The organism is Sphingomonas sp. IC-56, from assembly GCF_021043375.1.
In the GTDB taxonomy this organism is placed as follows: Bacteria; Pseudomonadota; Alphaproteobacteria; order Sphingomonadales; family Sphingomonadaceae; genus Sphingomonas.
This window is the reverse complement of record NZ_JAJNDV010000004.1, coordinates 1-56110: the sequence shown is the minus strand read 5'-3', so window position 1 is coordinate 56110 and position 56110 is coordinate 1. Positions and strand designations below refer to the sequence as shown.

Here is a 56110-nt window from a genome sequence, read left to right as displayed (position 1 = left end):
GCCTCGAGCAGATCCCACAGCCCGCGATGCTGGGCAAAGACCTGCTGCGCGCCGAACAGCATCGCCCGCTCCATCGCGCCTTGTCGAGCAAGCGCGTCTACGACGCTTACGGTCTCCTCCGGAAGCGGAAGCTCCAGGCGAGGGATGTCGAGGCCAAGCCGCCCTGCCGCGATGTTGAGGAACTGCCGGATGGTGGCCCAGTCGATCGCCAGCGCCAGCGCGGCGCCGGTCGCACAGCCCGCGCGGTCGGAGCGGGAAAGCATGTCGAGCGCGTGCCGCTGCGCATGCGCGACGGCCTCGGAGCGGTCGTGCCCAGGCGTGCTCGGCAGCGGCCCGGCCGCGGCCACGATCCTGGCGAGAAAGCCGCGCTCTCCCGCAAATGCCTCCGCTGCCGCCTCCAGCCATTCGCGTTCCAGCGAGTCGCGCGCGCCGTTGCGCGCATGGTCGATCACCCCAGGATGCCGGCCATGGAGCAGGCAGATATAATGGGCGGCGTCCGCGAGATCGCGCAGCGGCTGGTCACCGGCTGCCATGCGCCGAAGATAGAAGTGGTTGGCGCTGCCGTCGGAGGCAACGAGCGACCCCATGGCACCCCAACTACTGCCCAGGCGTGCGATTTGTGCGGAGTCAAACGGCATAGGCCCCCAAAATACTCGAAACTCGCGGGCCCAAAGGGCGCGCCAATCTTGTGCAACTCAGGAATAGGCCGAAGCGCGTAAAAAGGAGGTTTACGCGAGCATTTACTTTGTGTTTTTCGGGTGCCCCGCTGCGGGACCGGTCCAAAAACAAGACGCCCCGGAAGTGTATTCCGAGGCGTCGAAGATAAACATTCTAGCTGTTCTTACTGGTCAAGGAAGCTGCGCATTTTACGCGACCGCGACGGGTGCTTCAGCTTGCGCAAAGCCTTGGCCTCGATCTGGCGAATACGTTCGCGCGTCACCGAGAATTGCTGCCCGACTTCTTCCAGCGTGTGATCGGTGTTCATGCCGATGCCGAAGCGCATGCGCAGCACGCGCTCTTCACGCGGGGTCAGCGAAGCAAGAACCCGCGTCACCGTTTCCTTGAGGTTCGCCTGGATCGCGGCGTCCACCGGGATCACTGCGTTTTTGTCCTCGATGAAGTCACCCAGATGGCTGTCTTCCTCATCGCCGATCGGCGTTTCGAGGGAGATCGGCTCCTTGGCGATCTTCATCACCTTGCGCACCTTTTCGAGCGGCATGCTCAGGCGCTCCGCCATTTCCTCGGGCGTGGGCTCGCGGCCCTGCTCGTGAAGGAACTGACGGCTGGTGCGGACCAGCTTGTTGATCGTCTCGATCATGTGGACCGGAATGCGGATCGTCCGCGCCTGATCGGCGATCGAGCGGGTGATCGCCTGGCGGATCCACCAGGTCGCGTAGGTCGAGAACTTGTAGCCGCGGCGATATTCGAACTTATCCACCGCCTTCATCAGGCCGATATTGCCCTCCTGGATCAGATCCAGGAACTGCAGGCCGCGATTGGTGTACTTCTTGGCAATCGAGATCACGAGGCGAAGATTGGCCTCGACCATCTCCTTCTTCGCGATACGTGCCTCGCGCTCGCCCTTCTGCACCATGTTAACGATGCGGCGGAACTCGGCCAGCGCCATGCCGGTCGCCTGGCTGATCTCGCTGATCTCGATGCGGATGCGGTCGACAGCAGGCGCTTCGTTCTCGGCGAACGCCTTCCACTTCTTGTCCAGCGTCGACACCGTGGCGATGAAGTTCTCGTCCAGCTCATGATCTACATAGCGGTCGAGAAAGTCCTTGCGGTTCACCTTGTGGCGCTCGGCAAGGCGCAGCATCTGGCCGCCCAGCGCAGTCAAACGCCGGTTGAAGCTGTAGAGCTGGTCGACAAGATACTCGATCTTGGCATTGTGGAACTGGACGCTCTCGACCTCGGCGGTGAGTTCCTCGCGCAGCTTATGATAGCTGCGCTCCTGTGCCGCTGCCAGTTCGCCGCCTGCCGCCATGGCTTCAAGCCGCTGCTGCTGGAGCTTGGAGAACTTCTTGTAGATCGCCGTGATGTTGGCAAACTTCTCAAGCGCCTGCGGCTTGAGCGTTTCTTCCATCTGCGCCAGGCTGAGGGTGTTGTCTTCCTCTTCGTCGTCCGAAGGCCGCGGCGTGCGGCGCTCGGTCATCGAGTCCTCGTCTTCGTCCTCGGCGACTTCCTCGGGCTCTTCCTCTTCCTTGAAGGAAGGACCCGCCGTCTTTTCGGTGATCTCACCGTCGCCTTCGCCTTCACCCTCTTCGGACAAGGCGTCGGCACCCGGATCCTTGGACAGCATGGCGTCGAGATCCAGGATCTCGCGCAGCTGCATCGTGCCTTCGTTAAGGGCGTTGGACCAACCGATGATCGCGTTGAAGGTGATGGGCGACTCGCACAGGCCCAGGATCATCGTGTCCCGGCCGGCCTCGATGCGCTTGGCGATGGCGATCTCGCCCTCGCGGCTGAGCAGCTCGACGGCACCCATCTCGCGCAGGTACATGCGCACCGGATCGTCGGTGCGGTCGACCGTTTCCTTCTTCTTGGCGATCTCGAAGGCGGGCTCATCGTCCTTGCCTTCGGCCGACTCCGCCTCGTCGGGCGTGTCGTCCTCGGGCTCGGCGTCCTCGCCGGCTTCCTCGTTCTCGACCACGTTCACGCCCATGTCGTTGAGCGCGGCCATGACGTCCTCGATCTGCTCGGAGGACATCTGATCCTGGGGCAGCATCTCGTTCAGCTGGTCGACGGTGATGTAGCCACGCTTCTTGGCGCGCGCGACCAGCTTCTTGATCGAACCCTCGTTCAGGTCGATCAGCGGCGCGTCACCCGCCTCGTTCGTCTCGGTGACGTCCGCCATGTTCGCCTTGGCCATTAAATCCCTCGGAATTCTAATGGCGGCAATTATACGCCGCCCTAATCATCGAAATCGTCTTCGTCCGCAAGCCTCAGGTTCGCGAGGCGCTCAAGAAGCTCCTGGCGCCTCCGCGAAAGCGCCACCTGGCGGGAAAAGGCCTCCTCCGACCCGTCCCTCGACAATGAAGCGGTTGCCTCGGCAAGCGCCGCGTCTACCGCCGGCTGCTCCACCATCACCGCTATCGCCTCGTTCAAATCGTCACGCGCCCGTTCCGCATCGACCGGGTTGGACCGGCAGAAGGTGAATGGCAGCGTGTCGGCTCGAAGAAGGTCACTCGCAACCTGATCAAATCCAGACCGCGCCAATATGGTGAGGACTTTACCTTGATCAAGCTGTCTGTCCTCAAGCGCGACATCGATCACCGCTTCGAACAGCTTGCCGAGCGCGCCCGAGGCCGTGCGTAGCGATCCAAGCACTTCCATGTGCCGGGCAATCTCCACGGGGTGGCGGATCAATCCGCAGAGGACCGCGCGGGCGAGTGCGGGGTCTAGCCCTTCAGAGCCGAGGGTCCGGGCCTTGGTCGACGGCGGCGCCTCAGGCGGCTGCCAGATGCCACGCGCGTTGCGGGTGCCCCGGCCAGCGCGCGCCCCGCCAGCCTGGCGCTGGCGCGGCTGGAAGTCGCGCGGGCCGCGGTCGAAATGCTTGTCGATCCGCTCGCGGAACTCGGCCTTGTATTCCGATTTCACGCTGGGGTCGGCGACTGTCTCGGCAAGCGCGGTCAGCCGTTGCTTGAGCCCAGCGCGTTGCTCGGGCGTACCGAGCGGTTCGGCGGCCACTTCGCTTTGCCACAGCAGGTCTGAAAGGGGCTGCGGCTTTGCCAGCAGCGCCTCGAACGCGTCAGCGCCCTTGGTCCGCACCAGATCGTCGGGGTCGAGCCCGTCACTCAGCGGCACAAAGGCGAGGCTGCGCCCCGGCTGAAGCAAGGGGAGGGCACGATGCGCAGCGCGCAATGCAGCCTTCTGCCCCGCCGAGTCGCCATCGAAACAAAGCAGCGGCACCTCGGTCATCCGCCACAGCCGCTCCATCTGGTGCTCGGTCATCGCGGTGCCGAGCGGGGCGACGGCTTCGTCGAACCCGGCCTGGGCGAGCGCGATCACGTCCATATAGCCCTCGACCGCGATGATTCGCCCGGTCTTGCGCGCGGCGGCCTGGGCACGGTCGAGATTGTAGAGCGTGCGCCCCTTGTCGAAGAGCGGAGTTTCGGGCGAGTTCAGGTATTTGGGTTCGCCATCACCGATGATGCGCCCGCCGAACGCGATCACCCGCCCGCGCGCGTCGCGGATCGGGATCATCAGCCGCCCGCGGAACCGGTCATACGGTTCCTTGCCCTCCACATCGATCAGCAGCCCGGCCTCGACCAGCATCGCGTCGCCATAGCTGGCGAGCGCCTGGCGCAGCTTGCCGCGCGAATCCGGCGCGAACCCCATGCCGAACGCGCGGGCGGTCTCCTCCGAGATGCCGCGGCGCTTGAGCAGCGCTCGTGCTTCGGCTCCCTCAATCCCGCCCAATCGCTCGGTGAACCATGCCGCAGCATCCGCCATCGTCTCGTGCAGCCCCTTGGCCCGCTCGGCCTTCTGCGCCGCCCGCCGATCCTGCTCGGGCATGTCGAGCCCTGCGGCCTGCGCCAGTTCCTTCACTGCATCTATAAAGGGCAGCCCCTGCTGCTCGGTCATCCACCGGATCGCATCGCCATGCGCCGAGCAGCCGAAGCAGTGATAAAAGCCCTTGTCGTCGTTGACGTAGAAGCTGGGCGTCTTCTCGTTGTGGAACGGGCAGCAGGCGCGGAACTCCCGCCCGGCGCGCTGCAGCTTCACGGTCTTAGCAATCAGCCCGGACAGCAGCGTCCGGGCACGCAATTCGTCGAGAAAGGCGGGGGTAAGGCTCACCTCAGCTCAACGCCGCCTTCACCAGTCCCGACGCCTTGCTCATGTCCAGGCTCGCGGCATGGCGCGCCTTCAGCTCCGCCATCACGCGGCCCATGTCCTTCATGCCCGAAGCGCCAAGCTCGGTCTTGATCGCCTCGATCGCGGCGGTGGTCTCCTCTGCGCTCATCTGCGCGGGCAGGAAGCGCTCGATCACCGCGACTTCGGCGGCTTCGGCGTCGGCAAGCTCCTGGCGGCCGCCCTGGGTGTACATCTCGATCGACTCGCGGCGCTGTTTCACCATCTTTTGCAGCACTTCGACCACCAGCGCGTCGTCGTCGGCCGGCGCCCCGCCGGTGCGCGCTTCGATGTCGCGGTTCTTGATCGCGCTCTGGATCAGGCTGATCGCCCCGCGCGTCGGCTTGTCGCCCGCCTTCATCGCCGCGATCTGGGCAGCCTTGATATCGTCTCGGATCATGTCGAACTCTCGTGAAATTGGGTCGTGAATCGGGGAATGTGTCCCTGTTAGACCCGCGAACCGGTTGACGCGAGGGGGCAGGGGGTCTAGCCGCCGCGACTTAGCGACATCGCTGCAACCTGAATGGAGAGCCACCCCTCAATGGCCGAAGCCAAACCCTTGTCTGCGCCTCCCGGAGCCACCGGCGTATTGGTACTGGCCTCTGGCGACGTGGTCTGGGGCCGAGGATTCGGAGCCGAGGGCCAGGCGGTCGGCGAAGTGTGCTTCCACACCGCCATGACCGGCTATCAGGAGATCATGACCGACCCGAGCTTTGCCGGTCAGATCATCAACTTCACTTTTCCGCACATCGGCAATGTCGGCGCCAACCCCGACGATGTCGAGGCCGACGAGCCCCATGCGCTCGGCATGATCGTGCGCGAGGATGTGACCGAGCCGTCGAACTTCCGCTCCACCGAGCATCTCGACGCCTGGATGGCCAAGCACGCCCGCATCGGCCTGTCGGGCATCGACACCCGCGCGCTCACCCGCCGCATTCGCACCGGCGGCGCGCCCAACGGCGTGATCGCGCACGCCAAGGATGGCCAGTTCGACATTCCCGCGCTGCTCCAGATGGCCAAGGAATGGCCGGGGCTTGAGGGCATGGACCTCGCCATCTCGGTCACTGCCGAGACGCATTATGGCTGGGAAGGCGGCGTGTGGCGCCTCGGCTTCGGCTATGACGCCGCCGGCGAGCAGGCCGCGCAGGGCAAGCCGCACGTCGTCGCGATCGACTATGGCTCGAAGCACAATATCTTCCGCAACCTGGCCCGCGCCGGCGCCCGCGTAACGGTGCTGCCCGCGCAAGCCACCTTCGAACAGGCGATGAGCTTCGCCCCCGACGGTTTCTTCCTCTCCAACGGCCCCGGCGACCCCGCTGCGACCGCCGGCTACGCCGTGGCGGTGATCCAGCAGATGCTGGAAAGCGGCAAACCGTTGTTCGGCATCTGCCTTGGCCACCAGCTGATGGCGCTGGCCGTAGGCGCCAGGACCTCGAAGATGTTCCAGGGCCATCGTGGCGCCAACCACCCCGTCAAGCGGCTGAGCGACGGCGCGGTCGAGATCACCAGCATGAACCACGGCTTCTCGGTGCTGAGCGAGACGCTGCCGGCGAATGCGCGCGAGACGCATGTGTCGCTGTTCGACGGGTCGAATGCAGGCTTCGAACTGACCGACCGCCCGGCGTTCGCGGTGCAGTACCACCCCGAGGCAAGCCCGGGACCGCAGGACAGCCTGTACCTGTTCGAGCGCTTTGTGGGAATGCTGCGGCAGTGAGCCCTGGGGCTCGGCCTACAATCGCGTCGGAGCGCTTTCGCGCGCACTCTCATCTGAACGTTGCGTCTCGTGACGACGCAGCCTCCCTCTCCCCAACTTCTCGCGTCCTGAAGGGCGCGAGCGGCTTTGTCGGATACCACCATGCCTAAGCGTACAGATATCCAGTCCATCCTCATCATCGGCGCAGGCCCGATCGTCATCGGTCAGGCCGCTGAGTTCGATTATTCGGGCACGCAGGCGGCCAAGGCGCTGCGCGAAGAGGGCTATCGGATCATCCTGGTCAATTCGAACCCGGCCACGATCATGACCGATCCCGAGATGGCCGACGCGACCTATGTCGAGCCGATCACGCCTGAGATCGTCGCCAAGATCATCGAGAAGGAGCGCCCCGACGCGGTGCTCCCGACGATGGGCGGGCAGACCGCGCTCAACACCGCACTCGCGCTCGCCAGCAATGGCACGCTGGAGAAGTTCGGCTGCGTGATGATCGGCGCGGACGCAGAGGCGATCGACAAGGCCGAGGATCGGCTCAAGTTCAAGGACGCGATGACCAAGATCGGCCTCGAAAGCGCCCGCTCCGCCATTGCGCATTCGGAAGCCGATGCGCTGGCCGCGCTCGAGCATGTCGGCCTTCCTGCCATCATCCGCCCCAGCTTCACCATGGGCGGCTCGGGCGGCGGCATTGCCTACAATCGCGAGGAATTCATCGCGATCGTCCGCTCGGGCCTCGACCTCTCGCCGACCACCGAAGTGCTGATCGAGGAATCGCTGCTCGGCTGGAAGGAATATGAGATGGAGGTGGTCCGCGACCGTGCGGACAATTGCATCATCATCTGCTCGATCGAGAATGTCGACGCGATGGGCACGCACACCGGGGACTCGATCACCGTCGCCCCGGCGCTGACGCTGACCGACAAGGAATACCAGATCATGCGCAACGCATCGATCGCGGTGCTCCGCGAGATCGGTGTGGAAACTGGCGGTTCGAACGTGCAGTTCGCAGTCAATCCGAAGGACGGTCGCCTGATCGTCATCGAGATGAACCCGCGCGTGTCGCGTTCCTCGGCGCTCGCGTCGAAGGCCACCGGCTTCCCGATCGCCAAGGTCGCGGCCAAGCTTGCGGTCGGCTACACGCTAGACGAGATCACCAACGACATCACCGGCGCCACCCCGGCATCGTTCGAGCCGACGATCGATTACGTCGTCACCAAGATCCCGCGCTTCGCCTTCGAGAAGTTCAAGGGCGCCGAAGCCACGCTCGGCACCGCGATGAAGTCGGTCGGCGAAGTGATGGCGATCGGCCGCAACATCCACGAATCGATGCAAAAGGCACTGCGTGGCCTGGAGACTGGGCTCAGCGGCTTCAACAATGTCGACAAGCTCGCCGGCGCGCCGCGCGACTTGATCGAGGCGGCGCTTGCCGTGCGCTCGCCCGACCGGCTGCTGATCGCAGCCCAGGCGCTGCGCGAAGGTTTCACCGTTTCGGAGGTCCAGGCGCTAACTGCCTATGATCCTTGGTTCCTGGAGCGTATCGCCGAGATCGTCGCGGCCGAGGAGCAGGTCTGCCGTGACGGCCTTCCGCAGGACGCGCAGGGCATGCGCCGTTTGAAGGCAATGGGCTTCAGCGACAAGCGGCTGGCCTATCTGTCGCTCAAGTCGCTCAACATGCGCCAGGGCACCGCCGCAATGGCGCGCAGCCACGGCCTGATCGGCGAAGTCGCCAAGGCGATGACCGGCGGCGTCACGGAAGGCGACGTCCGCAAGCTCCGCCACAAGCTCGGCGTCCGCCCGGTGTTCAAGCGCATCGACACCTGCGCCGCCGAATTCGAAGCCAAGACGCCCTACATGTACTCGACCTATGAGGCGCCGAGCTTCGGCGAGCCCGAGAACGAGTCCATGCCCAGCGACCGCAAGAAGGTCGTGATCCTGGGCGGGGGTCCCAACCGGATCGGACAGGGGATCGAGTTCGACTATTGCTGCTGCCACGCCTGCTTCGCGCTGGGCTCGGATCAGGGTGGCGCCGGCTATGAGACGATCATGGTCAACTGCAATCCGGAAACGGTCAGCACCGACTATGACACTTCGGACCGGCTTTATTTCGAACCGCTGACCGCCGAGGATGTGCTTGAGATCCTTGAAGTCGAGAAGTCGAACGGCACGCTTGTGGGCGTGATCGTCCAGTTCGGTGGCCAGACCCCGCTCAACCTGGCCCAGGCGCTGGAGGATGCCGGCATCCCGATCCTCGGCACCTCGCCCGACGCGATCGATCTAGCCGAAGACCGCGAGCGCTTCGCCGCGCTCGTCGCCAAGCTCGGCCTCAAGCAGCCGTCCAACGGCCTTGCCCGCAGCCGGGACGAAGCGGTGGCGGCGGCCGAGCGGATCGGTTTCCCGGTGCTGATGCGCCCCAGCTATGTGCTCGGCGGCCGCGCGATGGAGATCGTCGACACGCTCCAGCAGCTCGACGACTATATCCAGACCGCGGTGCAGGTCTCGGGCGACAGCCCGGTGCTGATCGACCAGTATTTGCGTGACGCCATCGAAGTCGATGTCGACGCGATCGCCGATGGCGACGATGTCGTGGTCGCCGGCGTGCTCCAGCATATCGAGGAAGCCGGCGTCCATTCAGGCGACAGCGCCTGCTCGATCCCGCCCTACAGCCTGTCCGACGACATCATCGCCGAGATTGAGCGCCAGACCCATGCGCTCGCCCGTGCGCTCAAGGTCAAGGGGCTGATGAACATCCAGTTCGCGGTCAAGGACGGCGAGGTCTACCTGATCGAAGTGAACCCGCGCGCCAGCCGCACGGTGCCCTTCGTCGCCAAGGCGATCGGCACGCCCATCGCCAAGATCGCGGCGCGGGTCATGGCGGGCGAGAAGCTCAAGGACCTGCCGGTAATCGATCGCAACATCGACTATATCGCCGTGAAGGAAGCCGTATTCCCCTGGGGCCGCTTCCCGGGGGTCGACCCGGTGCTCTCACCCGAAATGAAGTCCACCGGTGAAGTCATGGGGATCGACCGTGATTTCGCGACCAGCTTCGCCAAGGCGCAGCTCGGCGCGGGTACGGTGTTGCCGCAGACCGGCGCGGTGTTCGTCAGCGTCAAGGACAGCGACAAGGCCGTGGTGCTGCCGGGTGTGCGGATCCTCGCCCGGCTCGGCTTCACCATCATCGCTACCGGGGGCACCGCCGATTATCTGGAAGGGCAGGGCATTGCGGTCGAGCGCGTGAACAAGGTCGCGCAGGGGCGCCCGCACATCGTCGACCGTATCCAGAACGGCGAGATCGCGTTGATCTTCAACACCACCGAAGGCTGGCAGTCGCTAAAGGACTCCGCCGGCATCCGCGCCACGGCGATGTCGCAGAAGATTCCGTACTTCACTACGGCGCCGGGCAGTGTCGCCGCGGCCCGCGCGATCGAAGCCATGGGCGCGAACAGCCTCGACGTCCGCCCGCTCCAATCTTTCTACGCCTCACGCTAGGCCGTTTGATCCCACTCCGTCATCCCGGCCTTGAGCCGGGATCCCGCTTCTTCTAGCCGGTCGAGGCAGCGGGACCCGGGCTCAGGGCCGGGGTGACGAAGAAGCATGGCTGACACCGCGAGTTTTCCGATGAGTGGGTTTCCCGTTCGAAGAGCCTGACGCAATTACGGCACCAATCGGGCGCCCGCTTGATGTTTCTCCCGCGCAGCATTAATATTATCGCTCGCACAACGATCTCCCCAATTACCTTCATGTGCGGGCGCTCTCTTCCCTGAGGCGCTTGGGGAGGAGGCTTTGACGAAGGACACGGGCGTATGGCGACGGTCGACAAGATGCCGATGCTCAAGGAAGGCTTTGAGAAACTCACGGCGGAGCTGAAGCGCCTCAAGGCGGAACGGCCCTTGATCGTGGATGCGATCGAGGAAGCGCGCGCGCATGGCGATCTTTCGGAGAACGCCGAATACCATGCTGCCAAGGAGCAGCAGGGCCAGAACGAAGCGACGATCGCCGATATCGAAGGCAAGCTCAGCCGCGCCCAGATCATCGATCCCAAGGATCTTTCGGGCGACAAGATCGTGTTCGGCGCAACGGTAACGTTGCTCGACGAAGACGACAAGCCGATCCGCTACCAGATCGTCAGCGAAACCGAAGCGGATGCCAGCATCGGCCGCATTTCGTACAACTCGCCGATCGGCCGCGCGCTGATCGGCCGCAAGATCGATGAAGAGGTCGAAGTGTCGGTGCCCGCCGGCGACCGCTATTATCTCGTTTCCAAGATCGAGTTCATCTGATCCGACCCATGCAGCAGCGGGTTTCCGCCACGGCGGCGATCATTGTGCTCACGGCGGCGGTGAGCGCTGCCGTCATCCTTGGTGGGTATGATTACGACGCCAGCATGCGCGCAGGGTTCATCCCTGCGCGGCTGAGCGGCGTAGGCACCGATTTCGCCGCGGTACCGGCTTTGCTGACGCCGCTGACCTGCACGTTGCTGCATGGCGGTTTCCTGCATCTGGCCATGAACATGCTGATGCTGGGCTTCACCGGCAAGGAGACCGAGCGTGCGCTCGGGCCCGTCGGCATGGTGCTGCTTTATGTGGTGGGCGCCTTCGTCGCCGCCTTTGCGCAGTGGCTTCCCGACCCGCAATCCACCATTCCGATGATCGGCGCCAGCGGTGCGGCCTCGGCGGTGGTTGGCGCCTATTCGCTGCTGTTCGGCCGCTCGCGCGCCAAGGCGATCGGGCCAATTCCGGCGCAGGCGGTGCATGTGGTGTGGCTGGCGGTGGCGTGGACGGTAGTCAACCTGCTCAGTGCCTTCGCCTTTCTCGGCGCGGGCGTGGCGGTCGCGGCATGGGCCCATATCGGCGGCTTCATCGCGGGGCTGATCCTCGCCAAGCCGCTGCTGCGCTGGCGCTGGCGCAACGCATAACCCCGGCGCAAGGCCGGGGTCAGCTAGGTCAGGCGGGGGTCTTGTCCAGGTCCGGCTCGAGCAGCCGGTGCAAGTGGACGACCACATATTTCATCTCTGCGTCGTCCACAGTGCGCTGGGCAGCGGCGCGCCACGCCTTTTCGGCCGCGGCATAATCCGCGTAGATACCGACAACATCGAGCTTCGAAGGGTCGGTGAAATTAAGCGTCTGCGGATCGGTCACACGACCGCCGAAGACGAGGTGCAGTTTGCTCATTTTTCCTCCTGGAGGAGCGGTACGCGGCTGCCCTTACCGAGGAAAGCCGCGACCGCTCAACCCCAAAAGGTGGTGACCGGAATCACGCCTGCTGCGTGGCACCTTTGGCAGCTTCCGTTACCGTGCCGAAAAAGGCCGAAACCCGCTCCTTGGTCGCATCCTTGTCCGGAATCATCGCGTCGATCTCCTGACGCCCCGCTTCCTTGGCAGCCTGCGCTGCGGCAGAAGCTCGCTGCGCCAGCGTGCGGCCTAGCGGATCAAGCAGCTCACGCTCCTTGGCAATCCGCGGCAGCAGCGCGCCGACCAGAAGGCCAAGCGCAGCACCCCCGGCGAGCAGCGCGATCGGATTGTCGCCAAGCTCGGAGACTGCCTGGCGTGCTTTGTCGCGAGTTCCGGTGGTCTGGTCGGCGGCCTGGCCGCCCTTCGGGGTCGAAGTGCCGTTGCTCATCTTGCTGTCCTTTCCTGGCGGCTCAGGCCGCCCGTGTTTGTTCGTCAATCAACCGCCGGCGACGGCCTGAGTTGCATCCTGCTTGCGCTTGCGGCGGAACAGTTTGCAGACCCAGCCCCGCGCGAGAAACAGCACCACGCCACCGGCAATCCCGGCAGCCGCATAGGGGCGAGCGCGTGCTGCATCCGCACCGCGATGGGCGGCCGCAGTTAGGCTGGTCGTGGCGCTGTCCATCGCGTTTTGCGCGATGTTGGCGGGCTTCAACCGATTCTGGACCTCGCCCAGTGTATGGAACAGGCGCGTGCGCGCCGCTTCGACCTGCGCCTGCGCGGCGATCAGTTTGGGGTCGCTGGTCATTGATCGCCTCCAAAGACACGCATCACGCGCTTGTAGGCGAGCCATCCCAGCAACCCGGTCATCGCGAGCGTCACGAGGACCACCGCCAGCGTCGCCAGCCCCGGGCCGATCAGCGTCGCAAGGCTGAGGATCAGCCCAACGAGCAGCGCGGTGATGGCCGAGCAGCCCAGCACAAGCGCCGCCACGCCAAAGCCGATCCCGACTCCCGCCTCACCGAGTTTGCCGGTGAGGAGGATGCGGTAGTAGGTCAGCTCAGCGCGTGCGAAGCCCTTGCCGTCTTCGACAAGGCGACCGAACAACGCGCCGACGCTTTCTTCCTGCGGTTCCGGTGAGATCACCTTTCCGGGCCTCTTCAGGCGTCAGTGGTCTGATCGGCCGACGACGTCGTCGACGGGGCGTCGGCAACGTCGGCCGCCGCATCAACCCCGGACTTGATCAGCCGCGCCAGCACGAAGCCCACAGCCGCCGCCGTACCGACTGCGATCGCCGGGCTCTTGCGCACCAACTCGCCCGCCTGATCCAGCAGTTCATCGACTTCCTTGCCGCGCAAGGAATCGGCAAAGCCGGTGATGGTGTCTGCAGCGGAGCGGGCGTATTTGCCATATTCCGCGCCAATCTTCGCATCCACATCATCCGCCGCGTTCTGGAACATGCGGGCCACGTCATCCAGAGCGGTGGTCGCGCGGTCCTTGCCTTGCCCGGCAAAGGCCCGGGCCTGTTCCGCCGCCTGGGTGCCAAGCTTGCTCGCACCGTCCTTAATCTGCTGCTTGGCGGTATCGACGGTGCTGCCGGTGCTGCTCGAAGTGTCGTTGCCGGTGTCGGTCGTGCTGGCCGAGGGCTCAAACTCGATCTCGGCCGCGCCGGTTGTACCAGTATCGGCCACCAGCTTGGGATCCGCGTTGAAGTTCACTGCGCCCGCGGTGCCACCGCCGGACTGGTTGGGGTTGTTCTCATCAGCCATGCCGAAGCCCTTTCTCTTTGCTCGCCCGAACAACCATGGTCACGTTTGCGAGTTCCATGACGAACCGCTAGAGGCTCGCCGCAAAGTCAGCTCCACCGTGATAAGGGGACCGTTACGTGACCGCAATCATCGACATCCATGCCCGCCAGATCCTCGACAGCCGGGGCAACCCGACGGTGGAAGTCGATGTGCTGCTGGAGGATGGCAGCTTCGGCCGCGCCGCAGTACCTTCGGGCGCATCGACCGGCGCTTATGAAGCGGTTGAAAAACGCGATGGGGACAAGTCGCGCTGGCTAGGCAAGGGCGTCGAGCAGGCGGTTGAGGCTGTTAACGACGAAATCGCAGGCGAAGTGCTGGGACTGGAGGCCGAGGATCAGGCAGACGTCGATCAGGCGATGATCGATCTGGACGGCACGCCTAACAAGAGCCGGCTCGGTGCCAACGCCATTCTCGGCGTAAGCCTTGCCGTCGCCAAAGCTGCGGCTGAAGCGCGCGGCCTGCCGCTGTACCGCTATGTCGGCGGGGTGTCCGCCCATGTGCTGCCGGTGCCGATGATGAACATCATCAACGGCGGCGAACATGCCGACAATCCCATCGACTTCCAGGAATTCATGATCGTGCCGGTCGGCGCGGAGAACATCGTCGAGGCCGTGCGCTGCGGCTCCGAAATCTTCCACACGCTCAAGAAGAAGCTGCACGACAAGGGCTTGGCGACTGGTGTGGGCGACGAGGGCGGCTTTGCCCCGAACATCGCAACCAATGTCGAGGCGCTGGACTTCATCATGGAGTCCATCCAGGCGGCAGGTTACAAGCCAGGCGAGGACGTCATGCTCGCGCTCGACTGCGCCGCAACCGAGTTCTTCCGCAACGGCAAGTATGAGATTTCGGGCGAGGGCAAGTCACTGTCGCCGACCGACATGGCCGAATACCTAGCGGACTTGGCGCGTCAATATCCGATCTTCTCGATCGAGGACGGCATGGGCGAGGACGATTTTGAAGGGTGGAAGGCGATCACCGATCTGCTCGGCGATAAGGTTCAGCTTGTCGGTGACGACCTGTTCGTCACCAATCCCGAGCGCCTGGCGATGGGGATCGGCAAGGGCCTGGCCAATTCGCTGCTCGTGAAGGTCAACCAGATCGGCACACTGACCGAAACGCTGGCGGCGGTTAGCCTGGCGCAGCGCTCGTCCTACACCGCTGTCATGTCGCACCGCTCGGGCGAGACCGAGGATGCGACCATCGCCGATCTGGCGGTCGCGACCAATTGCGGGCAGATCAAGACCGGTTCGCTGGCGCGGTCGGACCGGCTTGCCAAGTACAACCAACTCATCCGCATCGAGGAGGAACTGGGTGACGCCGCTGTTTATGCCGGCCGGTCGATCCTGAAGTAAGAATTACGTACAAGTCCGCCTTGATTAACGCCGCTGGTTAAGCGAGAATCAAGCATATGGGGCGAACTTCACCTGTAACGACGTTGCTGCGCCGCGCGGGGCTTCCCGCTGCGGCGCTCATCGCCATCTCCTTCTTCGTCTATAACGCGGCGCTGGGCCCGACTGGCTTCGTCGCGGCCAAGGCGACGCAGGTCGAGCTGGCGCAGAAAAAGGTGGAGTATGCCGCGCTCGACAAAAAGCGGGCGGAGCTCAAGAACCGCGTCGGCCTGCTTGATCCCAAACGGGGTGCCGATCCGGACATGGTCGACGAACTGGTGCGTCGCCAGCTGAACGTCACGCGCCCCGACGAAGTGATTATTCCGCTGAACAATTAAGTCGTCGTCCGGAGTGGGCTGGCTGAGCTGGGGCTCGACCCTGCGCTCGCGATATGTGCGATCCAGATATGCATCGGGTGCCCGCTTACGCCCGCGGCGCTGTATCGCGGCCGGCGAGCGTCAGGCGGCAGCTTTCTCAACTTCAGCGCAGATCTGCCTGCGCTTGCAGCCGAACGCCCGAGCCGTTGCGCGCGTTGACGTTGCGTCCGGGCCAGGAACCCGCTTATAGGCCCGGCATCATTTCCCCCGGGCATGAGGATTTCCTGACCGTGGCCAAAGCACCGGCACGCATAGCAACGACCGAACCTGCGATCCCGAATCGCGAACGACCCAATCAGCCGGAGCGGTATCAGGCCTCCAAGGAAGAGCTGCTCGCCTTCTATAAGCAAATGCTGCTGATCCGCCGTTTTGAGGAGAAGGCAGGCCAGCTCTACGGCCTCGGCTTCATCGGCGGCTTCTGCCACCTCTATATCGGCCAAGAAGCCGTTGCGGTGGGCCTTCAGTCCGCACTCGATGGCGAGAAGGACTCGGTTATCACCGGTTATCGCGACCACGGCCACATGCTCGCGTACGGCATCGATCCGAAGATCATCATGGCCGAGCTGACCGGACGCGCGTCCGGCATCAGCCGCGGCAAGGGCGGCTCGATGCACATGTTCTCGACCGAGAAGAAGTTTTACGGCGGCCACGGCATCGTCGGCGCGCAGGTGTCGCTCGGCACCGGCCTGGCGTTCGCGCACAAGTATAACGAGGATGGCGGAGTCGCCATGGCGTACTTCGGCGACGGCGCGGCCAACCAGGGCCAGGTCTACGAAAGCTTCAACATGGCCGAGCTCTGGAAGCTCCCGATCATCTATGTGATCGAGAACAACCAGTACGCCATGGGCACCAGCGTCAACCGTGCCTCGGCTGAGGACCAGCTCTACAAGCGCGGCGAGAGCTTCCGCATCCCCGGCATTCAGGTCGACGGCATGGACGTGCTCGCCTGCCGCGCGGCTGCCGAAGAGGCGCTGGCCTGGGTTCGCGCCGGCAAGGGGCCGATCATCCTCGAGATGAAGACCTATCGTTATCGCGGCCACTCGATGTCCGATCCGGCCAAGTATCGCAGCCGCGAGGAAGTGCAGTCGGTCCGCGACAAGTCCGATCCGATCGAGGCGGTGAAGCGTGAGCTCGAAGCGCTCGGCGTTCGCGAAGAAGAGCTGAAGTCGATCGAGCAGGAGATCCGGAAGGTCGTCAACGAGTCGGCGGACTATGCCGAACAGACCCCCGAGCCCGATCCTGCTGAACTATATACCGACGTGCTGGTGGAGACCTACTGAGATGGCGATCGAACTCAAAATGCCGGCACTCTCGCCGACCATGGAAGAGGGCACGCTCGCCAAGTGGCTCGTCAAGGAAGGTGACGTTGTGAAGTCTGGCGACATCCTCGCCGAGATCGAGACCGACAAGGCGACGATGGAATTCGAAGCCGTGGACGAAGGCACGATCGCCAAGATCCTGATCACCGAAGGCACCGACAATGTGAAAGTTGGCACCGTGATCGCGATGATCGCGGGTGAGGGCGAGGACGCCGCGGCGGCTTCGACACCCGCATCTGCTGCCGCGCCGCAGGAGACCCCGGCCGACCAGAAGACCGAAGCGACGTCGGAGAACAAGCCGCAGGAAACCGGCACCGCGCAGCTGACCGCCGCGGTCGAGAAGACCCAACCCGCAGCCGATCCGTCGATCCCAGAGGGCACCGAGATGGTCAAGACGACCGTCCGTGAGGCGCTGCGCGACGCGATGGCTGAGGAAATGCGCGCCGATCCGCGCATCTTCGTGATGGGTGAGGAAGTCGCCGAGTATCAGGGCGCCTACAAGGTTACCCAGGGCCTGCTCGAGGAGTTTGGCGGCAAGCGCGTCATCGATACACCGATCACCGAATATGGCTTTGCTGGCGTAGGCACCGGTGCGGCGATGGGCGGCCTGAAGCCGATCATCGAGTTCATGACGTTCAACTTCGCCATGCAGGCGATCGACCACATCGTGAATTCGGCCGCCAAGACCAATTACATGTCGGGCGGCCAAATGCGCTGCCCTATCGTGTTCCGTGGCCCGAACGGCGCAGCATCGCGCGTCGGCGCGCAGCACTCGCAGAACTACGGCCCGTGGTACGCCAGCGTGCCCGGCCTCATCGTGATCGCGCCTTACGACGCGGCCGATGCCAAGGGACTGCTGAAGGCCGCGATCCGTTCGGAAGACCCGGTCGTGTTCCTCGAGAACGAGCTGATGTACGGCCGCCACTTCGAAGTGCCCAAGCTCGACGATTACGTCCTGCCGATCGGCAAGGCGCGTATTGTGCGCCCGGGCAAGGACGTCACCATCGTGTCCTACTCGATCGGAGTCGGCGTTGCGCTCGAAGCCGCCGAGACGCTGGCAGGCGAGGGGGTCGACGCCGAAGTAATCGACCTGCGCACGCTACGCCCGCTCGACACCGCGACCGTGCTGGAGAGCCTGAAGAAGACCAACCGCATGGTGGTGGTCGAAGAAGGCTGGCCCACCTGCTCGATCTCGTCGGAAATCGTCGCAGTGGCAATGGAGCAGGGCTTCGACGACCTCGACGCCCCGGTCCTGCGCGTCACCAACGAGGACGTGCCGCTCCCGTACGCGGCCAACCTCGAAAAGCTGGCGCTGGTCGACGCCGCACGCGTCGTCGCGGCGGTGAAGAAGGTCACGTACCGCTGAGCTTCAGTGCCGCCCCCGCCGGGGGCGGCACTCAGCACGTTAGAGGCGTAAGGCCTGCCACTGGGTAGACGCCGTTGTTACCGCCCACCAAGTCGCGCCGATCTCGTACCATCATGGCGGCGGTTTCAACCATGTCGGGAGCCGGAGAGAACGACGTTTCTATCAGCGGCCGGTACTTATAATATACTTCCACGAACATCGTTGCTCCACCAGAAGGTGCAATCGCTTGACGCCCAGTTGGTCCCACGCCGGTCAGGTTTGTGGTTGCGTCACCCGGCCCGGGATACTTCTGTACATAGCTTGTCTGCGCACCAAAGCAGCGCTTCCAGCCGATCTTGTACCTGCTAGTGCTGCTCTCCATCGGCTCGACGTCCGAAAGGATGACACGACCGCGCGCCTTCAGGTCCAGTTCTTCAGATTGTAGGTTCGCGCCCTCGAACAGGTCGTAGATATCAGCCTCGTTGATGGTCTTGGCCTGCAATTGCGAGCCAGAACCGATCCTTGCGGCGTTGTCCGCGATGTGCAGAGCGATCTGACTGACCCGCATTCTAGTGATGATGTAATTGGTGAGTTCGGCCCCGACTAGGCTCATCAAAAGCAGAATGGGCAGCATGAACGCGAACTCTAGCAGCGCAACCCCACTGGTGTTGCCGCCAAGGCTCTTCAATCGAACACGAAGGGAGTACGTCGTCACGGACAATTCCGCTCCTGGGCCATGTCATAGGTCGCCTGATCACCATAAGGCTGGTTTCTAAGGACCGCCTCTGCACTTACCTGCGCGATTTGAGATCCGCCGATGAATTTGTAGAGTGGGAAGAGGTGCGAATAGGTGACGTTCACGGTATAAACGACGGCATCCTTCGCGCCACCTTGGCCGGCATTGCCGCCGTCGCGGTCCCACCGGTCATTTCGGTTGGCATCGATATATTTCTCACCATTATCGCAGGTGCCATTCTCGTTCTCATCTGTCCAATCCTCCGCACGGGCCGCTGCAGCTTGCGCGAAAGTGCGATAGTAACGACGTTTGATGTCGATATCGGCAGTATTGACCAGAGTCTTGATCTGACTGCGGACGACGTCGTCGATGAGCTCCTGCTGCTCTGCCTGCGTTGATCTTTCGAGAGTTGAATCGCGCGCCGCCTTTTGCAGGGCGCCCTGTAGGACGGCCCGCAAGTACAGGGAGTGTGCGGTATCGAAAGCGCCCATCAGCAGCAGGCACAGAACCGGAGCGACGATCGCGAACTCGATGATCGTCGCGCCGGCTTCATCGCGGCATACTTGCCCCAGGCGGGATCGGCCGAGTTGCCGTAGCATTTTCATCAGTTCGTCAACCGCAACTGAGAGATTTCATTAGCGATTGAGCGGAACGTATTCTGCAGATCGGTTTGATTGCGCGCCGCGAAATATCGGCCTCGCGTTGCACAGGCTGTCAGAGCGCTCTCGATCTTCACGTTTGCGGCACCAAACCAGATGACCCACAACGTGATCTTCCTGTCCTTGACGGCCGAACAGATCGCTGCGGTACGTGCGTCGACTTGGTCCGCAAGCATGCCCGGCGTTCGGTCGGCGGAACACCCCCTGGTGGGAACAACGCTAGGATCTGTCTGACGACGATCGAACCAAGCGACGCCATAGGCCTGATAATTGTTGTTCTCGGTACATGCATCGCCGTCGGTCATGAAGATCAAGTGGCGCTGGATCTCACCGCCCTGGGGCGTGAACTCGTTCTCGTTCTTGAAAATGCCGCTCGGGGACAAGAGACGCGCTCCCCAGATCAGACCGATATCGTGGTAGGTGTTCCCGCCCCCCCAAATCGAGTCGACGTAGGTGTCGAACTGGGTGGCATCTTCCCACTTCGCCAGCTTTCGCGCCGCTGTGGGGCAGCTATACCCCTTTCCCGAATAGTTGGTGAAGGTAAGGATCGGCGCCTGATCGAACGGTGAGACCGTATTGTCGTTGGAGGCATTGGCACGGCGCGGATAGACGATGTTGGTGAGCGCAGGAGCCCAGCGCGTCCCATCATCGTGCGAGCTCGGCACCCTATCGATGTCGAGATCATACGCGTGATCCGGGATCGGCCAATAGCTATTTGCTCGAACAGTCGACCGCTCTTCGACGCACCCGTCCCAAGTGTAAGTCCCGTTTGCGTAGTTATTTCCTGTAGGCAACGTATACTTGTAATCCGAAACCCAGCCGGATCCGTTTTTAAGCACGCTCACGTCGCGTTCGATCGGTGCATAGCGCCAGGTCTTGAACATCACGGCATTCGCCGTCGCAGGATCTACGCGACGAAAAGTGACGGTACGGGTGTAATCACGGGTGCGTTCGGTATATTTGCAGCCATTGGTGCCGCTTTTCCAGCTGGACATTGATCGCTCAGTGTCGCGCCACGGTGTAGCAGCTTCCCAGTTCCCCCAGCCGTTGATTCCGCCGTTCGTCTCGTTCTTGCCTAGGCCCAAGGTGCCGCGGCTCGCGTTGAAGGCGGAGTTGTATGTCGAAGAGCAAGTGGCCTGATCTGCAGTAACGCTCTTCACGCTGGACCAGCTGGTCCAGTTTCCAGGGGTGGTGTCGACATAGCTCTGCGGTAGTCCAGCAACCTGCGCGATCTCGCGTGACTGGTAGGTCCAGCGATCGGCAAAGTAGCTGGAGGGCAGCAGCCTTCCTACGTTTACGTTCATGTCGTAGGGGACAAAACCGAAGCGAACCTGCACTTCGGTGCCGACGCCACCGCTCGGGGCGCCCCCGATGCAAGCCTCGTCAGTATCGAGCTTCGCGAGAACCTCATAAAAGCACTTCACAGAGGAGCGCAGCGCCTCGATCTTGGTTTGTGTGTCGGTGTTCACGGCCTTCGAAGCCATCGATCCGGTCACATCCAGAACGAACATCACATCCGTGTTAGGCAGGCGCATTTCGGACGAGCAGGTAACCGTGAGCGTCTCCTGATCAAAGCCCAGGATCCGCATCAACGTCATGGGAACCACAGCGGACGCAGTACCGCTGACTTTCCCAGCCGCTTCAGTGAAAGTGCGTGTCAGATCGGTCGAGCCATAGGCGTTGGTTTCATAGTTGACGTCAAAGAACTTTTCCGCGGCTACTCGCGGGTAGACCGGTGTTCCGTTGAAGGTCTGTTCCCACACGCCGCCGCCCATGGCCTTGCGGCCCGCAAGCGCGCCGGCGTCACAGGCATGTTGCAGGCGCGTTTTGACGATGTACATGCGGCTGATGTCCACACCTCCGCCGACCAATCCCGCCAGCGGGATCAACGCCATCGCCATGATTGCGAAGGTGTTGGCTCGCACGTCGCGTAAGAGCGACGTCAAAAAAAGCTTCTGCCGCGGATTGCCAGGGTGGCTGCGCCTCATGATCGTGCTCTCGGTCTCGAACGAACGGGGCGTTATGTCCCTATTCTCACCAAAGGCGCTTATACGGATGAGGTTAATACCGCCCTTAGATCGCGGCGGCCAAGGTGTAGGCTCGCTGTGACCGCTGATTCTCCGGAACGTCAGTTGGTGCTTTCCTATGCTCCAACGGCGGCGCGTGCGGGGTTGGCGGCGCTACTCGCCCTGGATGACACATTGTCATCCTTGTTGCGGACCAGTACCGACCCCGCCCTGGGCCAACTACGGCTCGCTTGGTGGCGTGAGTCGCTGGCGAAGCTCGACCATGCGCCGGCGCCGGCAGAGCCGGTGCTGAAAGCACTTCAGCAAGAGGTGGTTGCTAGAGGGATATCCCCAAAGGCGCTTGTCCCGCTCGTGCATGGCTGGGAGGTGCTGGTGGAGGAGGAACATCTTGATTCGGAGGCTCTCACGCGGTTTGCCGAGGGGCGCGGCCAGTTGTTCGCCGCAGCCGGATCGGTGCTGGGCGCGGCGCCGACGGATCCGCTCGCGCAAGCTGGGCGGGGCTGGGCGCTCGTTGACTTGGCAGCCAATCTAAGCCGTCAGGAGGAGGCCGCTGCGGCGCGTACACACGCGCGGCCGTTGCTTGCCGAAGCGGCCAGGCGGCACTGGAGCCGCAATGGACGGCCGCTCGGCGCGATGGCGCATCTCGCCCGAATGAAGGTGGAGGGCGACGCCGGCCCCGTTGCTCGCATCGGTCGTCTGTTATGGCACAGACTTTCGGGCCGTTGAACGTTGCGCTCGGCCGATAAGTAGCTAGCCTGTGCCGACCCGAACTGGGAGGCACGACGATGTGGCGCTATGTTTTAGGCCTAGTAGCGGTGCTTATGCTTGCCACAGCGGCATTTTTCTTGGTCAGGACGCCGGCGTCGTCTCGCCCGGCGTTGCCCGCCGCTTCTCGAACCGCTGCTGCAGGTGACGACGATAGCGACTCCACGGGCTCGCTTCCCGATGAGGCGCCGAGCGCCACCGCCAAGACCCGGGAGGAAAAGCGCTTCAACCGCTACGACAAGGATCGCAACGACAGCATCACCCGCGAAGAGTACCTCGCTTCGCGGCGTAAGGCTTATGCAAAGCTCGACTCCAACGGAGACGGGCGGCTGAGCTTCGAGGAATGGGCCGCAAAGACTACCACCAAGTTCACGGCCGCCGACGCAGACAGGTCTGGAGCGCTCACACGTACAGAGTTCACTACGACCGCGCCCAAGCGCAAAGCGAAGAAGCCTCCCTGCGCCTGCAAACCGGCCGCTTCCGCCCAGGATGATGGCGATTAGGCGGCGAGCCAGCCTTTGAAAGCGACACGTGCGCGGTCGGTGTACATCAGTTTCCTGTCCGCTTTCTTGGTGCGGCCTTCGATCGGCGGGAACAAGCCGAAATTAACGTTCATCGGCTGATAGGTTTCTACCTCCGCCTCCCCCGTGATGTGGGCCAGAAGCGCGCCCATCGCCGTTTCGCGCGGCGGGGAGGGTAACGTCGTGCCACTCAGCTCCGCGGCGGCAAAGCGGCCGGCCAACAGACCGATCGCGGAGCTCTCGACATAGCCTTCGCATCCCGTGATCTGCCCGGCGAAGCGGATGTTGGGCCGAGACTTCAACCGCAACGTGCCGTCCAGCAGCTCGGGCGACTTGAGGAAGGTGTTGCGATGCAATCCCCCGAGCCGCGCGAACTCCGCCTTTTCCAGACCTGGAATGGTCCGGAACAGCTCAACCTGCGCGGCATATTTCAACTTGGTCTGGAACCCGACCATGTTCCAAAGCGTCCCAAGCGCGTTGTCCTGCCGCAGCTGGACCACTGCGTAGGGCCAGCGCCCGGTGCTCGGGAGGTCCAACCCGACGCCCTTCATCGGGCCATAGCGCAGCGTGTCCACACCGCGCTCCGCCATGACTTCGACCGGCATGCAGCCTTCGAAGTACGGAACATTCTCCCACTCCTGGAACTCGGTCTTGTCGCCGTCGAGCAGCGCCTGGTGGAAGACCAGATACTGCTCCTTGGTCATGGGGCAGTTGATGTAATCCTTGCCGGACCCCTTGTTCCAGCGCGACTGGAACCAGGCGACTTCCATGTCGATGCTGTCGCGGTGAACGATGGGCGCGATGGCATCGAAAAAGGCCAGGCTGTCCTTGCCCGTCGCCGTGCCGATGCTGTCCGCGAGTCCCGGCGCGGTAAGCGGGCCCGTAGCGACGATCGTCAGCCCGTCGACCGGCAGTTGGTCCACGCGCTCCCGTACAATCGTGATGTTGGGATGCGTCTCCAGCGCAGCGGTCACGCCATCGGCAAAACCGTCGCGGTCGACTGCCAGGGCGGATCCGGCGGGCACCTTGTGCCGGTCACCCTCTGCCAGGATCAACGAACCGAGGTCGCGCATCTCCTGGTGAAGCAGGCCCACGGCATTGCGTTCGGCGTCATCCGAGCGGAAGCTGTTGGAGCAGACGAGTTCGGCCAGGCGGTCGCTTTGATGCGCAGGCGTCATGCTGCCCGACCCGCGCATTTCGGAAAGACGGACCTTGTAGCCTGCCTGGGCGAGCTGCCATGCGGCTTCGGAGCCGGCGAGGCCGCCGCCGATGATATGGATGTCGTGAGTCACAGGCGGCAGATAGCGGGGGTCCCGCGCTGGCGCCAGCGGTCGCAAAGGATGCACCATGAAGATCTTCACCATCGGTTATGAAGCGACGACCATGGGCGAGTTCATCGCCGCGCTCCAACGCGCCGGCGTCGAGCGCGTCATCGACGTGCGGGCATTGCCGCTGTCGCGCCGGCCGGGCTTTTCCAAGAACATCCTCGCCGCGTCCCTGCGCGAGGCAGGGATCGACTATGCCCATCTGAAACATCTCGGCACGCCCAAGCCCGGTCGCGACGCCGCCAAGCGCGGCGATGTCACGACTTTGCGCGCGGTATATGCCGAGCAGCTGGAGCTGCCGGAGGCGCAGGCGCAAGCGGCCCAAATGCGCGGACTGGCGGCGGAGAAGCCCAGTGCGCTGCTCTGCTTCGAGCGCGCGCCCGGCCATTGCCACCGAACCCTGTTGCTTCAAGCAGAGGGCGACGGTGCCGAAATCGTGGACCTGTTCCCATGAAAAAAAGGGGCGGCAGAAGCCGCCCCGCAGTTCAGGGAGGTGCCTGCGGCCAAGGGGGAGGGAGGCCGCCGGCGCCCGGCTTCTGCACGGATCAGATTGCAACCGTGTTTCACCCGTCGGGCAACGCCAAAAGAAAACATGTCGCTGATCCCGAGGTGCGCGGCTCAGCTCTTGCCGAACGCTCCGATCATCTGACGATAGGCTAGTTCGGCACCGCCATAGGCACCAGCGGCAGCGGCAAGCAGCGCAGGCCGGTCGAGCAGCGTGACGCGGCTTCGGAGGCAGCGCAGTATGTGCTCCCCCTCCAGCAGGTGCAGCCGGTCCGTCACGCTTGCACGCCGCACCGCCAGTGCCTCGGCCAGACGCGCATGCGTCACATCAAAACTGTCGCCCAGGCTCCGGTCGTGCAGCATCAGCAAGCGGCGGGAAAGCCGAGCGGTGAGACTGTGGCACGTCGCGGCGCTGATCGCGTGCGCCATCTGCGCCGCCACCACTTCGACGAATTGCAGCACCATGGCGCGGATGGGAGCAGAGGCGCGGCACAGGCGAGTCAGTTCTACCGCGGGCAGGGCAAGCACGGTGCCGCCGCACTCGGCGACGCAACGAACGCCATGCGCCATGCTGCCAAGCAGGATCGACCATCCGGTCATCCCCTCGCTGCCGACCAGGGCAAGCTCCACGCCGCGCGCGTCGACCAGGCTCAGGATCGCCGTTTCGGGGAAGACCGCCATGGGCATGCCTGGCAATGCGCCACACCCCACGACACTGCGCTGGCAAGCCGCAATCAGCGCGACACGATCTTGAAGAGGCAGCGCCTGCACCAGCGCGTTGGACGAAGCACAGGCATCGGGCGGAGGCCCGACGATCCACTCCCGTACATCCTCTTTCACGCCGGTAGTCACACCAGCCGCCCCTTTGTCCAGCGCGTGTACGGTAGCGTACCGAGCGCTAAGTGTCTGGAACGCGGACGCTTCCACATCGGTTCCACTTGAAGTCCAGGGAGGATCAAAATGGAAATGGAACCCGACACGGCGCTGCGTCACGACCATGAGGTCACGATGATGCGGGGGCGCCGAGACTTTTTCCGTGCGCTTGGGCTGGCAACCGCCTTGGGCGGCGGCCTTACGCTGGTTGGCGGCGGCCAGTCTGCTCATGCCCAGGCTGCGGCGCCCACGGATGCCGATGTCCTCAATTTCGCGCTGAACCTGGAATATCTCGAAGCCAATTTCTACAGCATCGCCGTGTTGGGCGAGACACTGCCCGCAAACCTCCAGACTGGCACCGGGACCCCTGGCGCTGTCACCGGCGGAAGGCAGGTGACGTTCAGTGACTCGGTCGTGGCGCGTCTCGCCCGCGAGATCACGCTTAATGAGCGCACGCACGTGGCTTTTATCCGCGGCCAGCTCGGCAGCGCAGCCATTGCACAGCCGGCGATCGACCTGAGCGTCAGCCCGACAAGCGCCTTTTCGGTCGCCGCCCGGTCGGCCGGACTGATCGGCGCGGGACAGTCGTTCGACCCCTATGCAAGCGAAGAGAACTTCCTTCTTTCCGCCTACCTGCTCGAGGATGTTGGGGTTACCGCATATAAGGGCGCGGCCCCTCTTCTTACCAACAAAACCTTCATCGATGCCTCGGCCGGTATCCTCGCGGTTGAGGCGTATCACTCGGCGATGCTGCGCACGTCGATCCATATGAAGGGCATGGCGACGCCGGCGGTGTTTGATCAGAGCGAAGCGATCTCCAACGCGCGCGACGCGCTGGATGGCCCCGCTGATCTCGACCAGGGCGTCCGGCCGACCGGCTCGGGCGACACGCTGACCAGCAACATCGTGCCGACCGACGCGAACGGGATCACCTTTAGCCGGACGACCGGACAGGTGCTCAACATTGCGTATCTCAGCCGGACGTCCACCGATCGCGGCGGCTTCTTCCCCAATGGGGTCAATGGCAACATCCGCTTGAGCGCGGCGAATTGAGGGAGGCTGACATGCAGAACAACGAAATCGCCGATGTCCTCGCCGCTTGCGACGAGCGCCGCGCTCAGCGCAGGCAGTTCATGAAAATGGCCGGCGGCGTCAGCGCCGCCGTCGCAGGCGCGGCGTTGCTCGCCGGCTGCGACAATAATGATGACGATGATGGCGACGTGGTCACACCTACGCCCAGCCCGAGCCCCAGCCCGACTCCCGCCCCCACTGCGACGTCGGACCAGAACATCCTCAACTTCGCGTTGAACCTCGAATATCTCGAAGCGCAATTCTACGCCTTCGCCGTCAACGGCACCTCGCTGCCGACAAACCTCTTGTCCGGCACCGGCCGCGCTGGCGCTCCGACGGGTGGCCGGCAGGTCACGTTCACCGATCCCATGATCCGCGCGTTCGCGCGTGAGATTGCCGCCGATGAGCAGGCGCATGTTGCCTTTCTGCGAAGCCAGCTGGGCTCGGTTGCCGTAGCGCAGCCCGATCTCGACCTACGTCCCGAGGGCGCCTTCACTGCCGCGGCGCGCGCGGCGGGGCTGGTTGGCGCGAACGGGACCTTCGACCCCTATGCCAACGAGAACAACTTCCTGCTCGCGGCTTTCCTGTTCGAGGATGTCGGGGTCACGGCGTACAAGGGCTCGGCGGCGCTGCTTGAGAGTAAGCTGTACCTCGAAGCCGCGGCCGGCATCATGGCGGCAGAGGGATATCATGCAGCCATGGTGCGGACGGTGCTGTTCCGCCGCGGGATCGACACGCCGTCGCTGATCGATTCAACCGAGGCGATCTCCAACGCGCGCGATAGCCTGGACGGCAACACCGATCTCGATCAGGGCATCCGCCCGCTGAACAATGTGGCCAATATCGTGCCAACCGACGCCAACGCGCTCGCTTTTGGCCGCAGCGCCGGACAGGTGCTCAACATTGTTTATCTGACGCCAACCGCGACCAACAAGGGCGGCTTCTTCCCCAATGGCGTGAACGGCACGCTGAGCCTCAGCGCCGCGAACGCCTGACCGGCCCGCCTGCCGTTCGCCCTCTGGCGGCAGGCGCCATGGCAGCGTCCGGCTTTGGCTGGATGCGCCGGCCAGCCCCGTGTGCTTCCCATCGGCACACGGGGCTGCTTGGCGTCAGGCCACCGTCTTGCGGCGCTCTGCCATTTCGGCGTTGAGCATCTCGGCCAGAAGGAAGGCGAGTTCCAGGCTCTGCCCCGCATTCAACCGCGGGTCGCAATGCGTGTGATAGCGATCGGCCAGTCCCTGCTCGGTGATCTCCACCGCGCCGCCGGTGCACTCGGTGACATTCTGCCCAGTCATCTCAGCATGAATGCCGCCGGCAAAAGTGCCCTCCGCACGGTGCACGGCGAAGAAGCCCCGAACCTCGGCAAGAATCCGATCGAACGGCCGCGTCTTGTAACCATTGGCTGCCTTAACCACGTTGCCGTGCATTGGATCGCAACTCCATACCACCGAATGCCCCTCGCGCTTCACCGCACGAACCAGCTTGGGCAGGCCGTCCTCGATCTTGTCATGGCCATAGCGGGTGATCAGCGTCATCCGCCCCGGGATGCGCGCCGGGTTGAGCAAGTCCAGCATGCGCAGCAGCGCGTCGGGCTCCAGGCTCGGCCCGCACTTCATGCCGATCGGATTGCCGATGCCGCGCAGGAACTCGACATGCGCCGAATTGTCGAAGCGGGTGCGGTCGCCGATCCACAGGAAGTGGGCCGACGTGTCATACCAGTCACCCGTCAGGCTATCCTGCCGCGTGAGTGCCTGCTCATAGGGAAGGAGCAGCGCCTCATGGCTGGTGTAGAATTGCGTTGCCTTGAGTTGCGGCACGCTCTCGGCGTCGATTCCACAGGCTGCCATGAAGTCGAGCGCTTCGCCGATGCGATCGGCGACATGCTTGTAGCGCTCGGTCCAGGGGCTCTGGTCCAGGAAGTCGTGCGTCCACTTATGCACCTGGTGTAGGTTCGCGTACCCGCCCTGGGCAAAGGCCCGCAGCAGGTTCAGCGTCGCGGCGGACTGGGCATAGCCCTGAACCATCCGCTGCGGATCGGGATTGCGGGCTTCCGGCGTGAAGGCAATGTCGTTGACATTGTCGCCGCGGTAGGAGGGCAGGGTGACGCCCTCGATCGTCTCGGTGTCGGCTGAACGCGGCTTGGCGAACTGGCCGGCCATGCGGCCAAGCTTCACCGTCGGCAGCTTGGAGGCAAAGGTGAGCACCACCGCCATCTGCAGCAGCACGCGGAACGTATCGCGAATGTTGTTGGGGTGGAACTCGGCGAAGCTTTCGGCGCAGTCTCCGCCCTGAAGCAGGAACGCCTCGCCACGAGCAACCTTTGCCAGGTCCTGGGTCAGCTGACGCGCTTCCCCGGCGAAAACCAAAGGCGGCGCCGTTTCGAGCTGGCGTGTGGCAGCTTCAAGTGCAGCAGCATCAGGGTAAACGGGAAGCTGACGCGCTTCCGCCTTACGCCAGCTATCGGGAGTCCAGCTCATGGCGTGCTCCAGGTTCCGGATCGGCATGTACCAATCCTGGTGATGCGCGATGCCATTGGCGGCGATCTGGTTCACTACCGCCGCAGAGGCGCGCTTGCCGTCTTCTTCCCAGCCTTGCACCGTCGATCCCGGCGTATCAAACCATGCGCCAAACGCGGCGCGGGAGAGCGAGCGTTCTTCGCGAAAGCGGCGGATCTTGGTACCAGCGAGTGTCGTCATGCCCCGAGCTTACCCGCAAGAGGTAAGCAGGTGCAACCGATTTTCCCGCACGGGGTAAATTAGAGGGAGGGGCGCCAGTCCCAGCCTAGCGGGTCTCCGTCCATGACCTCTACGCCAGCCGAGCCAAGCTCATCGCGCAGCGCGTCGGATCGCGCGAAATCCTTGTCCGCACGGGCCTGCTTACGCTCGGCGAGCAGGGCTTCAATATCTTCAGCCGCAATTGCCGCCGCAGCTGGGCGGAGCCGCAGTGCCTCACGCGACAAGGTGTCGAGGCCCAAGCCAAGCACCTCGTCCATTCGCAACGCCGCTGCCAGCTGCTGCGCCGGGTCCACGCGCTTCAGCGCCAGCATTGCGTCCAAAGCCACCAGCGCACGCGCGGTATTAAGGTCGTCCGCTATCGCCGTATCGAACTCGCCCAGCAGCGTCGCGATCTGCGGCAGCACGGCACCTGTGGCCGCCTCCGTCGCCTTCGCTCGCAGTGCGGTCACCGTGATCGCCAGCCGCTTCAGCCGGGTTAGCGCCGCGGCCAGGTTCTCCGCGCTGAACTCCAACTCGCTGCGGTAATGCGCCTGGAGGCACATCAGGCGATAGGCGAGGGGGTGAACCCCTGCGTCGATCAGCGACTGGAGCGTCGTAAAGCCGCCCTTTGATTTCGACATCTTCCCCTGGCGATCCACCAGGAAGTTGTTGTGCATCCAGAAATGCGCGCCGCTGTCGCCGCACCCGCAATAGGCCTGGTTCTGCGCGATCTCATTGGGGTGGTGGATCTCGCGGTGATCAATCCCGCCGGTGTGAATGTCGAACGGCGCGCCCAGATATTTCAGGCTCATCACCGAGCATTCGAGGTGCCAGCCCGGCGCCCCCATGCCCCAAGGCGAGTCCCACTCCATCAGGCGCTGCTCGCCCGGCGGCGACTTGCGCCAGATCGCGAAGTCCTGCGGGTGGCGCTTGCCCGCCACGGGGTCGATGCGGCCTTCGCGCACGTCCTCCTGCGTCCCTGCCAGGCGACCGTAATCCGGTACTGTGCTCGTGTCGAAATACAGACCGCTCTCAAGTTCATAGCAATGCTGAGAGGCGATCTTTTGCGCAAAGGCGATCATCTCGGCAATGTGATCGGTAGCAACCGACCAGCGCGAGGGCTCGCGGACGTTCAGGTCTTTCAGATTTTGTTTGAAGGCCGCGGTATAATGCGCGGCGATATCCCAGATGCTCTTCGCCTGCGCACGCGCCGCGGCTTCCATCTTGTCGTCGCCGGCGTCCGCGTCGGAGGTCAGGTGCCCGACATCGGTGATGTTGATCACATGGGTGAGAGGGTAGCCCTTCCACGTCAGCGTCCGGCTGAGCGTATCCGTGAACACATAGGCGCGCAGATTGCCCAGATGGGCATAGTTGTAGACCGTCGGCCCGCACGAATACACGCGCGCGCCCTTTTCCGGATCAAGCGGAGCGAAGGGCTCCAAGCTACGGGTCAGCGAATTGTAGAGGGTCAGTGCGGCGCCTTGCATGACGGCGCCTTTAGCCGCTGCTGGCACCCGCGTCATCCCATCCCCGCGGCCCTGATGGAACGCCTCAACTTGCCAAGGGTTAATTGGCCAAGCGTCAGTGTGAAGGCGCGCAAGTGAAATGCAGCAACAAACCAATCGGAAAGCATGCGCTTTTCCGAGGAGGCGAAGCATGTCTGAACACAAGGATCTTTCGGAAGGCGGCGTCGGCAGCCGCGGCTCCGCGCTCGATGGCCCGAACGACGATCCCGCGCTGGAGGGCAATGAGCGCCAAGCCGTGAAGAACCAGGGCAAGGCCAAGCCTGAAGACTATCCCGAACGCCACGAACAGAATTGAGGAGCCGGCGATGAGCGACGTGCGTGACGCACCCTCCTATGTGTCCAAGGACAAGACCCTCCAGAAGAGCGAGGCCCAGAACGGCGAAAGCACTGTCTGGGGCCACACCGTTTCGATCATGCGCCCGCGTGAGGAGCTCTACGCCTATTGGCGCAACTTCGCGAACTTGGCGACCTTCATGCAGAACATCGTCTCGATCGAAGTGATCGACCAGACCCGCTCGCACTGGACGGTGCGCGGACCCAATGGCGACTATCAATGGACCGCCGTGGTGACCGAAGACCGCCCGGGCGAGGCGATCGCCTGGGAGTCCGAGGACGGTGACGTCCAGAACAGCGGTCGCATCGAGTTCCGCGACGGCCCTCCCGGCCACGGCACCTATGTCCGCGCGATCCTCGCCTATCAGCCCCCGATGGGCGTGATCGGCAAACTGATCGCGACGCTGATGCAAAAGGAGCCGCAGATTCAGTCGAGCCGCGACCTGCGCCGCTTCAAGCAGCTGATGGAAACGGGCGAGATCGCGACGACCACACCGCCGAACCGCGAACCCTATTCCTGATCCTGCCCCCATTCCCCAGCGGAGACCTAACCAATGCGCGCACTCACCTGGCACGGCAAGCACGACGTGCGGATGGAGACCGTCCCCGATCCTGAGATCATCAATCCGCGCGATGCGATCATCCGGATCACGTCGACCGCGATATGCGGATCGGACTTGCACCTCTACGACGCCTATATCCCCACGCTCCAGAAGGGCGACATCCTCGGCCACGAGTTCATGGGCGAGGTGGTCGATGTCGGCTCCAGCTCGACTCTGAAAAAGGGCCAGCGCGTGGTGGTGCCATTCACCATCTCGTGCGGGAGCTGCTTCCACTGTTCGAAGCAGCAGTTCTCCGCCTGCGACAATGGCAACCCGGCCGACAACCAGGATCTCGGCCAGCAGCTGTACGGCGAGCCCATGTCCGGCCTGTTCGGCTATACGCACCTCACCGGCGGCTACCCCGGCGGCCAGGCCGAACTGGTCCGCGTGCCCTTCTCCGATGTCGGCCCGATCGTGATTCCGGACGGCATGCCGGATGATGACGTACTGTTCCTGTCAGACATCCTGCCGACCGGCTGGATGGCCGCGGAAAATGCCGACATCGAACCAGGCGACACCGTCGCGGTGTGGGGTTGCGGCCCCGTCGGCCTGTTCGCGGTACAGTCTGCCTTCAAGATGGGCGCGCACCGCGTCATCGCGATCGACCATTTCCCGCACCGTCTCGAACTCGCCGCCAAGTTCGGTGCAGAGACGATCAACTTCGAGGAAATCGACACCTATTACGCGCTGATGGAGATGACCGGCTCGATCGGTCCAGATGCCGTGATCGATTCGGTCGGGCTCGAAGCGCATGGCTTCTTCGCCGACAACATCATCGATCAGATCAAGGCGTCGACCTTCCTCGGCACCGATCGCCCGCACGCCCTTCGCCAGGCGATCCTCGCCTGTCGCAAGGGCGGGCGAGTCTCGGTTCCCGGCGTCTATGGCGGCTTTATCGACAAGTTCCCGTTCGGTGCGTTCATGGAGAAGGGCCTGACCATGAAGACCGGCCAGACTCATGTGCAGAAATATCTGCCCAAGCTGCTCGAGATGATCGGCAACAAGGAACTGGATACCACCTTCCTCATCTCGCATCGCCTGCCGCTCGAACAGGCGCCCGACGGGTACAAGATGTTCAAGAACGAGCAGAATAGCTGCACCAAGGTGGTGCTCAAGCCCGGCATGACGGTCTGAGGAGTTCAACGAAATGGCAAACAAATTGGCTGTGATCACCGGTGCCTCGACAGGTATCGGCAAGGAGATCGCAAAGATCGCCGCAGGCGAAGGCTATGATCTGCTGATCGTCGCCGACGAGCCCCAGATCGACGCGGCAGCGGGCGAGCTGAACAGCTTCGGCGTCGACGTGCAGTCGATCGAAGCCGATCTGTCGACCTTCGAGGGCAATGACCGGCTGCTCGCCGCCTGCGGGGGACGTCCAATCGACATCCTCGTCGCCAATGCCGGCCGCGGCTTGGGGCAGGGCTTCCTGGAACAGGATCCGGCGCAGTGGCGTCGTGTGATCGACACCAACGTCGTTGGCACCACCTATCTGCTCCAGAAGGTTTTGCAGCAGATGGTTGCCCGCAACGAAGGCAATGTCCTGATCACCGGCTCGATCGCCGGGCTGATCCCGGGCGCATGGCAGGCGGTGTATAACGGCACCAAGGCGTATCTCGACAGCATGTCCTATGCCCTTCGCGAGGAGATCAAGGACACCGACGTCAACATCACTGTGCTGATGCCTGGACCCACGGAAACCGAGTTTTTCCGTCGCGCCAACATGGAGCACAACACGCCGGTTGGGCAGGGCGACAAGGCGGACGCAGGCAAGGTGGCGAAGGATGGCTGGGACGCCATGACGTCACACAAGCCCCATGTCGTATCGGGCTTCATGAACAAGGTGCAGGCGGCGATGAGCCACATCACGCCTGACACCATGAACGCCAAGATGCACACCGCCATGGCCAAGCCCGATGACGTCGAGGAGAGCCGCGGCGGCCTCTAAAACAAAGCGAAAAACGACCGTCCACCCCTGTCATCCCGGCCTTGAGCCGGGATCCCGCTTCTTCTTCTAGGGTCGGGGACAGCGGGACCCCGGCTCAAGGCCCGGGTGAGCATGAAAAATATGGAGCAGCCCGCAAAGCAAAACGCCCCGGCAATGCCGGGGCGTCCTTGATACCGGGATACAAGGAGAGACCTTAAACCGCCTCTTCCTGCCCGATCGCAGCCCGCACCATCGCGTTCCAAATCTCCGCCGGATTACTGCCCGCGCCACGCCCGGCCTCGACCATTTCCGGAGTCGGCTCGCGCAGGGTGCGAAGCACCGCCATCGCGCGGTTCACTTCCTGCGGCCACACCGCGTCCACTTCGCTGCCTGCGCTTGGATCCTGCCCTTCGCCGTTGATGCTCAGCGCCTCGGCCGCGATCACGCGGGCGATCCGCTCCACGGGCGACGTGACGGAGATATCGGTCATGAATGTTCTGCTCCTGCTCGCAAGGTCGTTCTGTTGGCAACGCGCCGCTTTGCGGCCCCGTTCCTTGAGAGATCAGGCGGCGAGGGGGGAGAGCGTGGGAACCGTTCGGGGCCGCATGACGCCGCTGCCAAAGCTGCTTCCGGCAATTAGCGGCAACGCGGTTCCGCAAAACGCACATTCCGCGGTCAGCCGGCCGATCAGCCAATGCGACTGGCTGCACCCAGGGCAGTGATTCGTCTCTTGCGGACGATAGGCGACGCGATAGCCGCTATGCGCCTGGCGGATGCCGAAGTCATACATGCGAAGTCTCCCAGTATGATCTGACAACGGGTTCCCTTCGCTTTTTGTTCCGCATCCGGGTCGAAACGCCCCCGGCGAAACGTGCCTCGCTATCGATGAGCAGAGTGGCTGAAGCTGCGCCCAAATCTGAACATTGCCTAACAACCCCATTCAGCCTCGCTGCATGGCGACTCGGGCAAAAGGGCAGCATGGAAGGGCGGCGTAGATGCCGTCAGCCTCAGGAGGACTGCCATGAAGAAGACCCTGCTCTCCACCATCCTCGCCGCTAGTGTCTCGCTTGGCGGCATGGCTGCCACGCCTGCCGCGGCACAGCGCTATGACGGCTATGGCTATCAGGACCGCGGCTATCGCGACGGCTACCGCGATCGCGGCTATCGCGGCGAATATCGCGGCGACCGCGGCTATCGCCAGCGCTATGGGTATCGTCGCTGCAGCAGCGGCACCACCGGCACCATCCTGGGCGCCGTGGCAGGCGGCTTGCTTGGCGGCGAGATCGGCCGCGGCAACTCCTACCGTGGCCGCAGCACCACCGGCACCATCATTGGTGCAGGCGCGGGTGCGCTGCTCGGCCGCGAAGTCGACGGCGGCAACTGCCGCCGCTGATCCCGAGCGAATCGGTACAGAAAGGGCGTCCGCGAAAGCGGGCGCTTTTTCATGTCGGTCTATATCGAAGAGGTGGAGGCCCGAGCCGGAATCGAACCGGCATATACGGATTTGCAGTCCGCTGCGTCACCATTCCGCCATCGGGCCATCCGGAGGTGAGGCGCGGGAATGCGCAGGGCCGTGTCCCGATGTCAACATAGTTTCAAAAACACGCGCCGGCTCGCTTGGCGTTGTCCCTTGGCCGCGATAGAAGCCAGCAACGTCAACAAGTGTATTGCATGGCTAAAACAGCTGTGCCAGACAGCCGGAGTAATGATGGCTCTTTCGCTCGAATCCGCGCCCGTCGAGACGACTCGTTTCGAAGCGATGCGCCACGCCATGGTGGCCAGTCAGCTGCGTCCCAACGCAGTCAACGATCCGCGCGTGGTAGAGGCGATGGCCAATGTGCCGCGTGAAGCGTTCCTGCCAGCCGAGCACCGGAGCATCGCGTATCGCGACACGCTGCTGCCGCTACCGGGCGGCCGTCGGCACAATTCGCCGCTCGCCACCGGGCGGTTGCTCACGCATGCGCAGATCCAGCCGAACGACCACGTGCTGCTGATCGGCGCGGCCGGCGGCTATGCCGCCGCGATCCTCGCGATGCTCGCCAAGTCTGTTGTCGCCGTTGAGGAAGACCCGGCACTGGCGGCGCTCGCGCGCCAGGCGCTGGCTGGCGAAGCCAAGATCCAACTTGTCGAAGGGCCGCTTAACGCGGGCTGGGTGCAGGGTGCGCCTTATGACCTGATGATTGTCGACGGGGCCGTCGAGGAACTGCCCGAGGCACTGATTGCGCAGGTCCGGCTCGAAGGCCGCGTGCTGAGCGGGGTGGTGGACAATGGCGTAACCCGGCTTGCGGCTGGCCGCCGTACGCAGGGTGGCTTCGCGCTTGTCGACTTCATGGACATCGAATGCACGGAGTTGCCGGGTTTCCGGCGCCTGCGAAAATTTACTTTCTGATCAAGGAAAGAGGGGGAGATGCGCTTGAAAACCCTGCTGGTGGGCGTGAGCCTGACGGCGATGATGGGGGCTGCCAATGCGCAGACCACCACGACACGTCGGGGCACCGCGGCCGATGTGACGGTGCAGACCGCGCCGTCGGCGGCGACTCAGACCCCGGCCACCACCGCGGCGCCGACCACGACGCTGCGTGAGGCACTGGTCCAGGCGTACAACACCAACCCCGATCTTCAGGGTGAGCGCGCGAATCAGCGCGCTAATGACGAAAATGTGCCGATCGCCCGTTCACGCGGGCGGTTCGGGGTCAGCTCCAACGGCTCGGTCAGCAACAGCCTGTACGACTCGGACGGCAACGCGTTTGCCCCGACGCGTCAGGGGCGGTTCGGCCTGGATATCTCGCAACCGATCTACAGCGGCGGTTCGGTCCGCAATTCGGTCCGTGCGGCGGAAACGCGCGTCGATGCCGGCCGCGCCAATCTGCGCGGGGTAGAGGCCGATACGTTCACTTCGGTGGTGACAGCCTATGTCGACGTCATCCGCAACGAAGCCATTGTCCGGCTGAACCAGCAGAATGTTCGCGTGCTCGAGGTCAATCTCCGCGCGACGCGTGATCGCTTCGAAGTCGGCGATCTCACCCGCACCGACGTTGCCCAGTCCGAAGCGCGGCTTGCGCTCGCGCAAAGCCAGCTACGCAACGCCGAGGCGCAGCTGATCGGCAGCCGCGAAACTTATATCCGCGTGGTCGGCACGCCGCCCGGCGTCCTGGCACCGCCGCCCGAACTGCCGAACCTGCCCGATGACGCGCAGGTCGCCGAACAAACCGCGCTTGGCAATAACCCCTTCCTCGAAGCCGCCAAGCTCCAGCGCGACGCCAGCCGATTCGACACCCGCGTGGCGAAAGCCAGCCGTTTGCCGCAGGTCAGCCTGGGTGTCGGCGGCAGCTATTATAACTATCTCGGCTCCGTACCCGCCGCCGCTGCGCAACAGGGGTACAACGAGTCGGGACTTTCCTCGACCTTAGGCGCGCAGGTGTCGCTGCCGCTGTTCCAGGGCGGCCGGCCTGCCGCACAGGTCCGCCAGGCCCAGGCGCGGGAGGCCTCGTCGATCGAAACCGTGACGCTCACCGAACGCGGCGTGATCGCTCAGGCCCGCTCGGCCTATGCGTCGTACCAGGGTGCGCTGCAGGTGATCGAATCGTCGCGCGTCGCAGTGGAAGCGAATCGCCTCAGCCTCGAAGGCGTTCGCGCCGAGAACAGTGTCGGCACCCGCACCATCCTCGACATCCTCAACGCCGAACAGGAACTGCTGAACTCGCAGGTCCAGTTCGTCACTGCCGAGCGCGACGCGTATATCGCCGGCTTCTCGCTGCTCGCGGCGATGGGCCGCGCCGAAGCGGACGATCTCAATCTGGACGGCGGCCCGCTCTACGATCCCGAGGCCAATTACAACCGGGTGAAGGGCCGCTGGAACGACTGGGCCGACGACCCCGCACCCGTGGCTGTCGGCACCTCCACGGTGGGTACGCCGGCCCAGGGTGCGGCGGTTGCGCCGGGCGGATTGGATCCGGTTCTGCAGCGCCCGGTTGACACGACCCGCGCAAACCCGGATTGAGCATGGTGGTTAACCACGCGACAGGGTGCGGACCATGGGGGATATGAGTGCCGAGCCGTCGATGGAAGAGATCCTCTCGTCCATCAAGCGCATCATTGCGGAAGAAGGGGAGGCTGCGGTCACCACCCGAAGCCGTCGCGGCAAGGCTGCGGCGCGCCGCGAAGCGCCCGTCGTAGAGGAAGTGGACGAGGACGAGATCCTCGAACTCAGCCAGCCGGTAAGCGACGCCAAGCCACAGCCTGCGGAAGCAGCACCAGCCGATCCGATCCTGTCGGACCGCGCTGCCGAGGCTACGCGTGGGCCGCTCGAAGCCCTGTCGCGCATCGTCGTGAAGCCCGAAATCCCAGGCTCCGATACGCTCGAAGGCATGGTCCGCGAAATGCTCAAGCCGATGCTGCGCGACTGGCTGGACGAGAACCTGCCGCGCATCGTCGAAACCATGGTCGCGCGCGAGATCTCCCGGATCACCGGACGCAACTGATCCGCGGGGCGGCGGGATTGTAACCCCGCCGCGTTCCTGCTCTATCTGCTGCCCATGAAGCACATCCTGCTCGCGGGCGCTGCGCTCGCTTCCGCTGCCGCGCCGGCCTGGGCGCGGGACCTCACCATCGAAGATGTCGCGACGCTCTCGCGCGTGGGCGCGCCGGCGATATCGGCCGACGGCCGCTGGCTCGTCTGGCAGCAGCGCGAGACCGATCTTGCCGCTAATCGCGGCCGCCTCGATCTTTGGCGGCTCGACCTGCGCACCCGCGGCGCCAAGCCCGAGAAGCTCGTCGCCGAAGCCGACGTAAACGAAGCAGCGCCGCAATTCTCCCGTGACGGCCGCACCGTCTACTTCCAATCCGACAAGGGCGGCGAGGACGCCGTTTGGAGCGTCGCGGTTACCGGCGGCGCGCCCACGCAGCTCACTCACATCCCCGGCGGCTTCAGCGGCTTCAAGGTCTCGCCCGACGATACCAAGCTGCTGGTCTGGGCCGACCGCAAACCGGGCGCGCCCGGCCTCGAGCCTGCAATGGTCAAGAAGGACCCGAACGCCGGCTCTGGCCGCACCTACGACCAGCTCTTCGTCCGCCATTGGGACACATGGTCGAACGGCGACCGCTCGCAGCTCTTCGTCCTCCCACTCAGCGCGCAAGGCGCTACCGGCAACGGCACGCCGATCGTCGGCGACCTGATAGGCGACACCCCGTCCAAGCCGTTCGGCGGCGGCGAGGAGCTCGCCTGGAGCCCCGATGGCAAGACCATCTACTTCGCGTTGCGCGAAGCCGGCCGCATCGAGTCGACCTCGACCAATCTCGACATCTTCGCCGCGCCGGCCGATGGCTCCGCCGCGCCGGTCAATCTAACCGCGGAAAATGACGGCACCGATACGCTGCCCACCGTCTCTCCCGACGGCAAATGGCTCGCCTATGTCTCGATGGCGCGTGCTGGCTACGAAGCCGACCGCCAGGTGCTCAAGCTGCGCAACCTTGCAACCGGTGACGTCCGGGCGCTGACGGAGGGCTGGGACCGCTCGGTCGCCTCCATCGCCTGGGCGCCTGACGGCAAAAGCCTCTTCGTGACGGCACAGGACACGCAGGAAGAGCCCATCTTCACCGTCGATGCGAAAAGCGGCAAGGTGACGCGCCTCACGCAGCAGGGGGTCGTCAGCGCCGTGCTGCCGACCCGCACCGGCGCCGTGTTCGCGATGAACAGCCTCATCGCGCCCGATGACTTCTACGCGCTGACGGGCGAGAAGGTGACGCGCCTCACCTCGGTCAACGCCGCCAAGCTGGCCGGCATCGACATGCCCAAGGTCGATCGCTTCAGCTTCGCGGGCGCCAATGGCGACACCGTCTGGGGCTATTCGGTGCGCCCGGCGAGCCTTGCAGCCGATGCCAAGGCGCCGGTCGCCTTCATCGTCCATGGCGGCCCGCAGGGGTCGAGCAACAACAGCTGGTCCTATCGCTGGAACCCCGCCGTGTTCGCCGGCGCCGGCTATGCGGTCGTCTCGGTCGATTTCCACGGCTCCACCGGCTACGGCCAGGCTTTCACCGACGCGATCCGCAACAATTGGGGCGGCTGGCCACTCGAGGACCTGCAAAAGGGTCTTGCCGCCGCGACCTCCAAATTCTCCTACCTCGATGGCGCTAACACCTGCGCGCTCGGCGCCTCCTATGGCGGCTATATGATGAACTGGATCGAAGGGCAGTGGCCCGACCGGTTCAAGTGCATCGTCCAGCACGACGGCGTGTTCGACGCCCGCGCCATGGCCTACGAAACCGAGGAACTCTGGTTCGACGAGTGGGAGCATGGCGGCAAGACCTATTACGAAGACCCGGAAGCTTTCGAAAAGTGGAACCCGGTCCACCACGTCACCAAGTGGAAGACGCCGCAGCTGGTGATCACCAGCGAGAAGGATTTCCGCATCCCCTACACCCAGGGTCTCGCTGCCTTCACCGCGCTCCAGCGCCGCGGCATCGACAGCCGCCTGCTCGTCTTCCCCGACGAGAACCATTGGGTGCTCAAGCCGAAGAACTCGATGCAGTGGTACGGCGAGGTGCTCGGCTGGCTGAACAAGTACACCGGCAAGTAACCCCGCCACCTACCATCCCCGTCATCCCGGCCTTCAGCCGGGATCCCGCTTCTTCTTCTGCAAACAGCGGGACCCTGGCTCAAGGCCGGGGTGACGAGGAATGGGGTGCCACGAAAGCCCGAAAAGCCGCGTCGGCCAAGCTGGCCTAGAACACCCAGTTCCCCGGCGAAGGCCGGGGCCCAGTTGCCACGCCGTCTCAATGGTAGACCCAGCCTCACAATCCATCGAAGCTGGGCCCCGGCCTGCGCCGGGGAACAAGAAGGCAAGGCAACCTCCTCACCACCACCAAACCCGAGCGCTTGTGCACTCGCTGCACACCCCGCTAAAGCCGACGCATGACCGAGCTTCCCAAGACCTTCGACCCCGCCGAAATCGAATCCCGCTGGTACGGCCATTGGGAGGACAAGGGCCTGTTCGCCCCCGAACGCCCCGGCGCCGATCCCTGGACGCTGGTCAACCCGCCGCCCAACGTTACCGGCAGCCTCCATATCGGCCACGCGCTCGACAACACTCTCCAGGACATCCTCGTCCGCCACGCCCGGTTGAAGGGCAAGGACGCGCGCTGGGTGGTCGGCACCGACCATGCCGGCATCGCCACCCAGATGGTGGTTGAGCGTCAGCTCAATGCCAGCCAGCAGAAGCGCACCGACTTCACCCGCGAGGAATTCGTCGCGAAGGTGTGGGAGTGGAAGGAGGAAAGCGGCGGGGAGATCACCCAGCAGCTCCGCCGCCTCGGCTGCTCGATGGATTGGGCGAACGAACGCTTCACCATGGACGAAGGCTTCTCGAAGGCCGTGCTCAAGGTGTTCGTCGAACTCCACAAAAAGGGTCTGATCTACCGCGACAAGCGGCTGGTGAACTGGGATTCCAAGCTCGGCACTGCGATCAGCGATCTCGAAGTCGAGACCAAGGACGTCAAGGGCAGCTTCTGGCACCTGCGCTATCCGCTGGAGGAGGGCAGCGGCTTCATCGAAGTCGCCACCACGCGTCCGGAAACCATGCTCGCCGACATGGCCGTCGCGGTGAACGCCAGCGACGAACGCTATACCGCGCTGGTAGGCAAGAAGGTGAAGCTGCCGATCACGGGTCGCCTGATCCCGATCATCACCGACGATCATGCCGATCCCGAACTCGGTTCGGGCGCGGTCAAGATCACGCCCGGCCATGACTTCAACGATTTCGAAGTCGGCCGCCGCGCGGGCATTGAGGCGCGCGACATGCTCAACATGCTCGACGCCAAGGCGCGCATCACCCAGACCGCCGACGGCCTGATCCCCGATGACCTGCTCGGCCTCGACCGGTTCGAGGCGCGCAAGGTCATCGTCCAGCGTCTCAAGGACGAAGGTTTCCTGATCCCGCATGTGGACAAGGAACGTGCCGAGCACGACGCGGAACCGCGCACCATTGCGACCCCGTTCGGCGACCGTTCGGGCGAAGTCATCGAGCCTTGGCTGACCGACCAATGGTATGTCGATGCGGCGACGCTCGCCAAGCCGGCGATCGAGGCGGTCCGCTCGGGCGCGACCAAGATCGTGCCCAAGAGCTGGGAAAAGACCTATTTCAACTGGATGGAGAACATCCAGCCCTGGTGCGTCTCGCGCCAGCTCTGGTGGGGGCACCAGATCCCGGCATGGTTCGCGCAGGATGGCAGCATCTACGTCGCCGAGAGCGAAGCAGAGGCACAGGTCGCAGCAGGTGAGGGTGTTACGCTCACCCGCGACCCCGACGTGCTCGACACCTGGTTCTCCTCGGCGCTCTGGCCGTTCGCGACGATGGGCTGGCCCGACACGGACGTGAAGGCCGCCGGGCGCTACCCCAACGACGTCCTCATCTCCGGCTTCGACATCCTGTTCTTTTGGGACGCCCGCATGATGATGCAGGGCTTGGAGTTCCTAGGCGAAGTGCCGTTCAAGACCTTGTATCTGCACGGTCTTGTTCGCGCATCGGACGGGCAAAAGATGTCCAAGTCCAAGGGCAATGTCGTCAATCCGCTCGGGCTGATCGACAAGTACGGCGCCGACGCGCTGCGCTTCTTCATGGCGGCGATGGAAAGCCAGGGCCGCGACATCAAGATGGATGAGAAGCGCATCGAAGGCTATCGCAACTTCGCGACCAAGCTTTGGAACGCCGCGCGCTTCTGCCAGTCCAACGGGATTGGCGCCAGCACCACGCTTGAGCCGCCGTCTGCGGAACTCGCGGTAAACCGTTGGATCATCGCGGAAACCGTCGCTGCGGTGCAGGCGCTCGACCTCGCGCTGGTGGACCTGCGCTTTGATGAAGCCGCGAACACCGTATACCAGTTCACCTGGAGCCGCTTCTGCGACTGGTATCTCGAACTCATCAAGCCAGTGCTGCAAGGCGAGGGTGTTGCCGGCGCTGACGAGACCCGGGCCGTTGCCGGATGGGTGCTCGACCAGATCCTGGTGATGCTCCACCCGTTCATGCCCTTCATTACCGAAGAGCTCTGGTCGAAGATGGGGTCGCGCAGCCACGAGCTGATCGTCGCCGCTTGGCCGATGGCGGACGCCCGCGCACTTGATCCCGAAGCCGCCAAGGAGATCGACTGGCTGATCCGTCTGGTAAGCGAAGTGCGCGCCGCGCGTACCGAACTCAACGTGCCGCCCGGCGCCCGCCTGCCGATCCACGTCCGTGACGCCAGCGGCGAAACCGCTGCCCGGCTCCAGCGGCAGGAAGCGGCACTTGCCCGCCTCGCCCGCGTCGATCAGGCAAGCGGGGAGGTGCCCGCCGGCGGCGCGCTCCAGATCATCGTCGATGAGGCCACTTTCGTGGTGCCGCTCGGCGATGTGGTCGACCTGGACGCTGAAAAGGCGCGCCTGACCAAGGCCATCGCTGCCGCCGAAAAGGAGCGCGACGCCCTGGCCGGCCGCCTAAACAACCCCAGCTTTGTCGAGCGCGCTAAGCCGGAGGCCGTCGAAAAGGCCCGCGCCGACCACGCCGAGAAGACCGCCGAGGCCGAGCGGCTTTCCGCGGCGCTGACGCGGCTCGGCTAAGCCGGGCGCGGCGCCATCACCTCGATCACGCCGGGAGCGATCCTGGCCGTGGTTGGGGTGTGGGCCAGCACCTCGCCATCGATCGAGATGGGCAGGGGCGGCTCGGTAGCTATCTCCAGCGCCGTGCCGCTGAATTCGACCACATCCTCGTGCCGGGTCTTGAGGCGCAGTGCCGACGCCGCCCAATTGTGGATCAGCCTGCGTTTGAACGGGCCTTTCACCGCCTGAACGACGATCCGCCCGCTATCCAGCTTGGCGCTTTCCACCAGTTCGGTGCCGCCATGGAACGCCCCGTTGGAAATACGCACCTCCACCACCTTCAGCCGCTGCGCCTCCGCACCCGATCCGACGATCAGCGTGAAGGGACGGAAGCGCAGGAACTGGAGGGCCGCCCAACTGAGATACCCCGCGCGCCCGAACCAGCGCTTGGCAAGGTGCGGCACCGTCTCGGCAATCTTGGGGGAGATGCCGATCGCGGCGGCGTTGGCGAAGTAATCGTTCCCGATCATGCCCAAATCGATCCGCCGCGGCGCGCCGTTGACGATCACGTCCACGGCCCCATTGACGTCCAGCGGAATGCCGAGCGAGCGCGAAAAGCTGTTGGCGGTGCCCAGCGGCAGCACCCCAAGCCGCACGCCCTTGCCCACCATCAAGTCGACCAGGCAGCTGATCGTACCGTCCCCGCCGCCCAGGATCAGGATCTCCGGATCGGACCATAACGCCTCCGTAACGGTCTCGCTCAGCTTGCTCGGATCATCGACTGCGTATGCGTCTACCAGATAGTCGAGTTCGGCGAAGCGCGCGCAAGCGCGGTCGAAGGAACGCTGCCCACTGCGCGATTTGGTGTTCACCACCATCACTGCCTTTGCCGAACCTTGCGTCATCTGCCCTCCACTTCGGGAACGTATCGGGCGAGCAACGCTTGTCAGCGGCGGGATGATCCAAGGGAGCGGGCATGGCCACACGAGCACCAGCAAAACGTGACCTGACAACAGGTCCGATCGGCCGCACACTGCTGCTGTTCGCGCTGCCTACGCTCGGCTCGAACATCCTCCAGTCGCTCAACGGTTCGATCAACACGATCTGGGTAGGCCGCTTCCTGGGCGAGGATGCGCTGGCGGCAACGTCCAACGCGAACATCATCATGTTCCTGCTGTTCGGCGCCGTGTTCGGCTTCGGCATGGCTGCGACGGTGTTGATCGGCCAGGCGATGGGCCGCCACGATGTAGACTCCGCCCGCCAAGCCTTCGGCGCCGCTGTCGGACTGGTGGTGGGTGGCGCGACACTCGTCGCAATGCTCGGCTACGTCCTCTCCCCTACGATCCTCCGGCTGCTCGCGACACCGAGCGACGCAACGGCGCTGGCGCTCAGCTATTTGCGCGTCATCTTCCTCGGCCTTCCCGCCGCCATGCTGCTGGTCCTGCTGATGATGGGTCTGCGGGGGGCAGGTGACGCCATGACGCCACTCTGGTTCATGGTTCTCAGTGTCATCCTGGACGCAGGGCTGAACCCAGTCCTGATCCTCGGGCTTGGTCGGGCGCCAGCAATGGGCATTGCCGGCTCAGCCGCAGCAACGCTGATCGCGAACCATGTCGCCGTGGCGGGCCTGATCGCGACAATTTACCTCCGCGACTTGCCGATCCGCCTGCGCGGCCGCGAACTCGGTTATCTGCTGCCCAGCCGCGCCTTGATGCGGACCATTGTTGGCAAGGGCTTGCCGATGGGCGCGCAGATGTTGGTGATGTCGTTCGCGGGGCTCACCATGGTCGGCCTCGTCAATCGCCTGGGCGTCGACACGGTTGCAGCCTATGCCGTGTCGCAACAGCTTTGGACCTATATCCAAATGCCGGCGATGGCGATCGGTGCGGCGGTCAGCGCCATGGCCGCGCAGAATATCGGTGCCGGGGCCTGGGACCGCGTCGGCGGGATCACGCGTGCCGGGCTGATTTACAACTGCGTGATTACTGGCGCGATGGTGGCAATGGTGCTGTTGTTCGATCGCCCGGTGATGACGCTGTTCATCGGCGCAGACAGCTCCGCGCTGCCGATCGCGCGCCACATTCAGCTGATCGCCAGCTGGAACTTCGTGCTGTTCGGCATGACCATGGTGCTGTTCTCCACCGTCCGCGCGAACGGAGCGGTGTGGATGCCGTTGCTGGCGTTGATCATCGCCATGTATCCCGTCCGCATCGGCTTCGCGATCGGCGCACGTCCGCTTCTAGGCGGGGACGCATTGTGGTGGAGCTTCCCGATCGGCTCGCTTGCCGCGCTCGCGTTGGCGGCGAGCTACTATCGCTTCGGCGGTTGGCGCAAAGGCGCGATCCTGCGCCCGCGCGAAGGCAAGGAGCACGCGCTCGCGTCCGCAGAACCGGCCGGGCGCTTGCAACCCACAGGCTGAAAGCGCAGTACCCGTTGCCATGAGTCAGTATCCCGCGCTTCGTCTCCGCCGCACCCGTGCCGCCGCCTGGAGCCGGCGGATGCATGCCGAAACCGTGCTCACACCGGCCGACCTGATCTGGCCGATGTTCGTCACCGAAGGCGAAGAGGAGGAGCCCATCGCGGCGCTTCCGGGTGTCTCCCGCTGGGGCCTAAAGGGCATCGTCGCACAAGCGCGTGAGGCCCGAGCGCTCGGCATCCCGTGCGTTGCGCTGTTTCCCAACACGCCGGCAGCGCTGCGCAGCGAGGATGGGCGCGAGGCGCTGAACTCCGACAATCTGATGTGCCGCGCGATCCGCGAGATCAAGAATGCCGTGCCTGAGGTGGGCATCCTGACTGACGTGGCGCTCGATCCCTATACCAGCCACGGCCATGACGGGATCGTCGACGACAACGGCTATGTGCTGAACGACGATACCGCCGCGCTCTTGACCGATCAGGCGCTGGTGCAGGCGGAAGCGGGATCGGACATCGTCGCCCCCTCAGACATGATGGACGGCCGTATCGGACTAATCCGCACCGCACTGGAAGCCAACGGTCACCATAACGTGCAGATCATGGCCTATGCGGCGAAATACGCCAGCGGCTTCTATGGTCCCTTCCGCGACGCGGTCGGATCGCGCGGACTGCTGAAGGGCGACAAGAAGACCTACCAGATGGATCCCGCCAACGCAGAGGAAGCCCTGCGCGAAGTAGCGCTGGACATTGCTGAGGGCGCGGACAGCGTGATGGTGAAGCCAGGTCTGCCCTATCTGGACATCATACTGCGTGTGAAGAACGCCTTCGAAGTGCCGGTGTTCGCATATCAGGTCTCCGGCGAGTATGCGATGATCGAAGCGGCTGCGGCGGCGGGTGCGGGTGATCGGGAGACCCTGGTGATGGAGACGCTGATGGCGTTCAAACGCGCTGGTTGCTCGGGCGTCCTGACCTATCACGCTCCTCTGGCCGCGCGGCTGATGGGGGCATGATCCAGACTGAGCGTCTGGTGCTGCGGCCAATCGAGGCTCGGGATCGTAATCCGCTCATGGCGATGCTGACAGACCCTTTGGTGATGCGGGATTTGGTCCGGCACCCGACACGCGAAGCTGCTCGGGCGAGTATCGACCGGCACGTCGCCTATCGCACAAGCCATGGGCTAGGTTTCTGGACGGCCGAGCTGGACGGGTTTGTAGCCGGGCTTTGTGGTTTAAAGCCCGGGGCGCCGAACACCCCAATAGCAGGGGAAGTGGAGATTGGCTGGCTCCTCGCTAGGCCGTTTTGGGGCCAAGGCCTTGCTACCGAAGCGGCGCGCGCGAGCCTTGACTGGGCTTGGGCGAACACCCCTGCGCCCCGTGTCGTTGCAATCACAGGCGCCGGCCACGTGAAAAGTCAGGACGTGATGGTCCGACTTGGCATGGCGCGCCTGCCGAATGGTGACTTCGAACACCCGCTACACGCTGCGGGCGACCCGCTGCGCGCCTCTGTGACCTTTGCCATTGACCGGCCGAGACTCACGAACTGATGCACGCCCGATCGGAGCCGCAGCCTGAGGCGCAGGCGCAAGCAGGCTGGCGCTGGCTGTTTGTCGCGGCCATTCTGGCGGGATCCTTTCTGCTGTTCCTGGTTCAACCAATGGTCGCACGCATGGCCTTGCCACGCATAGGCGGCGCGCCGGCGGTTTGGAACTCGGCCATGCTGGTCTACCAGGCATTGCTGCTAGCGGGTTACGCCTACGCGCACTGGCTGGGACGTTTCCGCCTCCGCATTCAGGCGGCCGTTCACCTCGCAGTACTGGCGGTCTCTGCCTTTCTGTTGCCGATCGGGCTGATCGGCACCGACCTGCCCGGGGCGGTGGAGCCGGCGCTCTGGGTGCCTTGGCTGCTATGCGCCTCGATCGGGCCGCTGTTCTTCGCGATCTCGGCGCAGGCGCCGTTGCTGCAACGCTGGTATGCGGCAGTGAGCGGCGGCCGCGATCCTTATGCCCTTTACGCGGCGTCCAACATCGGCAGCTTCGGCGGCCTGCTTGCCTATCCGCTTCTGGTCGAGCCGCAGTTCGCGTTGCGGGAGCAGAGCTGGCTTTGGACGGCGGGCTATGTGTTTGTCGTGGCCCTAATCGCAGGCTGCGGCCTGTTGCTCCCACGCATGCGCGGCGGTGCCGCCGTCACGGTCCCGCAAAGCCCTTCAGCCGAGCCCAGGCGCGTCGCGCTCTGGATTGCACTTGCCTTCGTACCCTCCGGTCTAATGCTGGCGACGTCCACCTTCCTGACCACCGACATTGTCGCTGTGCCGCTCCTGTGGGTGCTGCCGCTCGGCCTCTATCTGCTCAGCTTCTCGCTGGCGTTCCGGGAAAGATCGGCGCTTCCGCACCTGCTCGCCAAGTTTGTGCCCGTCATGCTGCTGTTGTTCGGCGCGACCCTGATCGCTGGCCATCAGCAACTCGCCTACATGAATGCGCTGATCGGACTGGCGCTCCTGTTCTTCGTCTCGGTGGCCTTGCACGCGCGCATGTATGCGCTGCGCCCCGCGCCAGATCGTCTTACCGGCTTCTACCTCGCAATGGCTGTTGGCGGAGCGCTGGGCGGAGTATTTTCAGCCCTTCTTGCGCCGCTGGTGTTCGACTGGACCTACGAATATCCGCTTCTGATCCTCGCCGCCGGACTTCTGGTGCCGCAGGTCTTTCTGTTTTCCGGGTTCAGACAACTTTGGGCTACAGCCGCGGACCGCCGCCGTCTGACGGTGCTGGTGGCCATAGTGGTCGTAGCGATCAGCGCATTGGGGTTGTGGAACCCCGGCAACCTGTTCGGCGTGCTCAGCGAGCAGATCGCCTTCATCGTTGTGGTGATGATCGGCATAGCCACGATTGGCGTGCGGCTGCCCTTCATGATCACCTTGACGGGGGCGCTGTTCATCTTCGGCGGGTATCGTGCGATCGAGATGTCGTTCAGCGATGCACGGACTCGAAGCTACTTCGGTGTCTACACGGTTGCGGAGAGCGCCGGAGAGCGTCGCCTGGCGCACGGCACCACCTTGCACGGCGTGCAGTTGCTGAACGGGCGTGAGCGCGTGCCCACCAGCTATTATGTTCCGGGCTCCGGCGTGGGCCAAGCCATGGAGGCGCTGCCGGATCTTTATGGAGCCAATGCTCGCGTCGGGGTGGTTGGATTGGGGACAGGCACGCTCGCCTGCTATGCGCAGCCGGGCCAGCATTGGCGCTTTTTCGAGATCGACCCGGCGGTGGCGAAAATCGCGCGTGAGCGATTCACCTTCCTGCGGAACTGCCTGCCCAACCCGGAGATACTGCTCGGCGACGCGCGGCTGCGGCTGGATCAGGCTGACGCAGGGAGCCTCGACCTCCTGGCACTTGACGCCTTTTCTTCAGATTCGGTGCCGATGCACCTCATGACTGCAGAGGCGTTTGCCAGCTATGGGCGCGTATTGGCGCCCAATGGCCTGTTGCTCGTCCACATCTCCAATCGTTTCCTTGCGCTGTCCCCCGTCGTCGCGGCGGCGGCAGAGCGCGGGGGGTGGCATGCGGCGCGCCTTATCTACCAGCCAAGCGCGCTCGAAAAGCAGGATGAGGCAAGCACGTCCGACTGGATCGCGCTTTCCCAGGACGCCACAAAGCTTCGGCAACTCACCCAGAGGGGGCGGGGCTGGCAGCCGCTGAAAGCCAGGCCTGGCTATGCGGGCTGGACCGACGATTATGCGTCGATCGTTCCCATGTTGCGCGCGTTGAACAGCGAACTCGCTGACGACTAGACGCCGCCGAGTGCCGCTTCCAGGGTCGCGATCCGCTTGCCCTGCGACGCGGACAAGGCGGCAGCCCGGTCTGCCGCGGATCGAAGCGCAGGATAGGGCGGCTGCCCCGCGGCCCCACGGTCGATGATTAACTGCTCCAGGTCTGCCTGTGCGGTGGCTATCGGGCCGCGCAATGAGTCGAGCGCGCCAAGGGCAACCTGCGCGTCGAGCCAGCGGTCAGAGCCGACCGCCACGCCGCGCGCCACGGCGATCTGCGCCTCCGCCTCTTGCGCAGCGCTGGTGAACCGCTTCTCCGCCCCATCAAGGCTGCTGACGATCGCGCTGATCTTCGCGTCAAGCGATGGGTCCTTTACGGCGACTGCCACCGGGCGCTCAGGTTCAGCAAGGCTTTGTCCCTCCACCGCGCGGGGGAGCAGCGACGGGAAGTCACCGGAGGGTTGGGCACAGCCGCCAAGGCCGACCACCGCTAAAAGAAGGGAGCGTCGCATGACCTATGCTTTTAGATTGGAAAAATAGGTGCGCAACGGGCTTGCGCCTCTGCCATTCCGCTCCTAATGACGCCTCTCCCAAGCGCCCGTAGCTCAGCTGGATAGAGCATCAGACTACGAATCTGAGGGTCGGACGTTCGAATCGTTCCGGGCGCGCCATTCTCCTAGGGGAATGAAAGGTCTTAGCGGCTGATGCCGCATTCAAGTCATCGCTAATGTGCGGCGTAAGGCTAACGCCCGAGGTTTAGTCTGTCACGTACAGGCTATCCAGGATTTTGCCGCCGGCCATGAACACCGCGAGCGGACAGAGCACGAACAAGAGCTTTCCACTGAAGCCTGAATACTGGTGCAGATAGTGCATGCCGCGCTCCACCGCGCCCATCGCCAGACCGAAGATGATGAGAAAGGCTTCGAATTTCGTCTTGATGGTGAAGAGATTGCGAAGGCGGTCGAACATGATCGTAGCTCTAGCAAGCTTTGGGCCACACGCGGAAAACCGCGCATTGTATGCAGGGCGGAATGGTTACCTGTCAATTAACTCGACAATCCGCAGTGAGGTCAGCAGGCGGCTGCGCGCCTCCTCAATCTGGCGGATAAGGTCCGCGTCGCCCAGATCGTCGCTTTTAATCGCCTCCGGCCAATAGCGCTCAATGACCTCACCGATGCTGTCGAGCTTCGCTTCGTCCACAAGGAAGCGAGGATCGACGGTCCTCGGATCAGCGACAACGCGAAGCCGAAGGCAAGCGGGGCCACCGCCATTGCCCATCGATTCGCGCACATCGACAACTTCCACGCGCCGGATCGGGCCGTTGCCTGCAACATGTTCCTGCAGCCAGCGCCAAACGCTTGGCGTATCGCGCGCTTCTTCAGGTACGATCAATGCGGTGTCGCCGCCTGGCAGCGTCACAAGCTGCGCGTTGAACAGATAGGAGCGGATTGCGTCCTCAAGGCTAACCTGGGAGGCAGGTACCTCAACGATCTCGATCTCGGGGAGCGCGGCCCTTAGCCCCGCGTAAAAAGAGGCGGTGTCGGCAAAGGCCTGCTCGTGTGCGAAGAGTACCAGCCCGTTCGCCACGGCGACAACGTCGTTATGGAACGCGCCGGCTTCGATCGCCTCGGGTGACTGCTGGGCGAAGAACGTCCTTGCACGATCCAGACCATGTCCCCGGGCGATCGCCTCGCTGGCTTCCCGGTGCTGGCGGGCCGGGAACGCACCTCCCGGCACACCGAATACAAAGACCTCGATGCCGGGCCGATCGTGGCCCCCCGCCAATCGCATATGGTTGGCCGCGCCTTCGTCTCCGAAGGGGGGGGGGACGGCAGCATGTACGCGGAAGGCATCGTTGGCGAAGGCAATCCGCAATTGCGCCAGCGTTTCGGGCCATTCATGGCTGCGGTGGGGAAGCGTCGCCAGGTTGGCGACGGTCAGGTGACAGCGGCCATCGGCGGTATCGGGAGCAGGCGAGACGGTGGCGGCATTCGCGGCCCACATCGCCGAAGCGGAAAGCGCCTGCGCACGTAGATGGTCGGACGCTTCCTCATATCGAGTATGCAAGCTCGCCAGCCATTGATGATCCGGCCGGGCATGCGGCAGCAATATCCCTTCCACAAGGCCCAGGCGCAGATTTGCGCGCATTTTGGAAATGCCTTGCAACGCCGCTGCGCGCGGCCGCGACACCGCGCCATGACTTCGCGTCGCAGCTAGGTTCCCGGGGCTCAGTCCCGCATAGTTGTGACTGGGGCCAATGATCCCGTCGAAGTTGATCTCAGTCAGCATCAGCGGGCCACATGGACGATCTCGTCGCCCTCACGAAGCTGAAGTGCGTTGGCCGTAAGCGGGTCGACGATCACGCCTTCAGGCGTGCTGCGGACATAGCCTTGTGCGGCCTGGAACGTCGCCAGGCGCCCGGAAGCGATCAACGCAGCGCCGTCGGCGTCGCCGATGCCAATTATGGTACTGGTGACCGCGTCCCGAATGGCTTTCACTTGATCGGTTCGCGCGGTCATCGTCGGTCCGCCATCGAAGATGTCCACATAATGCTCGTAGGCGAACCCTTCATTCTCGAGCATGCGCATGGCGGCCCGCCCGCTTGGGTGGGGTATACCCATCACCGCACGCGCATGCTCACTCAGCATCGCGGTGTAGATCGGATGCTTTGGCATCAGGTCGGCGATGAATTGATTGCCGTGCGTGGCGTTGAAAGTGTCGGCTTCCTGGAAGTTCATCCCGAAGAAGCGCCCGGCCACGCCGTCCCAGAACGGCGATGCGCCGGCTTCGTCGATGACCCCGCGCAGTTCTGCCAGAATGCGATCGGCGAAGCGGGCGCGGTGCCGCGCAATGAACAAATAGCGGCTGCGCGCCAGCAGCATGCCCAGTCCTCCGGCGCGTTCAGCCGGGTGGAGGAACAGCCCCCCGACCTCGCTGGAGCCCTCCAGATCATTGACCAGATTGAGAATTTCGGCACGGAAGGTCCGGTTCAGTTCCCGGCTGTGCTTGGTAACCGTCCCTAGCCGATAGCTGTAGAACGGCCATAGCTGCCCGACATGCGTGAAGATCTGGCAGGTGCCCCGGATATCGCCGGTCTCGCAATTCTCCAGCACCAGCACGAACAGGTCGTCAGATAGCCCCTCTTCCTGCCGCGCGAACGCAGCGTGACTGCGAGCGAGCTTTGCGCGGAGCGGCTCGCGCTCGGGCGGAAGATTGGTGAAACCGCCGCCGGTCAGCTTTGCCATCTCGTACAGGTGCTGCAGGTCTTCGTCGCGCGCGGCGCGGATGCGAAAGCTCACAGGCACCCCTGTTCGGCGATGCGCAGGATGCTGAGCGCCGACAGTGCCGCGCGTTCGTACAGGGACTCAGGGATCAGGAATTCCTCCGCTGAATGTATGGCGCCACCGCGGACGCCCATCGTGTCGACCACTGCCACGCCGCAGGCTGCGATATTGTTGCCATCACACACGCCCCCGGTCGCTTGCCACCTGATGTCGAGGCCTAGCAGAGTTCCTGTTTCGCGCACTAAATGCAACAGCCGTTCCGCTGCCGGGTCGACTGGCTTGGGCAAGCGATTGAAGCTGCCGTGAGCGTCGATCTCCACGCCGTGCAGTTCTCGGACAGTCTGCACTACGCCCTCAATCGCCTCCTGCGCCGCTGCGATCGCCTCGAGGCTGCGCGGGCGGAAATTGACGCGGAGGATTGCCAGGTCCGGGACGACGTTGTTCGGGCCGCCCCCCTCAACGCGCGCCGGATTCACCGACAGTGCTGGAGATGCAATCCCAGCCAGCCGCACCGCCAGATCCGCCGCTGCAACAACGGCATTGCGGCCATCCTCCGGATTGCGGCCGGCATGGGCGCTACGCCCCCGCACCACCATCGAGAAATTACCCGTGCCCCCCCGTGCGCCAGCCAGGGTGCCGTCCGGTAGCGCAGGCTCGTAGGTAAGAGCCGCCAGTTTTCCGGCAGCAGCTTTGGCAATCAGGTCTCGTGAGGAGAACGAGCCGGTTTCCTCGTCCGAGTTGATCACCGCCTCATAACCGATGCGCGTTGCCGCAGGGCTGGTTTCCACGGCTTGTAGGGCGGCGAGCATTACGGCGAGGCCACCCTTCATGTCGGCGGCGCCTGGTCCGTTCAGGGTGCCGTCTTCGTTCCATCGCGCGGATTGGAAGGGGTGATCGGCGCCGTAAACGGTGTCCATGTGACCGGTGAAGAGCAGTTGGATCGACGCATCTGGGCGGACGCGGAGGTGGAGGTGCTGGCCATGGTTCAGGGGTTCGACGGTGCCGGTTGCGGTCACGATTTCCGCCGGTTCGGGGTCGATCAGCGTGAGGGTTCCCGGGAGCGTGGAGAACGATTCCGCGAGTAAATGCGCCATTTTTGCGAGGCCGGAGAGGTTGCGGGTTCCGCTGTTTATGGCGACCCATTGCTGGGTGTTGGCCAGCATCTGGTCGACGCGGATTTCGTTGAGGACGGCGCGTTGTTCCGGGGTCATGCTGTCACACCAGCCTTGTTGAAAAAGCCAGGAAACCCCAGCATCTTAGAAGTCGATGACCAGCGAGGCGCGGCTGGTGGTGTCCGTGGACTTGCGCCCTTCTGGCGGCATGCTTTCGAACTGCACCGTATAGCTGAACTGCGCCGAAAGCGGCCCGATTAGCCGCGTAAGCAGCGCCGATTTGCTCGTAATCGTGCTGTTTGCCGCCTGAACATAGGCCGACGCGTTCTGCGTCACCGAAACGCTGCGCGACAATTTCCACCCGAAATCCACCGAACCGCGCGCCGCGATATTGCTTTCAATGCTGGTGTCGATGAACCGGGTATGCCGGAATGCCGGCCCAAGCTCCAGGTCGAGCTTCACCGCAGGCGAGCGAAGCGCGCTGTAGCCCGCACCGCTCGATAGCGAGATACGGTCGTAGAAGCCCGAGAACCGATCGCTTTCATATTGCGCGGCGCCGTAGAGATAGGCGCGGTCGTCAAATTTCCAGTTGGGCTCGTAGGCGGCGAGGTAGCGCTCCTGGCTCGTGATGCCGAGGCTCTTCTGATAGTCGGCGCGCAGCCTCACCTTGTGGCGCCATTCCAGGCCTTCGCGGGTCAACTCGGCGGCGGCGGTGACGCCGACATTCTCGGTATTGCCCGTTGAGACATAGCCGCCCAGCTCTGCATGCCCCTTGAGCAGGTCGAGAAAGTCGGACTGGCGCAGGCGACGGGTCGCGTTCTGCTGGCGATCGTCGCGCCAGGCCGCGGCGATCCGCGTCACCAGGTCCGCGCTCTCCGGCGAAGCTTCCTTGGCGTATTTCACGATGACGCTGACATCGCCTTCGTTGCCCGACGCCATGGCGGAGTCGAGCATCGCCTTGATGGTCGGCGGGATCGTCGGATCGTCCGTGTTGGCGAGGAGTAGCGGCAGGGCGAAGAGCAGGGCACGCATCACACCCTGCCCTTATGCGGGGCAATGCGGCGCGAAAAGGGCGCCCAGAGATGAAAAGAGCGTCAGGCCCGACGAGCCGAGGCGATGACGTCGGCGAACACGTCCAGCAGCTTGGTGTAGAGATCGCGCTTGAAGGGGACGATCAGCTCGGGGAGATCTGCGGGTTCGGCCCAGCGCCAGGCGCGAAATTCGGGCTCGGCGGTGACGATGTTGATGTTATCGTCGGTGCCGAGGAAGCGGAACAGGAACCAGCGCTGACGCTGGCCGCGCCACTTGCCCTTCCACACCTTGCCGACCAGATCCTCGGGCAAGTCGTACCACAGCTCCTCGGGCGCGGAGGCGGCGAGTTCGACATGCTCGCGCACGATGCCGGTTTCCTCCCACAGCTCGCGATAAGCGGCTTCAAGCGCATCCTCGCCCGGATCGATGCCGCCCTGCGGCATTTGCCAGGCTTCCAGCGTCGAATCGAGGCGCTGGCCGACGAAGACGAGGCCGTCGCGGTTCATCAGCATGACGCCAGCGCAGGGGCGATAGGGAAGGGAGGCGATGTCGGTCATGCCCTGCACCTAGTGCAGCGCGGCGAGCGATGCCACATCTGTCGGCGATGATCCCGATCGTTCACCACCCCGCCTATGTCGCGCCGGCGCCCGCGCGCAGCCAGTATCAGTGGAACAAGAATGGGCTGGTGCGTGACCTGCTGATTGCGCAAGGTGCGCGGTTTTCCTGGCACCGACCCGAAGCAATGCCGCGCAACTGGTTGGAAATCGTGCATGATCCGGATTACGTCGCCGAGGTTCTGGAGGCGCGGGTGCCGCGCGAGAAGGAGCGGCGGATCGGCTTTCCGGTGACGGCCCAGGTGGCGTTGCGCGCGCAGATGGTGCCGGGCGGCACCTGGCTGGCGGCGAAGCTGGCGCAGCGTCATGGCTTTGCCGCGAACACTGCGGGCGGCAGTCACCATGCGCTGAGCGATACGGGTGCGGGCTTCTGCGTGTTCAACGACCTGGCGCTGGCGGCGGTGCGGCTGGTGGAGGAAGGCGATGCCGAGCGGGTGCTGATCGTCGATTGCGACGTGCACCAGGGCGACGGCACCGCGGCGCTGACCGCTGGGCATGTCGGCATCGCGACCTATTCGATCCATGCCGAGAAGAACTTCCCGGTGCGCAAGGCACGATCCACGGTAGATGTGGGCTTGGCCGATGGGGTGGACGACGACGGCTATATGACCGCGCTGGAAGAGACGCTGTTGCCACTGCTGGACGGGTTCGCGCCGGACTTGGTGCTGTACCAGGCGGGGGTGGATCCGTGGGCGGAGGACCGGCTGGGCCGGCTGGGGTTGAGCCGTGAGGGGCTGGCGGTGCGGGACCGGTGGATTGGCGCGACGATGCGAGGGCGGGGGGTG

Annotated in this window: 54 protein-coding genes and 2 tRNA genes (1 of these 56 cut by a window edge); 29 read left to right on the top strand and 27 right to left on the bottom strand. The window is 64.1% G+C overall.

The annotated features are described in order from the left end of the window. The 4 genes from LQ953_RS06895 to LQ953_RS06880 all read right to left on the bottom strand — a co-directional run. Positions 1-587, bottom strand: partial view of a DUF6975 family protein gene (locus tag LQ953_RS06895; RefSeq protein WP_231029996.1) — the 5' portion only. 28 nt of this gene lie to the left of the window's left edge; the window shows 587 of its 615 coding nt (coding positions 1-587); it begins with the start codon at positions 585-587; its stop codon lies beyond the left edge, outside the window. A gap of 254 nt (positions 588-841) precedes the next feature. Then, a complete protein-coding gene (rpoD, locus tag LQ953_RS06890; protein ID WP_231029995.1) occupies positions 842-2875 on the bottom strand; it encodes an RNA polymerase sigma factor RpoD in 2034 nt (677 codons plus the stop codon). 41 nt (positions 2876-2916) lie between these two features. Then, the gene (dnaG, locus tag LQ953_RS06885) at positions 2917-4803 is read right to left on the bottom strand and encodes a DNA primase (RefSeq protein WP_231029994.1); all 1887 of its coding nucleotides are present in this window, start codon (positions 4801-4803) and stop codon (positions 2917-2919) included. A gap of 1 nt (position 4804) precedes the next feature. Beyond that, entirely contained in the window at positions 4805-5257 is a 453-nt protein-coding gene (locus LQ953_RS06880; protein WP_231029993.1) for a GatB/YqeY domain-containing protein, read from the bottom strand. 141 nt (positions 5258-5398) lie between these two features. Between LQ953_RS06880 and carA the strand changes: the two genes are divergently transcribed. The 4 genes from carA (at position 5399) to LQ953_RS06860 (ending at position 11477) form a co-directional block, all read left to right on the top strand. Continuing rightward, positions 5399-6571, top strand: a complete 1173-nt coding sequence (gene carA, locus LQ953_RS06875) for a glutamine-hydrolyzing carbamoyl-phosphate synthase small subunit (RefSeq protein WP_231029992.1) — start codon at positions 5399-5401, stop codon at positions 6569-6571. 141 nt (positions 6572-6712) lie between these two features. Beyond that, the gene (carB, locus tag LQ953_RS06870; protein WP_231029991.1) at positions 6713-10051 is read left to right on the top strand and encodes a carbamoyl-phosphate synthase large subunit; all 3339 of its coding nucleotides are present in this window, start codon (positions 6713-6715) and stop codon (positions 10049-10051) included. 314 nt (positions 10052-10365) lie between these two features. Further along, positions 10366-10842, top strand: a complete 477-nt coding sequence (gene greA, locus LQ953_RS06865) for a transcription elongation factor GreA (protein ID WP_231029990.1) — start codon at positions 10366-10368, stop codon at positions 10840-10842. 8 nt (positions 10843-10850) lie between these two features. Continuing rightward, the gene (locus LQ953_RS06860) at positions 10851-11477 is read left to right on the top strand and encodes a rhomboid family intramembrane serine protease (protein WP_231029989.1); all 627 of its coding nucleotides are present in this window, start codon (positions 10851-10853) and stop codon (positions 11475-11477) included. Between the two features lie 28 nt (positions 11478-11505). Here LQ953_RS06860 and LQ953_RS06855 read toward each other — a convergent pair whose 3' ends face one another. The 5 genes from LQ953_RS06855 to LQ953_RS06835 form a co-directional block, all read right to left on the bottom strand. Then, positions 11506-11733 carry a DUF4170 domain-containing protein gene (locus LQ953_RS06855; protein WP_231029988.1) on the bottom strand — a complete coding sequence of 76 codons (228 nt, stop codon included), beginning with the start codon at positions 11731-11733 and terminating at the stop codon, positions 11506-11508. Positions 11734-11815: 82 nt separating this feature from the next. Next, entirely contained in the window at positions 11816-12181 is a 366-nt protein-coding gene (locus tag LQ953_RS06850; protein ID WP_231029987.1) for a hypothetical protein, read from the bottom strand. A gap of 48 nt (positions 12182-12229) precedes the next feature. After that, the gene (locus LQ953_RS06845) at positions 12230-12538 is read right to left on the bottom strand and encodes a DUF3618 domain-containing protein (protein WP_231029986.1); all 309 of its coding nucleotides are present in this window, start codon (positions 12536-12538) and stop codon (positions 12230-12232) included. After that, the gene (locus LQ953_RS06840) at positions 12535-12876 is read right to left on the bottom strand and encodes a phage holin family protein (RefSeq protein WP_231029985.1); all 342 of its coding nucleotides are present in this window, start codon (positions 12874-12876) and stop codon (positions 12535-12537) included. Before LQ953_RS06840 ends, LQ953_RS06845 begins: the two co-directional genes overlap by 4 nt. Positions 12877-12890: 14 nt before the next feature. Continuing rightward, on the bottom strand, positions 12891-13499 hold the full coding sequence (locus LQ953_RS06835; RefSeq protein ID WP_231029984.1) for a hypothetical protein: 609 nt from the start codon (positions 13497-13499) through the stop codon (positions 12891-12893). Between the two features lie 116 nt (positions 13500-13615). Here LQ953_RS06835 and eno point away from each other — a divergent pair, with 116 nt between their 5' ends. From eno to LQ953_RS06815, 4 genes are all read left to right on the top strand, one after another. Beyond that, positions 13616-14890 (top strand): phosphopyruvate hydratase, encoded by a 1275-nt coding sequence (eno, locus tag LQ953_RS06830; RefSeq protein WP_231029983.1) that lies wholly within the window; start codon positions 13616-13618, stop codon positions 14888-14890. An 83-nt stretch (positions 14891-14973) separates the two neighbouring features. After that, on the top strand, positions 14974-15264 hold the full coding sequence (locus LQ953_RS06825) for an FtsB family cell division protein (RefSeq protein ID WP_330999390.1): 291 nt from the start codon (positions 14974-14976) through the stop codon (positions 15262-15264). A gap of 269 nt (positions 15265-15533) precedes the next feature. Next, positions 15534-16583: a pyruvate dehydrogenase (acetyl-transferring) E1 component subunit alpha gene (gene pdhA, locus LQ953_RS06820; protein ID WP_231029981.1), complete on the top strand. Its 1050-nt coding sequence runs from the start codon at positions 15534-15536 to the stop codon at positions 16581-16583. Between the two features lies 1 nt (position 16584). After that, positions 16585-17988 (top strand): pyruvate dehydrogenase complex E1 component subunit beta, encoded by a 1404-nt coding sequence (locus tag LQ953_RS06815; RefSeq protein ID WP_231029980.1) that lies wholly within the window; start codon positions 16585-16587, stop codon positions 17986-17988. Positions 17989-18019: 31 nt separating this feature from the next. On the opposite strand, the gene LQ953_RS06810 is transcribed toward LQ953_RS06815, so the two are convergent. Genes LQ953_RS06810 through LQ953_RS06800 form a run of 3 tightly spaced genes read right to left on the bottom strand, consistent with a single transcriptional unit; the run spans position 18020 to position 21350 of the window. Further along, the gene (locus tag LQ953_RS06810) at positions 18020-18682 is read right to left on the bottom strand and encodes a TadE/TadG family type IV pilus assembly protein (protein ID WP_231029979.1); all 663 of its coding nucleotides are present in this window, start codon (positions 18680-18682) and stop codon (positions 18020-18022) included. Beyond that, positions 18679-19308: a TadE/TadG family type IV pilus assembly protein gene (locus tag LQ953_RS06805; protein ID WP_231029978.1), complete on the bottom strand. Its 630-nt coding sequence runs from the start codon at positions 19306-19308 to the stop codon at positions 18679-18681. The genes LQ953_RS06810 and LQ953_RS06805 overlap by 4 nt, the downstream gene beginning before the upstream one ends. After that, positions 19308-21350 (bottom strand): Tad domain-containing protein, encoded by a 2043-nt coding sequence (locus LQ953_RS06800; RefSeq protein ID WP_231029977.1) that lies wholly within the window; start codon positions 21348-21350, stop codon positions 19308-19310. Before LQ953_RS06800 ends, LQ953_RS06805 begins: the two co-directional genes overlap by 1 nt. A 117-nt stretch (positions 21351-21467) precedes the next feature. On the opposite strand from LQ953_RS06800, the gene LQ953_RS06795 reads away from it, so the two are divergent. Next, a complete protein-coding gene (locus LQ953_RS06795) occupies positions 21468-22115 on the top strand; it encodes a squalene/phytoene synthase family protein (RefSeq protein WP_231029976.1) in 648 nt (215 codons plus the stop codon). A gap of 59 nt (positions 22116-22174) precedes the next feature. Further along, the gene (locus LQ953_RS06790) at positions 22175-22657 is read left to right on the top strand and encodes an EF-hand domain-containing protein (protein WP_231029975.1); all 483 of its coding nucleotides are present in this window, start codon (positions 22175-22177) and stop codon (positions 22655-22657) included. Here the strand turns inward: LQ953_RS06790 and trmFO are convergent. Next, a complete protein-coding gene (gene trmFO, locus LQ953_RS06785; RefSeq protein ID WP_231030217.1) occupies positions 22654-23967 on the bottom strand; it encodes a methylenetetrahydrofolate--tRNA-(uracil(54)-C(5))-methyltransferase (FADH(2)-oxidizing) TrmFO in 1314 nt (437 codons plus the stop codon). The genes LQ953_RS06790 and trmFO overlap by 4 nt on opposite strands. Positions 23968-24022: 55 nt before the next feature. Here trmFO and LQ953_RS06780 point away from each other — a divergent pair, with 55 nt between their 5' ends. Continuing rightward, positions 24023-24454, top strand: coding sequence for a DUF488 domain-containing protein (locus tag LQ953_RS06780; protein ID WP_231029974.1), 432 nt, complete (start codon positions 24023-24025; stop codon positions 24452-24454). A 164-nt stretch (positions 24455-24618) separates the two neighbouring features. Here LQ953_RS06780 and LQ953_RS06775 read toward each other — a convergent pair whose 3' ends face one another. Then, on the bottom strand, positions 24619-25185 hold the full coding sequence (locus tag LQ953_RS06775) for a Crp/Fnr family transcriptional regulator (RefSeq protein WP_231029973.1): 567 nt from the start codon (positions 25183-25185) through the stop codon (positions 24619-24621). A 279-nt stretch (positions 25186-25464) separates the two neighbouring features. On the opposite strand from LQ953_RS06775, the gene LQ953_RS06770 reads away from it, so the two are divergent. Both LQ953_RS06770 and LQ953_RS06765 read left to right on the top strand, forming a co-directional pair. Then, complete coding sequence (locus LQ953_RS06770) at positions 25465-26430, top strand: ferritin-like domain-containing protein (protein WP_231029972.1); 966 nt, start codon at positions 25465-25467, stop codon at positions 26428-26430. A gap of 11 nt (positions 26431-26441) precedes the next feature. Beyond that, positions 26442-27443 (top strand): ferritin-like domain-containing protein, encoded by a 1002-nt coding sequence (locus LQ953_RS06765; RefSeq protein WP_231029971.1) that lies wholly within the window; start codon positions 26442-26444, stop codon positions 27441-27443. Between the two features lie 114 nt (positions 27444-27557). Here the strand turns inward: LQ953_RS06765 and LQ953_RS06760 are convergent, their stop codons facing one another. Beyond that, positions 27558-28952, bottom strand: a complete 1395-nt coding sequence (locus LQ953_RS06760; protein ID WP_443026558.1) for a class II 3-deoxy-7-phosphoheptulonate synthase — start codon at positions 28950-28952, stop codon at positions 27558-27560. 251 nt (positions 28953-29203) lie between these two features. Continuing rightward, positions 29204-30649, bottom strand: a complete 1446-nt coding sequence (cysS, locus tag LQ953_RS06755) for a cysteine--tRNA ligase (protein WP_231029970.1) — start codon at positions 30647-30649, stop codon at positions 29204-29206. Positions 30650-30818: 169 nt separating this feature from the next. Between cysS and LQ953_RS06750 the strand changes: the two genes are divergently transcribed. Genes LQ953_RS06750 through LQ953_RS06735 form a run of 4 tightly spaced genes read left to right on the top strand, consistent with a single transcriptional unit; the run spans position 30819 to position 33568 of the window. Beyond that, the gene (locus tag LQ953_RS06750; RefSeq protein WP_231029969.1) at positions 30819-30983 is read left to right on the top strand and encodes a hypothetical protein; all 165 of its coding nucleotides are present in this window, start codon (positions 30819-30821) and stop codon (positions 30981-30983) included. Between the two features lie 10 nt (positions 30984-30993). Continuing rightward, positions 30994-31542, top strand: coding sequence for an SRPBCC family protein (locus LQ953_RS06745; protein WP_330999389.1), 549 nt, complete (start codon positions 30994-30996; stop codon positions 31540-31542). A 33-nt stretch (positions 31543-31575) separates the two neighbouring features. After that, on the top strand, positions 31576-32757 hold the full coding sequence (locus LQ953_RS06740; protein WP_231029968.1) for a zinc-dependent alcohol dehydrogenase: 1182 nt from the start codon (positions 31576-31578) through the stop codon (positions 32755-32757). Between the two features lie 13 nt (positions 32758-32770). Next, complete coding sequence (locus LQ953_RS06735; protein ID WP_231029967.1) at positions 32771-33568, top strand: SDR family NAD(P)-dependent oxidoreductase; 798 nt, start codon at positions 32771-32773, stop codon at positions 33566-33568. Positions 33569-33761: 193 nt separating this feature from the next. On the opposite strand, the gene LQ953_RS06730 is transcribed toward LQ953_RS06735, so the two are convergent. Both LQ953_RS06730 and LQ953_RS06725 read right to left on the bottom strand, forming a co-directional pair. Beyond that, positions 33762-34037 (bottom strand): hypothetical protein, encoded by a 276-nt coding sequence (locus tag LQ953_RS06730; protein ID WP_231029966.1) that lies wholly within the window; start codon positions 34035-34037, stop codon positions 33762-33764. A gap of 72 nt (positions 34038-34109) precedes the next feature. Next, positions 34110-34337, bottom strand: a complete 228-nt coding sequence (locus tag LQ953_RS06725; RefSeq protein ID WP_231029965.1) for a hypothetical protein — start codon at positions 34335-34337, stop codon at positions 34110-34112. Positions 34338-34568: 231 nt separating this feature from the next. Here LQ953_RS06725 and LQ953_RS06720 point away from each other — a divergent pair, with 231 nt between their 5' ends. Further along, positions 34569-34940 (top strand): glycine zipper 2TM domain-containing protein, encoded by a 372-nt coding sequence (locus LQ953_RS06720; protein WP_231029964.1) that lies wholly within the window; start codon positions 34569-34571, stop codon positions 34938-34940. 73 nt (positions 34941-35013) lie between these two features. On the opposite strand, the gene LQ953_RS06715 is transcribed toward LQ953_RS06720, so the two are convergent. Next, a tRNA-Cys gene (locus tag LQ953_RS06715) sits at positions 35014-35087 on the bottom strand. Between the two features lie 168 nt (positions 35088-35255). Between LQ953_RS06715 and LQ953_RS06710 the strand changes: the two genes are divergently transcribed. From LQ953_RS06710 to LQ953_RS06690, 5 genes are all read left to right on the top strand, one after another. Further along, complete coding sequence (locus LQ953_RS06710) at positions 35256-35936, top strand: protein-L-isoaspartate O-methyltransferase family protein (protein ID WP_443026551.1); 681 nt, start codon at positions 35256-35258, stop codon at positions 35934-35936. Between the two features lie 18 nt (positions 35937-35954). Then, positions 35955-37547 carry a TolC family outer membrane protein gene (locus LQ953_RS06705; protein ID WP_231029962.1) on the top strand — a complete coding sequence of 531 codons (1593 nt, stop codon included), beginning with the start codon at positions 35955-35957 and terminating at the stop codon, positions 37545-37547. Positions 37548-37581: 34 nt separating this feature from the next. Continuing rightward, the gene (locus LQ953_RS06700) at positions 37582-38028 is read left to right on the top strand and encodes a DUF2497 domain-containing protein (protein WP_231029961.1); all 447 of its coding nucleotides are present in this window, start codon (positions 37582-37584) and stop codon (positions 38026-38028) included. 54 nt (positions 38029-38082) lie between these two features. Beyond that, a complete protein-coding gene (locus tag LQ953_RS06695) occupies positions 38083-40122 on the top strand; it encodes an alpha/beta hydrolase family protein (protein ID WP_231029960.1) in 2040 nt (679 codons plus the stop codon). Positions 40123-40457: 335 nt separating this feature from the next. Further along, positions 40458-43133 (top strand): valine--tRNA ligase, encoded by a 2676-nt coding sequence (locus tag LQ953_RS06690; protein ID WP_231029959.1) that lies wholly within the window; start codon positions 40458-40460, stop codon positions 43131-43133. Here LQ953_RS06690 and LQ953_RS06685 read toward each other — a convergent pair. After that, positions 43130-44017 (bottom strand): diacylglycerol/lipid kinase family protein, encoded by an 888-nt coding sequence (locus LQ953_RS06685; RefSeq protein ID WP_231029958.1) that lies wholly within the window; start codon positions 44015-44017, stop codon positions 43130-43132. The two genes, LQ953_RS06690 and LQ953_RS06685, sit on opposite strands and share 4 nt — an antisense overlap. A gap of 71 nt (positions 44018-44088) precedes the next feature. On the opposite strand from LQ953_RS06685, the gene LQ953_RS06680 reads away from it, so the two are divergent. The 4 genes from LQ953_RS06680 to LQ953_RS06665 are packed head-to-tail and all read left to right on the top strand — an operon-like array spanning position 44089 to position 49307. Continuing rightward, complete coding sequence (locus LQ953_RS06680) at positions 44089-45531, top strand: MATE family efflux transporter (protein ID WP_231029957.1); 1443 nt, start codon at positions 44089-44091, stop codon at positions 45529-45531. Between the two features lie 19 nt (positions 45532-45550). Next, positions 45551-46537, top strand: coding sequence for a porphobilinogen synthase (gene hemB, locus LQ953_RS06675; RefSeq protein ID WP_231029956.1), 987 nt, complete (start codon positions 45551-45553; stop codon positions 46535-46537). Continuing rightward, positions 46534-47070 (top strand): GNAT family N-acetyltransferase, encoded by a 537-nt coding sequence (locus tag LQ953_RS06670; protein ID WP_269141352.1) that lies wholly within the window; start codon positions 46534-46536, stop codon positions 47068-47070. The genes hemB and LQ953_RS06670 overlap by 4 nt, the downstream gene beginning before the upstream one ends. After that, positions 47070-49307: a fused MFS/spermidine synthase gene (locus tag LQ953_RS06665; protein ID WP_231029955.1), complete on the top strand. Its 2238-nt coding sequence runs from the start codon at positions 47070-47072 to the stop codon at positions 49305-49307. Before LQ953_RS06670 ends, LQ953_RS06665 begins: the two co-directional genes overlap by 1 nt. Here the strand turns inward: LQ953_RS06665 and LQ953_RS06660 are convergent. Continuing rightward, positions 49304-49795, bottom strand: coding sequence for a hypothetical protein (locus tag LQ953_RS06660; protein WP_231029954.1), 492 nt, complete (start codon positions 49793-49795; stop codon positions 49304-49306). The genes LQ953_RS06665 and LQ953_RS06660 overlap by 4 nt on opposite strands. An 82-nt stretch (positions 49796-49877) precedes the next feature. On the opposite strand from LQ953_RS06660, the gene LQ953_RS06655 reads away from it, so the two are divergent. After that, positions 49878-49954: transfer RNA gene (locus LQ953_RS06655), tRNA-Arg, on the top strand. An 85-nt stretch (positions 49955-50039) separates the two neighbouring features. Here the strand turns inward: LQ953_RS06655 and LQ953_RS06650 are convergent. From LQ953_RS06650 to LQ953_RS06625, 6 genes are all read right to left on the bottom strand, one after another. Beyond that, positions 50040-50252: a hypothetical protein gene (locus LQ953_RS06650; protein WP_231029953.1), complete on the bottom strand. Its 213-nt coding sequence runs from the start codon at positions 50250-50252 to the stop codon at positions 50040-50042. Between the two features lie 66 nt (positions 50253-50318). Then, positions 50319-51572, bottom strand: coding sequence for an N-succinylarginine dihydrolase (locus tag LQ953_RS06645; RefSeq protein WP_231029952.1), 1254 nt, complete (start codon positions 51570-51572; stop codon positions 50319-50321). Further along, on the bottom strand, positions 51572-52582 hold the full coding sequence (locus tag LQ953_RS06640; protein ID WP_231029951.1) for an arginine N-succinyltransferase: 1011 nt from the start codon (positions 52580-52582) through the stop codon (positions 51572-51574). Before LQ953_RS06640 ends, LQ953_RS06645 begins: the two co-directional genes overlap by 1 nt. Further along, a complete protein-coding gene (locus LQ953_RS06635; protein WP_231029950.1) occupies positions 52579-53778 on the bottom strand; it encodes a hydrolase in 1200 nt (399 codons plus the stop codon). Before LQ953_RS06635 ends, LQ953_RS06640 begins: the two co-directional genes overlap by 4 nt. A gap of 45 nt (positions 53779-53823) precedes the next feature. Continuing rightward, complete coding sequence (locus LQ953_RS06630; RefSeq protein WP_231029949.1) at positions 53824-54711, bottom strand: DUF481 domain-containing protein; 888 nt, start codon at positions 54709-54711, stop codon at positions 53824-53826. Between the two features lie 62 nt (positions 54712-54773). Beyond that, positions 54774-55268 carry an RNA pyrophosphohydrolase gene (locus tag LQ953_RS06625; protein ID WP_231029948.1) on the bottom strand — a complete coding sequence of 165 codons (495 nt, stop codon included), beginning with the start codon at positions 55266-55268 and terminating at the stop codon, positions 54774-54776. Between the two features lie 47 nt (positions 55269-55315). Between LQ953_RS06625 and LQ953_RS06620 the strand changes: the two genes are divergently transcribed. Next, a partial coding sequence (locus LQ953_RS06620) for a histone deacetylase family protein (RefSeq protein WP_231030213.1) occupies positions 55316-56110 on the top strand: 795 nt, incomplete at its 3' end.

Coding starts and splice junctions, on each gene's coding strand:
- rpoD (WP_231029995.1), bottom strand. CDS start 2,875: ATGGCCAAGGCGAACATGGCGGACGTCACCGAGACGAACGAGGCGGGT.
- LQ953_RS06880 (WP_231029993.1), bottom strand. CDS start 5,257: ATGATCCGAGACGATATCAAGGCTGCCCAGATCGCGGCGATGAAGGCG.
- carA (WP_231029992.1), top strand. CDS start 5,399: ATGGCCGAAGCCAAACCCTTGTCTGCGCCTCCCGGAGCCACCGGCGTA.
- carB (WP_231029991.1), top strand. CDS start 6,713: ATGCCTAAGCGTACAGATATCCAGTCCATCCTCATCATCGGCGCAGGC.
- greA (WP_231029990.1), top strand. CDS start 10,366: ATGGCGACGGTCGACAAGATGCCGATGCTCAAGGAAGGCTTTGAGAAA.
- LQ953_RS06860 (WP_231029989.1), top strand. CDS start 10,851: ATGCAGCAGCGGGTTTCCGCCACGGCGGCGATCATTGTGCTCACGGCG.
- LQ953_RS06855 (WP_231029988.1), bottom strand. CDS start 11,733: ATGAGCAAACTGCACCTCGTCTTCGGCGGTCGTGTGACCGATCCGCAG.
- LQ953_RS06850 (WP_231029987.1), bottom strand. CDS start 12,181: ATGAGCAACGGCACTTCGACCCCGAAGGGCGGCCAGGCCGCCGACCAG.
- LQ953_RS06845 (WP_231029986.1), bottom strand. CDS start 12,538: ATGACCAGCGACCCCAAACTGATCGCCGCGCAGGCGCAGGTCGAAGCG.
- LQ953_RS06835 (WP_231029984.1), bottom strand. CDS start 13,499: ATGGCTGATGAGAACAACCCCAACCAGTCCGGCGGTGGCACCGCGGGC.
- LQ953_RS06815 (WP_231029980.1), top strand. CDS start 16,585: ATGGCGATCGAACTCAAAATGCCGGCACTCTCGCCGACCATGGAAGAG.
- LQ953_RS06805 (WP_231029978.1), bottom strand. CDS start 19,308: ATGAAAATGCTACGGCAACTCGGCCGATCCCGCCTGGGGCAAGTATGC.
- LQ953_RS06800 (WP_231029977.1), bottom strand. CDS start 21,350: ATGAGGCGCAGCCACCCTGGCAATCCGCGGCAGAAGCTTTTTTTGACG.
- LQ953_RS06790 (WP_231029975.1), top strand. CDS start 22,175: ATGTGGCGCTATGTTTTAGGCCTAGTAGCGGTGCTTATGCTTGCCACA.
- LQ953_RS06780 (WP_231029974.1), top strand. CDS start 24,023: ATGAAGATCTTCACCATCGGTTATGAAGCGACGACCATGGGCGAGTTC.
- LQ953_RS06775 (WP_231029973.1), bottom strand. CDS start 25,185: ATGGCGGTCTTCCCCGAAACGGCGATCCTGAGCCTGGTCGACGCGCGC.
- LQ953_RS06770 (WP_231029972.1), top strand. CDS start 25,465: ATGGAAATGGAACCCGACACGGCGCTGCGTCACGACCATGAGGTCACG.
- LQ953_RS06765 (WP_231029971.1), top strand. CDS start 26,442: ATGCAGAACAACGAAATCGCCGATGTCCTCGCCGCTTGCGACGAGCGC.
- LQ953_RS06760 (WP_443026558.1), bottom strand. CDS start 28,952: ATGCCGATCCGGAACCTGGAGCACGCCATGAGCTGGACTCCCGATAGC.
- cysS (WP_231029970.1), bottom strand. CDS start 30,649: ATGCAAGGCGCCGCACTGACCCTCTACAATTCGCTGACCCGTAGCTTG.
- LQ953_RS06750 (WP_231029969.1), top strand. CDS start 30,819: ATGTCTGAACACAAGGATCTTTCGGAAGGCGGCGTCGGCAGCCGCGGC.
- LQ953_RS06745 (WP_330999389.1), top strand. CDS start 30,994: ATGAGCGACGTGCGTGACGCACCCTCCTATGTGTCCAAGGACAAGACC.
- LQ953_RS06740 (WP_231029968.1), top strand. CDS start 31,576: ATGCGCGCACTCACCTGGCACGGCAAGCACGACGTGCGGATGGAGACC.
- LQ953_RS06735 (WP_231029967.1), top strand. CDS start 32,771: ATGGCAAACAAATTGGCTGTGATCACCGGTGCCTCGACAGGTATCGGC.
- LQ953_RS06730 (WP_231029966.1), bottom strand. CDS start 34,037: ATGACCGATATCTCCGTCACGTCGCCCGTGGAGCGGATCGCCCGCGTG.
- LQ953_RS06725 (WP_231029965.1), bottom strand. CDS start 34,337: ATGTATGACTTCGGCATCCGCCAGGCGCATAGCGGCTATCGCGTCGCC.
- LQ953_RS06720 (WP_231029964.1), top strand. CDS start 34,569: ATGAAGAAGACCCTGCTCTCCACCATCCTCGCCGCTAGTGTCTCGCTT.
- LQ953_RS06710 (WP_443026551.1), top strand. CDS start 35,256: ATGGCTCTTTCGCTCGAATCCGCGCCCGTCGAGACGACTCGTTTCGAA.
- LQ953_RS06705 (WP_231029962.1), top strand. CDS start 35,955: ATGCGCTTGAAAACCCTGCTGGTGGGCGTGAGCCTGACGGCGATGATG.
- LQ953_RS06700 (WP_231029961.1), top strand. CDS start 37,582: ATGGGGGATATGAGTGCCGAGCCGTCGATGGAAGAGATCCTCTCGTCC.
- LQ953_RS06695 (WP_231029960.1), top strand. CDS start 38,083: ATGAAGCACATCCTGCTCGCGGGCGCTGCGCTCGCTTCCGCTGCCGCG.
- LQ953_RS06690 (WP_231029959.1), top strand. CDS start 40,458: ATGACCGAGCTTCCCAAGACCTTCGACCCCGCCGAAATCGAATCCCGC.
- LQ953_RS06685 (WP_231029958.1), bottom strand. CDS start 44,017: ATGACGCAAGGTTCGGCAAAGGCAGTGATGGTGGTGAACACCAAATCG.
- LQ953_RS06680 (WP_231029957.1), top strand. CDS start 44,089: ATGGCCACACGAGCACCAGCAAAACGTGACCTGACAACAGGTCCGATC.
- hemB (WP_231029956.1), top strand. CDS start 45,551: ATGAGTCAGTATCCCGCGCTTCGTCTCCGCCGCACCCGTGCCGCCGCC.
- LQ953_RS06670 (WP_269141352.1), top strand. CDS start 46,534: ATGATCCAGACTGAGCGTCTGGTGCTGCGGCCAATCGAGGCTCGGGAT.
- LQ953_RS06665 (WP_231029955.1), top strand. CDS start 47,070: ATGCACGCCCGATCGGAGCCGCAGCCTGAGGCGCAGGCGCAAGCAGGC.
- LQ953_RS06660 (WP_231029954.1), bottom strand. CDS start 49,795: ATGCGACGCTCCCTTCTTTTAGCGGTGGTCGGCCTTGGCGGCTGTGCC.
- LQ953_RS06650 (WP_231029953.1), bottom strand. CDS start 50,252: ATGTTCGACCGCCTTCGCAATCTCTTCACCATCAAGACGAAATTCGAA.
- LQ953_RS06645 (WP_231029952.1), bottom strand. CDS start 51,572: ATGCTGACTGAGATCAACTTCGACGGGATCATTGGCCCCAGTCACAAC.
- LQ953_RS06635 (WP_231029950.1), bottom strand. CDS start 53,778: ATGACCCCGGAACAACGCGCCGTCCTCAACGAAATCCGCGTCGACCAG.
- LQ953_RS06630 (WP_231029949.1), bottom strand. CDS start 54,711: ATGCGTGCCCTGCTCTTCGCCCTGCCGCTACTCCTCGCCAACACGGAC.
- LQ953_RS06625 (WP_231029948.1), bottom strand. CDS start 55,268: ATGACCGACATCGCCTCCCTTCCCTATCGCCCCTGCGCTGGCGTCATG.